At 43.0% G+C, this 57,671-nt stretch carries 51 protein-coding genes (2 of these 51 only partly in view); 8 read left to right on the top strand and 43 right to left on the bottom strand.

All coding sequences use genetic code 11. The features are described 5' to 3' along the window. The 3 genes in view from ACYCSE_RS12340 to ACYCSE_RS12330 are tightly spaced (at most 24 nt apart) and all read left to right on the top strand, a layout consistent with a single transcriptional unit that may run on beyond the window. Positions 1-677, top strand: partial view of a spore germination protein gene (locus ACYCSE_RS12340; protein ID WP_459702386.1) — the final stretch only. 1,003 nt of this gene lie to the left of the window's left edge; the window shows 677 of its 1,680 coding nt (coding positions 1,004-1,680); the start codon falls outside the window, past its left edge; it ends in the stop codon at positions 675-677. Between the two features lie 24 nt (positions 678-701). Then, positions 702-1,805, top strand: coding sequence for a GerAB/ArcD/ProY family transporter (locus tag ACYCSE_RS12335; RefSeq protein ID WP_069292060.1), 1,104 nt, complete (start codon positions 702-704; stop codon positions 1,803-1,805). Next, a complete protein-coding gene (locus tag ACYCSE_RS12330) occupies positions 1,798-2,994 on the top strand; it encodes a Ger(x)C family spore germination protein (protein WP_069291034.1) in 1,197 nt (398 codons plus the stop codon). Before ACYCSE_RS12335 ends, ACYCSE_RS12330 begins: the two co-directional genes overlap by 8 nt. Before the next feature lie 113 nt (positions 2,995-3,107). Here ACYCSE_RS12330 and ACYCSE_RS12325 read toward each other — a convergent pair whose 3' ends face one another. From ACYCSE_RS12325 to ACYCSE_RS12295, 7 genes are all read right to left on the bottom strand, one after another. Then, positions 3,108-5,150, bottom strand: coding sequence for a serine hydrolase domain-containing protein (locus tag ACYCSE_RS12325; RefSeq protein ID WP_459702385.1), 2,043 nt, complete (start codon positions 5,148-5,150; stop codon positions 3,108-3,110). Between the two features lie 123 nt (positions 5,151-5,273). Next, positions 5,274-6,575 carry a GHKL domain-containing protein gene (locus ACYCSE_RS12320; RefSeq protein WP_459702384.1) on the bottom strand — a complete coding sequence of 434 codons (1,302 nt, stop codon included), beginning with the start codon at positions 6,573-6,575 and terminating at the stop codon, positions 5,274-5,276. 1 nt (position 6,576) lies between these two features. Continuing rightward, entirely contained in the window at positions 6,577-7,317 is a 741-nt protein-coding gene (locus tag ACYCSE_RS12315) for a LytR/AlgR family response regulator transcription factor (protein ID WP_348622431.1), read from the bottom strand. A gap of 209 nt (positions 7,318-7,526) precedes the next feature. Next, entirely contained in the window at positions 7,527-8,276 is a 750-nt protein-coding gene (treR, locus tag ACYCSE_RS12310; protein ID WP_414126268.1) for a trehalose operon repressor, read from the bottom strand. A 76-nt stretch (positions 8,277-8,352) separates the two neighbouring features. Next, positions 8,353-10,311 carry a PTS system trehalose-specific EIIBC component gene (gene treP, locus ACYCSE_RS12305; protein WP_459702382.1) on the bottom strand — a complete coding sequence of 653 codons (1,959 nt, stop codon included), beginning with the start codon at positions 10,309-10,311 and terminating at the stop codon, positions 8,353-8,355. 90 nt (positions 10,312-10,401) lie between these two features. Then, positions 10,402-12,141, bottom strand: coding sequence for an alpha,alpha-phosphotrehalase (gene treC, locus ACYCSE_RS12300; RefSeq protein WP_069291028.1), 1,740 nt, complete (start codon positions 12,139-12,141; stop codon positions 10,402-10,404). A gap of 272 nt (positions 12,142-12,413) precedes the next feature. Next, positions 12,414-12,995: a LysE family transporter gene (locus ACYCSE_RS12295; RefSeq protein WP_235307155.1), complete on the bottom strand. Its 582-nt coding sequence runs from the start codon at positions 12,993-12,995 to the stop codon at positions 12,414-12,416. Positions 12,996-13,108: 113 nt separating this feature from the next. Between ACYCSE_RS12295 and ACYCSE_RS12290 the strand changes: the two genes are divergently transcribed. Then, complete coding sequence (locus ACYCSE_RS12290; protein ID WP_061831117.1) at positions 13,109-13,660, top strand: helix-turn-helix domain-containing protein; 552 nt, start codon at positions 13,109-13,111, stop codon at positions 13,658-13,660. 116 nt (positions 13,661-13,776) lie between these two features. On the opposite strand, the gene ACYCSE_RS12285 is transcribed toward ACYCSE_RS12290, so the two are convergent. The 8 genes from ACYCSE_RS12285 to ACYCSE_RS12250 form a co-directional block, all read right to left on the bottom strand. Continuing rightward, complete coding sequence (locus tag ACYCSE_RS12285; RefSeq protein ID WP_322172513.1) at positions 13,777-14,346, bottom strand: sugar O-acetyltransferase; 570 nt, start codon at positions 14,344-14,346, stop codon at positions 13,777-13,779. Between the two features lie 26 nt (positions 14,347-14,372). Next, positions 14,373-15,581 (bottom strand): MFS transporter, encoded by a 1,209-nt coding sequence (locus ACYCSE_RS12280; RefSeq protein WP_250259496.1) that lies wholly within the window; start codon positions 15,579-15,581, stop codon positions 14,373-14,375. Positions 15,582-15,819: 238 nt separating this feature from the next. Beyond that, positions 15,820-18,174, bottom strand: coding sequence for a glycoside hydrolase family 2 TIM barrel-domain containing protein (locus ACYCSE_RS12275; protein WP_459702509.1), 2,355 nt, complete (start codon positions 18,172-18,174; stop codon positions 15,820-15,822). 79 nt (positions 18,175-18,253) lie between these two features. Further along, positions 18,254-19,048, bottom strand: a complete 795-nt coding sequence (locus ACYCSE_RS12270) for a Nif3-like dinuclear metal center hexameric protein (RefSeq protein WP_459702381.1) — start codon at positions 19,046-19,048, stop codon at positions 18,254-18,256. Positions 19,049-19,169: 121 nt separating this feature from the next. Further along, a complete protein-coding gene (locus ACYCSE_RS12265; protein ID WP_459702380.1) occupies positions 19,170-19,736 on the bottom strand; it encodes a 5' nucleotidase, NT5C type in 567 nt (188 codons plus the stop codon). 304 nt (positions 19,737-20,040) lie between these two features. Then, a complete protein-coding gene (locus tag ACYCSE_RS12260; RefSeq protein ID WP_459702379.1) occupies positions 20,041-22,398 on the bottom strand; it encodes a beta-galactosidase in 2,358 nt (785 codons plus the stop codon). 21 nt (positions 22,399-22,419) lie between these two features. After that, a complete protein-coding gene (locus ACYCSE_RS12255; protein ID WP_322172521.1) occupies positions 22,420-23,706 on the bottom strand; it encodes a cellulase-like family protein in 1,287 nt (428 codons plus the stop codon). Continuing rightward, positions 23,699-27,055 (bottom strand): DUF5107 domain-containing protein, encoded by a 3,357-nt coding sequence (locus tag ACYCSE_RS12250; protein ID WP_459702378.1) that lies wholly within the window; start codon positions 27,053-27,055, stop codon positions 23,699-23,701. Before ACYCSE_RS12250 ends, ACYCSE_RS12255 begins: the two co-directional genes overlap by 8 nt. Positions 27,056-27,191: 136 nt before the next feature. Here ACYCSE_RS12250 and ACYCSE_RS12245 point away from each other — a divergent pair, with 136 nt between their 5' ends. Next, complete coding sequence (locus tag ACYCSE_RS12245; RefSeq protein ID WP_459702377.1) at positions 27,192-28,073, top strand: helix-turn-helix domain-containing protein; 882 nt, start codon at positions 27,192-27,194, stop codon at positions 28,071-28,073. Positions 28,074-28,188: 115 nt separating this feature from the next. Continuing rightward, entirely contained in the window at positions 28,189-29,163 is a 975-nt protein-coding gene (locus ACYCSE_RS12240; RefSeq protein ID WP_459702376.1) for a bile acid:sodium symporter family protein, read from the top strand. Between the two features lie 158 nt (positions 29,164-29,321). Here ACYCSE_RS12240 and ACYCSE_RS12235 read toward each other — a convergent pair whose 3' ends face one another. The 28 genes from ACYCSE_RS12235 to ACYCSE_RS12100 form a co-directional block, all read right to left on the bottom strand. Next, positions 29,322-29,747, bottom strand: a complete 426-nt coding sequence (locus ACYCSE_RS12235) for a MarR family winged helix-turn-helix transcriptional regulator (RefSeq protein ID WP_459702375.1) — start codon at positions 29,745-29,747, stop codon at positions 29,322-29,324. A 362-nt stretch (positions 29,748-30,109) separates the two neighbouring features. Continuing rightward, entirely contained in the window at positions 30,110-30,946 is an 837-nt protein-coding gene (locus ACYCSE_RS12230; RefSeq protein WP_459702374.1) for a hypothetical protein, read from the bottom strand. A gap of 510 nt (positions 30,947-31,456) precedes the next feature. Further along, complete coding sequence (locus tag ACYCSE_RS12225) at positions 31,457-31,585, bottom strand: hypothetical protein (protein WP_322161575.1); 129 nt, start codon at positions 31,583-31,585, stop codon at positions 31,457-31,459. A gap of 668 nt (positions 31,586-32,253) precedes the next feature. Beyond that, positions 32,254-32,676: a hypothetical protein gene (locus ACYCSE_RS12220; protein WP_322161576.1), complete on the bottom strand. Its 423-nt coding sequence runs from the start codon at positions 32,674-32,676 to the stop codon at positions 32,254-32,256. Between the two features lie 11 nt (positions 32,677-32,687). Continuing rightward, positions 32,688-33,104 (bottom strand): hypothetical protein, encoded by a 417-nt coding sequence (locus ACYCSE_RS12215; RefSeq protein WP_322161578.1) that lies wholly within the window; start codon positions 33,102-33,104, stop codon positions 32,688-32,690. A 19-nt stretch (positions 33,105-33,123) separates the two neighbouring features. Next, positions 33,124-36,243, bottom strand: a complete 3,120-nt coding sequence (locus tag ACYCSE_RS12210; protein ID WP_459702373.1) for a contractile injection system protein, VgrG/Pvc8 family — start codon at positions 36,241-36,243, stop codon at positions 33,124-33,126. An 11-nt stretch (positions 36,244-36,254) separates the two neighbouring features. Next, the gene (locus ACYCSE_RS12205) at positions 36,255-36,689 is read right to left on the bottom strand and encodes a DUF4280 domain-containing protein (RefSeq protein WP_459702372.1); all 435 of its coding nucleotides are present in this window, start codon (positions 36,687-36,689) and stop codon (positions 36,255-36,257) included. A gap of 27 nt (positions 36,690-36,716) precedes the next feature. Continuing rightward, complete coding sequence (locus ACYCSE_RS12200) at positions 36,717-38,141, bottom strand: phage baseplate assembly protein V (protein ID WP_459702371.1); 1,425 nt, start codon at positions 38,139-38,141, stop codon at positions 36,717-36,719. Continuing rightward, positions 38,138-38,797 (bottom strand): hypothetical protein, encoded by a 660-nt coding sequence (locus ACYCSE_RS12195; protein WP_459702370.1) that lies wholly within the window; start codon positions 38,795-38,797, stop codon positions 38,138-38,140. Before ACYCSE_RS12195 ends, ACYCSE_RS12200 begins: the two co-directional genes overlap by 4 nt. Before the next feature lie 20 nt (positions 38,798-38,817). Then, positions 38,818-39,375 (bottom strand): hypothetical protein, encoded by a 558-nt coding sequence (locus ACYCSE_RS12190; RefSeq protein WP_459702369.1) that lies wholly within the window; start codon positions 39,373-39,375, stop codon positions 38,818-38,820. A 27-nt stretch (positions 39,376-39,402) separates the two neighbouring features. Beyond that, the gene (locus ACYCSE_RS12185; RefSeq protein ID WP_459702368.1) at positions 39,403-40,530 is read right to left on the bottom strand and encodes a pentapeptide repeat-containing protein; all 1,128 of its coding nucleotides are present in this window, start codon (positions 40,528-40,530) and stop codon (positions 39,403-39,405) included. A gap of 401 nt (positions 40,531-40,931) precedes the next feature. Next, complete coding sequence (locus ACYCSE_RS12180) at positions 40,932-42,263, bottom strand: DUF418 domain-containing protein (protein ID WP_459702367.1); 1,332 nt, start codon at positions 42,261-42,263, stop codon at positions 40,932-40,934. A gap of 220 nt (positions 42,264-42,483) precedes the next feature. Continuing rightward, positions 42,484-42,873 carry a hypothetical protein gene (locus ACYCSE_RS12175; RefSeq protein WP_459702366.1) on the bottom strand — a complete coding sequence of 130 codons (390 nt, stop codon included), beginning with the start codon at positions 42,871-42,873 and terminating at the stop codon, positions 42,484-42,486. Next, entirely contained in the window at positions 42,870-43,736 is an 867-nt protein-coding gene (locus ACYCSE_RS12170) for a hypothetical protein (protein ID WP_459702364.1), read from the bottom strand. The genes ACYCSE_RS12175 and ACYCSE_RS12170 overlap by 4 nt, the downstream gene beginning before the upstream one ends. Beyond that, positions 43,733-44,023: a hypothetical protein gene (locus ACYCSE_RS12165; RefSeq protein ID WP_459702363.1), complete on the bottom strand. Its 291-nt coding sequence runs from the start codon at positions 44,021-44,023 to the stop codon at positions 43,733-43,735. The genes ACYCSE_RS12170 and ACYCSE_RS12165 overlap by 4 nt, the downstream gene beginning before the upstream one ends. A gap of 107 nt (positions 44,024-44,130) precedes the next feature. Beyond that, a complete protein-coding gene (locus tag ACYCSE_RS12160; RefSeq protein WP_459702362.1) occupies positions 44,131-45,141 on the bottom strand; it encodes an LCP family protein in 1,011 nt (336 codons plus the stop codon). A gap of 47 nt (positions 45,142-45,188) precedes the next feature. Further along, positions 45,189-45,887 carry an SGNH/GDSL hydrolase family protein gene (locus ACYCSE_RS12155; protein WP_459702361.1) on the bottom strand — a complete coding sequence of 233 codons (699 nt, stop codon included), beginning with the start codon at positions 45,885-45,887 and terminating at the stop codon, positions 45,189-45,191. 27 nt (positions 45,888-45,914) lie between these two features. Beyond that, complete coding sequence (locus ACYCSE_RS12150; protein ID WP_459702360.1) at positions 45,915-47,711, bottom strand: acyltransferase family protein; 1,797 nt, start codon at positions 47,709-47,711, stop codon at positions 45,915-45,917. Between the two features lie 184 nt (positions 47,712-47,895). Beyond that, the gene (locus ACYCSE_RS12145; protein WP_459702359.1) at positions 47,896-49,041 is read right to left on the bottom strand and encodes a WD40 repeat domain-containing protein; all 1,146 of its coding nucleotides are present in this window, start codon (positions 49,039-49,041) and stop codon (positions 47,896-47,898) included. Positions 49,042-49,044: 3 nt separating this feature from the next. Beyond that, a complete protein-coding gene (locus ACYCSE_RS12140) occupies positions 49,045-50,505 on the bottom strand; it encodes a sensor histidine kinase (protein WP_459702358.1) in 1,461 nt (486 codons plus the stop codon). A gap of 2 nt (positions 50,506-50,507) precedes the next feature. Then, complete coding sequence (locus ACYCSE_RS12135; protein WP_452566174.1) at positions 50,508-51,206, bottom strand: winged helix-turn-helix domain-containing protein; 699 nt, start codon at positions 51,204-51,206, stop codon at positions 50,508-50,510. 258 nt (positions 51,207-51,464) lie between these two features. Then, positions 51,465-51,776 (bottom strand): hypothetical protein, encoded by a 312-nt coding sequence (locus tag ACYCSE_RS12130; RefSeq protein ID WP_459702357.1) that lies wholly within the window; start codon positions 51,774-51,776, stop codon positions 51,465-51,467. 20 nt (positions 51,777-51,796) lie between these two features. Next, the gene (locus ACYCSE_RS12125) at positions 51,797-52,144 is read right to left on the bottom strand and encodes a VOC family protein (protein WP_459702356.1); all 348 of its coding nucleotides are present in this window, start codon (positions 52,142-52,144) and stop codon (positions 51,797-51,799) included. Positions 52,145-52,445: 301 nt separating this feature from the next. Next, positions 52,446-53,765 (bottom strand): ABC transporter permease, encoded by a 1,320-nt coding sequence (locus ACYCSE_RS12120; protein ID WP_459702355.1) that lies wholly within the window; start codon positions 53,763-53,765, stop codon positions 52,446-52,448. After that, a complete protein-coding gene (locus tag ACYCSE_RS12115) occupies positions 53,758-54,660 on the bottom strand; it encodes an ABC transporter ATP-binding protein (RefSeq protein WP_459702354.1) in 903 nt (300 codons plus the stop codon). Before ACYCSE_RS12115 ends, ACYCSE_RS12120 begins: the two co-directional genes overlap by 8 nt. A gap of 2 nt (positions 54,661-54,662) precedes the next feature. After that, positions 54,663-55,598 carry an ATP-binding cassette domain-containing protein gene (locus ACYCSE_RS12110; protein WP_254327005.1) on the bottom strand — a complete coding sequence of 312 codons (936 nt, stop codon included), beginning with the start codon at positions 55,596-55,598 and terminating at the stop codon, positions 54,663-54,665. A gap of 41 nt (positions 55,599-55,639) precedes the next feature. Continuing rightward, a complete protein-coding gene (locus tag ACYCSE_RS12105; protein WP_013308618.1) occupies positions 55,640-56,041 on the bottom strand; it encodes a GntR family transcriptional regulator in 402 nt (133 codons plus the stop codon). Positions 56,042-56,082: 41 nt separating this feature from the next. Beyond that, entirely contained in the window at positions 56,083-56,802 is a 720-nt protein-coding gene (locus tag ACYCSE_RS12100) for a hypothetical protein (protein WP_459702507.1), read from the bottom strand. A 235-nt stretch (positions 56,803-57,037) separates the two neighbouring features. On the opposite strand from ACYCSE_RS12100, the gene ACYCSE_RS12095 reads away from it, so the two are divergent. After that, positions 57,038-57,265, top strand: a complete 228-nt coding sequence (locus ACYCSE_RS12095; RefSeq protein WP_069291011.1) for a DUF1858 domain-containing protein — start codon at positions 57,038-57,040, stop codon at positions 57,263-57,265. Between the two features lie 14 nt (positions 57,266-57,279). Next, positions 57,280-57,671, top strand: partial view of a DUF438 domain-containing protein gene (locus ACYCSE_RS12090; protein ID WP_235307133.1) — the beginning only. It continues 868 nt past the right edge of the window; 392 of the gene's 1,260 nt are visible here — the first part of the coding sequence; its start codon is at positions 57,280-57,282; its stop codon lies off the right edge, out of view.

The following is a 57,671-nucleotide window of genomic DNA, read 5'->3' as shown; positions in this document are numbered from 1 at the left end:
TGACCTTCAGCATGCTTCTTCAATCACCTGAAGACTATTATGAGCGCTGGATTCCAGGAACACTTTTACGGCTGTTGCGTTTTAGCGGGGCTTTTATAGCGCTTATGGGGCCTGCTTTGTACATCTCTTTTATATCGTTTCATCCCGGTTTGATTCCGACCAAGCTGGTCATTAGCATCATCGAAACCCGTCAAGGCGTCCCCTTCCCATCCGTCATTGAGGTTATGATTTTAGAAATCTCTATCGAAATCCTACGGGAAGCCGGCATTCGCTTGCCCAAACCCATTGGTCCTGCGATGGGTATTGTGGGAGGCTTGGTCATCGGTGACGCTGCTGTAAATGCAGGCATCGTTAGCCCCTTCCTGGTAATTGTGGTTGCGGTTACTGCCATTTCTTCGTTTTCGATACCGACATACAGTGCGGGCATTACCTTGCGTCTTTTGCGTTTCGCCGGCATGCTCTTTGCAGCCATCCTGGGCATGTTCGGAACTATATTGTTCTTTCTGTTAATTTGTATCCATCTGACGAAATTAAAAAGCTTTGGCGTACCGTATGTAACGCCCTTTTCCCCTATGCGCCTAAGCGATTGGAAGGATATGTATATTCGAGCTCCTATATCTATGATGAAAAAAAGACCTCTTATGATGAAAACTCAGCAAACCAAACGTAGGCCATGATGCCAAGACGAAGGAGGAGCTATGGTGTTTAGACGCTCTGATGATAAGATCACAACCAAGCAGGCGGCTGTGTTCCTGACCAATACTGTATTGGGCGCAGGGATTTTGACACTGCCGAGAGGTGTAACTGAAAAGGTACAGACTCCTGATGCATGGCTTTCTGTCCTTCTCGGTGGATGTATTGTCATATTGGTCGTCTGGCTCATGGTGAAATTAAGTCAACAGTTTCCTGAAAACACCGTGTATCAATATTCCAGAAGAATCGTGGGCACAATTCCGGGTGGATTTTTAAGTGTGTTATTGATTATATATTTTTTGATCATCGCCGGCTTTGAGATTCGGGTTTTAGCTGAAGTGACCATGTTTTTTCTGCTGGAAGGCACTCCGATCTGGGCGATTGTGATTCCATTCATCTGGGTAGGAAGCTATTTGGTTTTTGGCGGCATTAATCCCATCGCTCGGCTATACCAGATTGTACTTCCAATTAGTCTTTTTTTTCTGCTGCTCTGTTTTGTCTTTAGCTTAAGGATTTTTGAGATTGATCATCTTCGTCCTGTACTGAGTGAGGGGATTTTACCTGTCATCAAGGGTCTGAAATCGACTATTCTTGTTTTCTCTGGATGTGAAGTCGTCATGACACTGGTCGCTTTTTTACAATACCCTGAGAAAGCATTAAAGGCCATGGTAGTGGGGATCAGTATCCCCTTAATTTTGTACTTTTTGACCGTAGTTATGGTGATCGGCGGGTTATCGATGGACTCCACTGTGACAAGTACTTGGCCTACCATCAATTTGATGCGCAGTTTTGAAATCCCCGGTTTTCTTTTTGAGCGGCTTGAGTTTCCTCTGCTAGTGATCTGGATGATGCAAATGTTTTGTAATTTCTGCAGTTTCTTCTTCAATGCTTCCCTAGGGGTCTCACAGGTGTTCGGTCTTAAATATCGTTATGCGATTTTTGGCTTAATCCCAATTATTTTTATCTCTACAATGACTCCTGTTCGTATGATGGAAGTGTTTAGTCTAGGCGATGCGATCGGATACATGGGAATCGTTATATTTGTTCTGGTTCCGGTACTTCTCTCCATCGTGTTCATAATCAGGAAGAAGGGAATGAAGCAAAATGTGTAGACGCCCTATGCTATCCTTGCTGCTTGCTTTCATTCTACTTATAACTCAAGTCGGTTGCTGGAGCAGCAAAGAAGTAGAAGAGCTCAGCATATATACAGGACTGGCTCTGGATAAGGGGGAGCTTACTCCATTAGAGCAGAATCTGGAAAAGAAAGGTAGTCGTTACTTCAAGAAAAATAAAATTACCGCCAGCGTACAAATCGTCCCCAAAAAATCATCTGGAAGCACAGAGCAGCAAGGCGGTGGCGGACAAGGACCAAATTATGTCAATATAGCAGCCACCGGGGATTCTTTGCTTGAAATCTTTCGACAACTCTCTCTCCGTTTGGATCGCCCGGTTATTGGTCACCATCTAAAGGTCATGGTGGTTGCCACCGATTTGGCGAAAGAACAGACGATGCAGCAATTAATGGATTTTGTGCTACGTGATAATGATATTCGCCCGAGTTGTTTGGTCTTCTTAAGCAAGGATCGAGCAGCTAGCACTTTAGTTACCAAATATGAAGACGAGGTCCCATCCATTCATATTTTGTATATGCTTCGTAACCATTTCAGAACCAGCAAGGTAATGAGGGGAGTCAATTTGTCTGAATTGGATGGATTAATGCATTCCAAAAAAAGCTATATATTACAGAACATCACTGAATCAGATGGAGAATTAGAATTTTCAGGTGCCGGGATTATTAAAGGAGATACCGGTCACTGGATAGGTACTTTGGGACAACAAGACGTGGAGAGTATTGGATGGATTACCGGTGATGTTAAAGGTGGGGCTGTCAAAACGTATGACAAGCGGAATGAAGCCATAACTTACGAAATCAAATCGGTAAAAAGCAAAATAACAACCAAGGTGACCGAGGGCAATGATATCTCGTTCCACGTAAAAATTGAATCTAAAGGACGTCTAATCGAAAACTGGGATGATAAAGCGGACCCGACTGAGACACGAAACATGAAAGAGGCTGAGAAAGAGTTTGAAGAACAAGTGACTCGCAGGGTTAAGTCTGTTATGCACAAATTACAGTCAGAATATAAAGTCGATGTTGCCGGTTTTGGTGATCATTTGCATATCGAGAAACCTCAGGTGTGGAAAAAGGTAAAGGATGATTGGGATTACAAATTCAGCAAAATACCCGTAACCTTCGATATAAAATTATCTATTACGGATTTAGGCTCATCTGCTGAATGAAAAAGTCGAATTGGCCTTATATAAAGGCCAATTCGACTTAAGATTCGCGGTTATCTACTTAACCTTCCAACACTGCAACGGTCGCTCTTGAATTTCCAGAAGCGGCTACACGCTTAATTCAAATTGATTTTAAATACATCCCCTGCATTGCCACCCAAAACGATCAAGCCACCTTTGGGCAGTACAACGGAATTGTTATTGCTAGCAGTTGAAAATTGTACAACCGCTCCGTTTTCATCATAGACAGCGAACCCTCCGCTTGTTGGAAAATCAACGGTCATCGTTTTATTGGCTGAGTTTTTATCTATTTTATACCATGTGGCTTGGCCATTAGATGGTATGGTGTACACTGATTTTCCTCCAAAGATAGGTTTAACAGCATCTTCACTGATATAGGATTGTCCATCTATGGTTAAATACTCCGAACCATCCTTGGTATAAAAATTCAGATCAAATGCATCTCTCCCACTCATAACAGGAATCTCAACTGCATTTACTGCTTTATTCTCATCCACAATTTTAGTACCACTTGCGTATCCATCATGATCAACGGATATTTTTTTCGTTATAAATGAGGGGGCCAGATAAAATATGGAGGATATCTTTTCATCCAAAGCATAATAATTTTTCCCGCTTCTGTTTTCCCATGCCTTTTTAACTGTGGGATTTACAGGATTGGCATCTAGCTTTTGATATTCATAAGTCACCATAACCATTTGACCTAATCCCGAAAAGTTTAAATATAGGTTAGCCTTAATATACGTTTTCCCGTTTTTTTGTTTGTCAAAGCTTATGGCTACACTGCCATCATTGCTTTTGAATTGTCCATTGCCTGTATACACATATTTTTGCGCCGGGACGAATCCATCCAAAAAAGCAGGTAAATCAAACTCACCGTTTTTAATCTCTACATTGATGGTTGTACCCACAGAACCGTATAATCCCGAATAAGAAAGTAAATCAGATGGCATTTCCACTTTTACAGGAGGCTCAAATGTTTTCTCCGGTATGATGTCTTTAATGATGCCCTTATCTTTTAAAACTTCCAATAAAATGTTAGAAGCAAAAATACTATCTAAGATGGAAGACCCTCCAGATGAAAGCACAGCCATAGAAATATGATGCTCTGGTATGGTGATCAAAGTAGAGTGATACAAAACAGTATCCCCACCCTTGGATAACGCAGTTATTCCGTAATCACTAAACGGTGCCAACTGAACCGCATCCCAACCAAGTCCATAATTAAAGCTGTTTGTCTCTTCAGGTACCCATATTCCATTTCGATATTCATGACTTTTCATGGACTTCGCCGATTGTGCAGATAGAATATCGGGTCTGTTCCCCGTTAATACTTCTGAAAACATAGCCACCTCTTCTGCGGTGGAGTATAGGCCCCCTGTCCCGATGACATTGGCATTTTCAACCGGTAAAGCCCCCTCAACCGCAGGAAAATAAGTTTTGGACAGCTTTTGTCTATCAAATTGATCGAGAGGTGTTTTAGTAGATTTCAAACCTAAAGGGGTACTAATATGCTTTGCCAGGAAATCGGTGTAACTTAGACCGCTCACCCGCTCAACCAATATTTCAAGCAATTGAAATCCATCATTGGTATATACGGAATATTCGCCAGGGTTTGATTTTAAAGTTTCTGATTGCAACCTTAGCAAGAGCTCATCATGATTTCCTGTATCATTGTCATTAAATAACATACTATTTTTATAGTGAGCACCGTAAAGACCTGACGAATGATTTAACAGCATACGGGGTGTAATTTGTTTGTATCTTTCATCAGACATTTTAAAGTCCTTAATGTATGTTGTTAGCGGCTGATCAATATCTACCTTATGGGCATCGACCAGCATCATCGTTGCAGCAGATACATACATTTTGCTTGTAGAGCCTATACCGAACATCGTATCTTTGGTGATCGGCTCGTTGGTTGCTTTATTCTTTACACCCACGCTATCCGATAATACAATGTTTCCTTGGTCCATAATGGCATACTGCACACCGCTAGCACCGTATTTGGATACCAGCTCCGAGGCTAGACTGCGAGCCTTTTCCTTGATGGGTTCAGCAGTGCCTTGAGCAAAAGTATTCGTCATCGGCAGTACAAAAAGCATAGCAGAAACGAACACAGCTATTATTTTCTTCATTCCATATTTCCTCCTCTTATAGCTTCACCAGGCTTTATTACTGACCTGATCATACAATGAACGAGGATTCTATATAAAAAAACACCCTTAAATGTAAAAAACAATCCCTAAACAACATAATGTCTAAGGAATGTCCTTATAAAATGGCAATAAAACCATATTATTGAATACTTTATTTTTCGTTTCAATGGTCATATTCCCACCATATTTGTCACATATTCTAGATATATTGGTTAAGCCAATGCCATGAAAATCCGGATTTGATTTTTGACTATGCAAATGAGCCACTTCATTCTCCACATGATTAAGGATGTGAATGAAAAGCGCAGACTCATTGGAATGTATTTTAATAAGAATGTACCTGTCATCGGCAATCTTGATCTTTTTGGATGCTTCTATGGCATTATCCAGCATATTCCCTAGAACTACACATAAATCATAACGTTCAATATTTACTTTCTGTGAATATAAGTTAAGTTGGGTATCTATCTTTATGCCATTGGCTTGCCCAATATTAAGACTATTCGTGACAAGGGCATCTATAACCAGATTACCGGTATTAACCCTTTGATACGCTCCTTCGATTTTATTTAAGGTAACCTTAATATGTTCACTCGCCTCTGCCAATTCATTTCTCTTGATACATTCTTCAATATACAAAAACTGTTGGTGTGTATCATGAATGATTCTTTTTATATTTTTGAAGCTGTGAACCGTTTTTTCGTAGTTAGCATCTTGGTAGTCCATCTGATGTTGTAATTGAGCATTTTCATGCATTAATTGAAATTTTTCAATGACATTATCAAAAATATATATGATAAAAACATTTAAAGAAATAAAGCCAATAATAGAACCAAAATAATACATATTCTTTTCACTATAAACAGATAAAACATTGACCTGGTATAAACTTATGATGGGAACGATTAGAAATAAAATATAGTAACGATGCTGCAAAGGGAAGGTTCTGCGTTTGGCAAATAGCCGTATAATCTGAATGACAGCAAACATGATAATGCAGCTGAGTAACATAATCTTAGAGAATATCAAGTGATCTTGTCCACTCAAATGGCTAAAGTTGCTAATTTTAACGGAGCCTACAGTATATAAAATATAAAGAGATATAAAATTAACGATGGTTATCAATACAGCATAAAGAATAGAAAAAATGATCTTTGTCTTTATTTCCACTGTATACGATTGCGCTAAACTAAATATGACAAGTAATGCTAAAATCGAAGATACCGCAGGAGTCAAATAAACACTTAAATATAAGGAATCCAGCAACCCAAAAATAATGAAGTACACGAATCTGTTCGGCTTTCGATTGGACTTATCAAAAACCGAGTTAAAGTAAAAATTCACTTGGAAGCACATAACAAGGACAACGCAAAGATTAAGAAGCAGGGAGTTATATTCCATCATATTAATGCAACTTCATGATCATAAATTTGGTATATAGATCTTTAACTTCTTTTATTTTAGAACGCCCAATAGGTAACTTCACATCATTTGACATCAAAACATCACCGCCAGCAAATTTTTTCACATGAATTAAGTTTATAATAATCGAACGATGAATTTGTAGAAAATTGTGTTCTTTTAATGCTGAAGCATAGTCCGAAAGAATCCCTTTGCTATCATAGGTTTGAGTAGGGGTTACAAAATGCAGTTTGTTTTTTATGGTTAAGCTTTTGACCACTTCAATACTAATGATATCATCATATTTTAAAAGCACTTCCTCATAAGCTGACTTGATGATAACGAATTTTTTATCGAGAGATTGAAAATATTGACACAGCTTTATCATTTTTTCCTCAAAGATATGGGGAGCAATCGGTTTTATTAAATACTGAAATGTGACTACGTCAAAACTTTCCACCATATATTCAGGGTAGCTCGTTAAAAAAACAATCTGTTCATCCAGGTGATTTAAACTCCTTATTTTTTGGGCGGTTTGAATTCCGTTCATGCCATTCATTTCAACATCCAATATTAAGATATGGAATGGAGACTCATGGTTTTGATAATGAGATACCAGCTGTTCTCCGGAGTCGAATAATTCAACTTTAAATTCTATACTGGTCTTTATCGACAAAGTAATCAGCATATTTTTAACAAGTTCTCTCTGCTTGTGCTCATCATCGCAGATCGCCACTCTATACATAAATAACATACACCTCGTTCCCATTGCATTGATCATGGAATTGTATTCTAAACAGTATATAACCTTTTAATATCCAATAAACAGCTTTTGGATAAAACGCAAATTCAAATCCCTCAAATGCCAGTATACAAGCTGCTTAGCAGTTGCATCCAAGGTAAAAAAGAAACCCTCGTCTTAAAAGACGGGGTTTCTTAACTATTTTATGATCGTTATTTTAAAAAATCTGCTCTCTTGTCTTCACCGTGGGAACGTCTGGCAAAGTCGATAAATTGGAATTTGTCTAGCCGATGCCTTGACTCGGTATACTGGAACAACGTGGTGTCCTCCAGATAAACATAGTTACGCACTACGACCACATGAGTGTAGTTCTGAAGGTCCATCAGCCTATGATCTTCTTCGTCTGCATTTTCTACAGAAACCACTTTTTTGGCATAACTAATTTGAAGATGGAGCTCTCCCTCCAAATATTCGTAGATGGACCCACGACTAATTTCCTCGGTAAGCACAGGTACAATGTCTGATCGAAAGTAATCTTTATCCAGTATGACGCATTCACCTTCAATCTCACGCGCACGAATAACTTTCCAGACCAAATACTTGTCTTTGTCAATCTCAAGATGATTGGCTATGTCATCTGGAACTGGAATTAGCTGATTTTCATGTACAATGGTTCGTGATGTACGCCCAATTCGTTCAGACATTTCCTTGAAACTGACCAGTCCTCCTATAGGAAAATCCATCCGTCCAATATCCAGAACAAAAGATCCTTTAGCTTTTATTTTATGGATATACCCATTTTGTGCAAGCAAGTGAAGTGCTTTACGTACGGTTTCACGAGAAGTGTTATACTCTCGGGCCAGTTCATTTTCAGATGGCATTTTCGTGCCTGGAGCCAATTCGCCTGTCTGGATCTGTCCCGAGTACTCCTGATAAATTTGCAAAAATATATTCTTTGTCAATTTTCATCACCACGTTCATTGTAGCATTCTTTCACTTCCCTGTTCACTATAATAGACTGTGCGAATTGAATCTGAATTAATTCCTATGACCTGATGAAGAATTCAAATGAATTCTCATTAAGGTATACTGCAAATCGTCTGCCTCACCTGGCAGTTCCTCAACCGATTCAATCATACTCTGACCATCCGGGACAATGACTGGTGTAATGACGGGATATCCGGATTTCTGAATCAGATCACGGTCAAATTCCATCAGTAGTTGTCCTTGCTCCACGGTTTGATTGGTCTCCACATGCATGGTGAATCCCTCACCCTTCAGTGACACCGTATTGATCCCCACATGTACCAGAATCTGTACACCTGTCGAATGCTCCAAAATCAAGGCATGCTTGCTTTTCATCATGATATGAATAACTTTTCCCCTGAATGGGGCAAGAATCTTGCCATCCTTCGGTTCCACTGCAATACCTTGCCCCATCTGCCGTTCGGCAAAAGCCGGGTCAGGAACTTGTTCCAGCGGTACAACACGTCCTCGTACGGGAGTCCTCACTTCAAGCACATCTATTGCGGTATTTTGCGGAAGCGAGTCTTTTTGTACGGAATCATTGGCTGGTACAGCCTGACGGCGCTTATTTAGCAGTTTCCCATACATAAAAGTTAAAGCAAACGGCACAATTAACACGATCGCCATCCCGATGAAGAATACACCCCAGTTGTTTGGGAAAATAGACAAGAAGCCTGGAATCCCGCCCACACCAATGGAAGAAGCCATCACATGATTTACGGTGAGCAGTATACCCGCAATACCGGAACCGATCATTGCGAATACAAACGGATATTTATATCGGATATTCACCCCGAATATGGCTGGCTCGGTTACACCCAGAAATGCAGACACTGAAGAGGTAAGAGCCAATCCTTTTCCCTTTTGTTCCTTCAATACCAGCATCATTGCCAGTGCTCCGGCACCCTGGGCGATATTGGACAGCGCCAGCATCGGCCAAAGGAATGTTCCACCCTGTGTACCAATTAATTGCACGTCCACCGCCAGGAAAGTATGGTGCATTCCCGTAATCACGAGCAAGGAGTACAAGCCTCCATAAATCAGGCCTCCCAGCGCAGGAGCCAAATCGAAAACGTATACAAGACCAGACGTAATAGCATTACCAATCATAAAAGTAACCGGACCGATCACTGTAAATGCCAGAAATCCCGTTATTAATAATGTAATCGGTGCTACAAGTAACAGTTTAAATGAATCTGCTATCTTCTTATTTAGGAATTTCTCAATGTGCGCGAGCACGTAAGCGGATACTAAAACGGGTAAAACCTGTCCTTGATAACCAATCTTGTTCACTTCCCACCCAAACAAATTCCAAACCGGGACGGTTCCTTTGGTAACAGCATCTGCATAACCGTATGCACTTAGCAGATCCGGATGAACCAGAATCAAACCCAGTACGATCCCGAGTAAAGGACTGCCGCCAAACCGGACAACAGCCGACCATCCAATTAAGGCAGGTAGAAATGTAAAGGCGGTGCTGGCAATGGTGTTAATGATAGCAGCAAAGTCGGTCCATTGAGGATAGACCTGAACCAGAGCCATACCTTCGAAGAAGATTCCCTTGCCAGTCAAAATATTATTTATTCCAAGCAATAAGCCTGCAGTCACGATTGCGGGCAAGATGGGGATAAAAATATCTGCCAGCGTCTTGATAGCACGCTGAATTGGATTTTGTTTTTTGCTTGCCGCATTTTTGACATCGTCTTTAGAAGCCCGACTACCTCCTGTAATGGAGATCATTTCGTCATATACTTTATCCACCAGACCTGGGCCAATCACGACCTGATATTGTCCTTGTGAGGAAAATTGGCCTTTGACCAGATCATTTTGTTCAAGTGCATCTTTATCAACCAGCTTATCATCATAAAGGGCAAATCGCAGACGAGTTACGCAATGCGTAGAGGCCTCTATGTTGTCTTTGCCACCAACGGCTTTTATAATGTCTTCTACCTGTGATCTTTCAATCGCCATTTAGCCCACTCCCTTAACGTTTGCTCATTTTAAAGTAGCAACCCCGGTTATCAAAATAACGTGCCCGGGGTGCTACTAAATGTCTCCATACTATTCACTAAGTCTACGAACAATCCACATATATGAAGCATATGGGGTTAAAGAGATCACTTGTTTTAGCTCTGGGGCGTGCTGGGTATTACCAATTAAGAGCTCAGCCGCATCCAACGCTTGATTTATTAATCGTGAATAAAATGAATCCGGTATACGGAATTGCGCATCCTGTCCGCTAAAATTAGAGATGACGATCAAAGTCTCCTCTTCATTGCTGCGTTGATAGGCATAGACCTGAGGATGAGCTTCGTCCAAGCGTTGATAATTCCCATCGGTAATGACTTGCACCGTCTTACGCAGATGAATTAGCTTACGATAATGGTGATAGATAGAGTTCGGGTCCTCTAACTGAGCCTGAACATTAATCTGTGGATATCGTTCATCTACTTTAATCCAAGGAGTGCCTGTAGTGAAGCCCGCATTGCGAGTGCCATCCCACTGCATCGGTGTCCTCGAATTATCACGAGACCGCTCTCGAATGATATTCAATGCTTCTTCTGCACTTTTGCCTTGCTCCTGTAAAATACGATACATATTCAGAGATTCAACATCCCGAAACTCTTCAATGTCTGCCCACTGCGGGTTGGCCATCCCAATTTCCTCACCTTGAAATATATAAGGTGTACCTTGAAGACCATGTAGCGTGGTTGCCAGCAGCTTGGCGCTTTCCGCATGGTATTGGCCATCATCCAAAAAGCGAGAGATTGCCCTTGGCTGATCATGATTATTAAAAAACAATGCACTCCAGCCGCCACCCTGTTGCATGCCCGTTTGCCAATCCGAAAATAGCTTTTTCAGCATTTCAAAATCATATGGCATGAGTTCCCACTTCTGTCCATTTGGGTAATCCACCTTTAAATGATGAAAATTAAAGGTCATGGACAATTCTTTTCTCTCTGGATTGGAATAACGGATGCAGTGCTCTAGGGAGGTAGAGGACATCTCACCCACAGTGACGCTATTTTGTTTGGCAAATACTTTCTCATGTAACTCATGAATGTATTCATGCACATGTGGACCGTCCGTATAATATTTACGTCCGTCGCCAGGAACCGTGCTCCCATCATCATTCGAGAATTGTTGATCTTTGGAGATCAAGTTAATGACATCGAGCCGGAAACCACTGACTCCCTTCTCAGCCCAAAATTCCAGCAGATTGACAACTTCCTGACGGACTTTGGGATTTTCCCAGTTTAGATCCGCCTGAGTCTTATCAAATAGTGTCAGGAAATATTGGCCTGTTGCCTCGTCATATTGCCAAGCAGGTCCACCAAATTTGGAAACCCAATTGTTTGGTGGTCCACCATCGGGTGCTGGATCACGCCAGATATAGTAGTCCCTATACTCACTATCCTTAGAAAGCCGTGCCTCCTGAAACCAGGCATGTTCTGTGGAAGAATGGTTAACCACGATGTCGATCATTAAGTACATCCCACGTGCCCGGATTCCCTCGCTCAATTCTTCAAAATCCTGCATTGTTCCATAATCAGGATTAATCTGGCAATAATCAGCTACATCATACCCGTTATCACGTTGTGGTGAGACATATACAGGCTGCAACCAGACAATATCAACACCCAGTTTTTTTAAATAATCCAGCTTTTGCGTCAGTCCTCTTATATCACCGGTTCCTTTGCCCGTCGTATCGTTAAAACTTTTGGGATAAACCTGATAGACTACTGATTTACGCCACCAATCTTTATCTTGAGGAATTAAAGTCTTGTTCATTGCTTCCATTCATGCCCATTCCTTTCTTGCGAAATGAAGTAGCGTAAAAATAATATAACGCTTTCAACATCTTGTATATACAAGATTAAGTCATGTATATACAAGTTGTCAACAGCTTTATCTATTAAGGTAATACCCGTTTTGCAGCTAAATGATCAGGAGACTCATCCATTCTGTTCGATTGTATGTTATGACTCGTAGAATAAGCTCAATTCACACGAAAAAAAGGCTCCTGCCTATAGTCAGGAACCTTTCTTTTCTATGATGAATAAGGTGCTCATTTACATCCATATCGATAGTGCACTATAAAGGAGCAATAAGGACATTATGATATTGAAGGAACGCTCATGCTTATTCAAGAAACGTTGAAACACAGCGCCAAAAATCGCCCAGCATACTACAGCTACAAAACCAATACAGGTCAGGAGTAATGAAATCGTAATAAGCTCTATATACGATACATCATAAGGCATTACAAACGTTGAAATGACCGTAATACCATACAAAATGATTTTTAAATTGATAAATTGCAGCAGCAGTCCTGATTTGAAGGAATATCCCACATTGTGATCATTATCGTCCGTAGAGGATTTGCTCTTTGCAATTTTCACCGCCAGATAGAGCATGTACAGACTGCCGAGGACATTCATCCAGATCTTAACTCGTGGCAAAAAATGATACAATGCAAGATTAAAATAGCAGGCTAACAGCATAATAGCGAAACAGCCTGCTGTTACTCCCAGCAAGAATGGGAATGCTTTTTTCAAACCCAACCGTCTGGCACTGTCTAAAGACATAATATTGTTGGGACCTGGCGTAAAGCTGGTAACAAGTACATAAGAAAGGAACGGAATAAACGGCATGCAACAATCAACTCCCGTATGTTATAATTGAATGAAATGTACGTTTAAGCGCACATTTGTACTTTATGATTGTACAATATGTTCTTTATAAAGCACAATAGGAGCGAAGAATTATGGAGAATATTAATCTGATTTTAAGTAAAAATTTGAAATATCTAAGAAATGAAAGAAAATTAAGTCTAGATAAATTAGCTGATCTGACGGGGATCAGTAAAACGATGCTCGGTCAGATTGAGCGGGGAGAATCTAATCCCTCAATTACAACCGTATGGAAAATTGCGAACGGCTTGAAAATCTCTTTCACTGCTCTGATTAATGAACCACCTGCAGATGCAGTAGTCGTTCCTAAAAGCAAAGTACAAGTGCTTGAAGAAAATAATCACTATCGGTTGTATCCGTTTTTCCCCTATGAAGGAAGTAGAAATTTTGAGGTTTACACCGTAGAGATTGAAGCAGGCGGGGAACTGAGTTCAGCGCCGCACCGTGAAGGTACAGAAGAATTTATTACGGTATTTGAGGGTGAGATGGTGGTAAAAATCAGCGAAGAAATGTACACGGTTAAAGCTGGAGATTCGATCCGCTTTAAAGCAGACCGCCCACACATTTACTATAATCTAGGAGAAACACTGGTTCGGATGAATATGATTATTTATTACTCTGTATAATTCAATATTGAAGACCATAAGTGTACAAGTCTTTAAATTAAATGATCCTATTAAAATTAGGAGCTCTTTTAATAGGATCATCGGTACAAATATTAAATGATTAGCCTGTATGCTGTTTAGGAGATTTCAATTTGCTTAATTATTCGTGCCGGATTTCCAGCTACAACCACATTATCTGGAACATCCTTGGTTACTACTGCTCCTGATGCCACGACGACATTATTACCTATCGTAACACCGGGATTAATAACTGCTCTACCGCCAATCCATACATTATTGCCAATCGTTACAGGTTTCCCATACTCAGGGCCAGCGATTCGTTCAAACGGATCTATGGGATGAGTCGCTGTGTAAATATGAACTCCTGGAGCCAGGAAACAATTATCTCCAATGCGCACTTCGCAAACATCCAAAATGGTACAGTCAAAGTTGGCGTAGAAATTTTCCCCAACATGGATATTGTATCCGTAGTCACAGCGTATGTTGGGTTCCATGCCTATATTTTCACCAGTTGATCCGAAAAGCTCCTTAAGTAACTTTTCACGGTACTCACGATCCGTCTCTGCCGTCTGATTAAAGAGACGTACACATCTTCTCGCATACTCTCTTTCTTGCGTTAATTGAGGATCAGCAGCTACATACAGTTCCCCATCCATCATCTTTTGTTTTTCCGTTTTCATAGTCATGCGACAATCCCCTTTATATTTTAATTTTAATCTGATTTCTTTTCTTTCACCCCAATAGGTTGGGCTGCACCGGATATCCAACCAGCAACAATAACGCCAACAAGCACTACGATCAAGGCATGCAGAAGTCCAACATGTTCACCTAAAAACCCTAAGCCTGGGGGACCTACTAAAAAGGCAATGTAACCGATCGTGGCTACGGCTCCAACTCGGATAGCTGCACCACGAGGGTCATCTCCGGCAGCAGATAAGCCCACAGGAAAACCAAGTGAGGCTCCAAGCCCCCATAATACGACGCCCAATCCGGCTATGAGGTAATGCTGTCCCCAGATCACTAGAATGATACCGATAGCAGCCAGGACAGCACTTCCTTTCAATACAGGGACACGGCCGTATTTATCCAGTATGAATCCTCCGGTAAAACGTCCAATGGTCATTGCTGCCACAAATAGTCCATACATATAGGAACCTGTTAAAGAATCCACGCCATAACCATCCACCATCGTTAGCGGTAGCCAGTCATTCGCAGCCCCTTCTGCAAACGCCATACCTAACACGATGATACCGATCAATAAAATTCGTCTTTCTTTCCATACAGCAAGCTGCGCCTTGAGATTAGATCCAACCTTTTGAGTAGGAACTTCTTTCTCTATACCTGTATCGTGAGGCAGAAAACGATAAAAATAGAAAGTTACCACTGCAATCATGGCAGCCATCGCTCCAAAATGGACCACAACAGGTATGTGTAGTGCCGCTGCTCCAGAACCGATGACTGCACCTACAAGTGTCCCCATACTAAATGAACCGTGAAAAGCCGGCAAAAGCGTTTTTTGCAATTGATTTTCTACCGCGGAACCTTCGACATTCAGAGCTACTTCTGCTGTCCCATAACCACCTCCAAAGATGACTAAACCAGCAAACACGATGCTCGTGAGCGAAAATGCAGTTCCCAACCCTACAATGACAAAACCGCTTACAATCAAAATCGCACTTCCCAGAATGACCACCCGTCCACCTATACGGGAAATAATATTGCCCGCACTAAGTAGTCCCAATAAAGAACCTGCAGCTAATCCAAAAATAATGATTCCCATTTCGGCAGTCGAGACATGCAAAATATCCCGTATAATAGGCGTTCGAGACACCCAGGAAGCAAAAGCTACACCTGGTAAAGCGAATAATAAGAACAAAATATTACGAATTACCCGAGGATTCATGGATGGTTCTACTGGCATTTACTTATCTCCTTATCACCACTTTTTATTAATCTTTTAATAAGATATATTATAATTAGTCATTCTATTCGTATCCAAACTATTTGTCAAAAAGAGAATTATAGTCATAGATCGTTATTGACCGTCAGTTGTAAACATATTAAAAAAGGCCTGAGCAGGTAGGGCATGCGCACCCACCACCTATTCAGACCTTTTTAATTAAACCATACAAGCTTTAGACTGAATCAGCCTTGAATTATCATTTGCGTTCTTGTACTATTTTCAGTCTGGTTTCTCCCAGCAACCCTCCATCTGCTGACGCTTGAAGCAACAACTCACCAGCCACATAACCGGATTGTACAACAACGAGACACCTTCCTCTGTGTGTTCGTCTCTCATTCCCCTTGAAGGATTCATCGCTGGTGAGATCACCATTGTCTATTCCAAGGATACGACCATCACCCTGTAGTTTAAAGGCTACATCAAAATCCTGGTTAGGTACAATGATCCCGTTTTGGTCTATGACGGTTACTTCCACATGAGATATCTCATGCCCATCAGCAGGGAGAATTACCCGATCAGCCTCCAACTTTAGAGCATAAGGAAGTCCGGCAGTGGTTAATTTATGTTCACAAACCTTCTTGTTTCCATTACGACCCACAGCCCGGATTTTGCCCGGTGTATAGGGAAGCTCCCATAGGATTAAATGATTAGGGTAATCCACTAGCTTCCTCTCACCGTATGATTCATCATTCATGATCAATTCCACGCTCTCACAATTGGTGAAGGTAACCAACCGTATCAATTTTCCAGCGTATTCAGGAAATGTCCAGTGATCATCCATGGCCGGAGATTTCCAGTGCATCGTCCATGTCGGATTAAATTCCGATTTCATATGTTCGTTAAATACGGCTATGTGCACAACAGACTGATTAGACCATAAACTTTGTTGGAGATAAGATACTGGTTTGCGGAATCCGCAAGTATCAATCAGGCCCGAAGACCACCCTATGGAGGGATAGCTCGTTTCTCCCAAATAGTCAATTCCACTCCAAACAAATTGACCGATCACATAATCATGATTAGCGACATCAAACCAAGGATTCACAGGCAAATAACCTTTAACCCGGTTATCCTTACCCCGATAGTATGGGAATGTTTCTGTTCCCAGGATTAGCATATCCGGCATGGCCGCCCTATAGTGCTCATACCACTGCTCCTGATAGTTTAACCCCAGAACATCCACTCGTTGTGCCAGCTGTTTGGTATGCTCCACTTTGGCCTCAATCGAACCCTCACGCAAGCTGATCGGTGTATTATGCGGCTCAAGTGCACATGTAACCGGTCGAGTTGGGTCTTTTTCATGGCAGAAACCCACGAGCTGCTCCAACATTTTGAGCATGGATGGCTGACCTTGGTTTTCCACTTCATTCCCAACGCTCCACATGAAAACACTGGGATGGTTCCTGTCTCTGAGCAACATTGCTTCCAGATCTTTTTCCCACCACTCATCATATAAATGCTCATAGAAAAGAGATTTCCATTTGTCAAAAGCCTCATCAACCACCAAGAACCCCATCTGATCACATAAATCTAATAATTCGGGCGCCATCGGGTTATGAGCAAAACGGATCGAGTTACAGCCCATTTCCTTCAGCTTTTGAAGCCTTCTTTTCATGGCTGTATCATGGTAAGCAGCCCCCAGACAGCCTAAATCATGGTGAATGCACACTCCCTTTAGCTTTAAGCTGTACCCATTCAGCAATAAACCTTTTTGAGTGTCCAGCTTCACTTCTCTTATGCCAAAAGGGGTACAATAACGATCCACCTCTGTATTGTCACAATAAATTGTCGTCTGGGCTTCGTAGAGCACTGGGTTGTCCGGTGACCATAGTTCTGGCTCTAAAACTCGCGTTTTTTGCTCTATTTCCCCCGTTTCACAGCTCGAAAGAGTGACTCGGTTTTCAACTTTTCCTTTGATCTGTCCCTGTGGGTCCAGCATTTCAGTCATAATCGTACACTCTACGGCATGCGCGTGATGATTAGTGACCTGGATTCTGGCAGTTACCTTGGCTTCATCTGTTGAAATTTCAGGTGTGGTAATGTAAGTCCCCCATTCGGTTATATGAATATAATCCGTACAAATCAGCCAAACATTACGATAAATACCGGCCCCGGAATACCATCTGTCAGGTGAAAGAATCGTATTGTCCACTTTGACGGCAATCACATTCTCCTCATCCCACCGAATATATGGAGTCAAATCATATTGAAAGCTAACATATCCATAGGGCCGCTTGCCCACAAAATGTTCATTGATCCAAACCTCACTGTTACTGTGAATGCCATCAAATTGTATGTATACGCGTTGTTTTGGAGAGGATGGTTTCACATTAAAATGCTTTCTGTACCATCCGACAGACCATCTCGGCAAATAAGCTTGATTGCCACCATACAGCATATGTGGATCAAAGGACTTTTCAATGCTCCAATCATGAGGGACTTGAAGGAGTCGCCAATGCTCATCGTTGTAGTCCATTTTCTCAGCACCTGCGTAATTACCCTCTATAAACTTCCAGTCCGTTTTGAACGGCATAATCACTCTGCTTCCCATCATCTTGCCTCCATTTCATAAAGTGGATGAACGGATATAACAGCAGTGCTAGATGACCATCACAAAAGACGTGTTCTCATTACAATATTTGAAACACCGGGCGATCTTCAATAAAGTGTACGGGGAGCATTGGAAATTGAGCGGAAAGTACATCTGCGAGATACTTCATCCCAGGTGCTTCACTTTCAGCATGTCCCAGCATGATAAGTGCTTTACTTTGACCTTGATAGACAGCATCTCTAACATATTCTGGTGTTTCCCATTCTGGGCCTTCACCGGCAATGACTAAATCTACATTTTCATTTAGAAATAATGGAATGGCTAGATCACCACCTCCCCTGTATCCTACTGAGATTCCCACTCGTTCACATGGCATGGAAACCTCACCAGCCACCCGTACATAACGAATATGTAGTTTAGCTTTGATATATTCAGCGATCTCCTGAACTTCCATAACCGGTATAGTCAAAATGGCGGCCGTCGGCTGCTGCTTCACAATGTAGTTGTGCCAGCCAAGCGCCTGAAGTAACCCAACCATCACTCCATCCGGTTGATAACGATGTATGGTGTCATGAAACCGATAAATGCCTATACCTGCATCGGCAATGAGGCGAGATTTTTGCAAAAAAACAGGATCATGTAGTAAACATTCATGCATCCTCTGATGACTATAAAAGATGCCTTCATGCGTAATGATAAAATTTGCACCTAGAGAAATAGCTTGTTCTATCACATACTGCGAAGCTGAGAAAGCGGTTACAATTCCCTGTACCTCAGTATCTATAAATCCTGGTTCCAGCAGATCTACGGTGGTGTTGGGTATGTTTATTCCCTTGGTCAGATGATTCACAATCTGACCCATAGTCATGGTCATACACGTTCCCTCCTCATGGATAAGGTATATCAATTGTACCATTTTATTTCAATCATAGGTGCTATTCTTTCTAGCAAAACAGCCAGTTCCAAAGGAGCCAGCTGTTTTATGAATGGTTCTATTATTTATACAGAACCCCTAAAATGGAGTCGATTCGTTCTTTTGCCCCTTGCCAGGATGTCATGACGGGGAACTCATATTGCTCTCTTGCTCTCAGATTCCATGGATGAGGAATGCAAAGCACCTTTTTCCCCGCCTCTAGCGCAGGCACTAAATTATGAGGACCATCATCAATCAGGAGATCATAGTTAATCAGGTTTTTTCGTTTACATGGGAAAAAGTTCTCAATTGGAATGAATGGCATATGTCTTTGAAGCCAGTTCCATTTCTCTACGACGGTCTTGGGTTCTGCCGCTGTCACAATAATGACATCAAAAGCATTGCAAAGCTTTTCCATTTCTTCTACAACATACTCGTCAAATAGTTCAAGTTCCTCAAACAAACCCGGTCGTCCATAAAATACATCAAGCGTGCTCTTTGGATGACGTAGATGATCGGTGTTCCAATCTAACATTTCTTCATACCGAAGCGGATGAGTGGGAAATTCACTATTGTTATGGTATATGGCTCGTTTGACGAGATGACAGATGGTATCGTCCATATCGACTGCAATGATTGATTTTCTCATCAGCTTGCCCCTATTCACTCTGGTAAAATTTTTCATAAGAATATCATACTATAATTTAATATCGTGGTGAAGCTTGGGGATGAGTTGTCCGTCATCATGATAGGTTTAGGAGGAGTTTTCTCCAAGGCAACCTGACGGATTGGGGAAAAACTGTAGTTAACGGAAGCAACGGGATCAAACAAACATCAAAAAAAGCCGGTATCTACTAAAAACACATTAAGAAAATAAAAAAGACTCATGTATTCACTGGCTGATTACTTTATGTAGATTATTCTGGAAAAGAATCACCATATAACCTTCTGGGTTATATGGTGATTTTGATTTCATATACAGGCACAAGGCTAACCGAACCGATATCTACGATACGTTCCTTTGTCGCCTCGTTCCAGCCCGCCATAGTCGTATTGCTGTTGAGAACCTTACCCTTTCGAATGGGGGAAATATACACGTACAACCCTTGCTCGATGAGCCGGTGTTCAAATGCTTTCAAACCTATTTCCCAGGTCGTATGGTTGCAGAAATTATCGTTGATCAGTTCGCCATCGATAAAAGCATAACCGATATCTCCAGTATAATCGATACGCAGCAGAGCCTCCTTGATTCCATGAAACGCATCTGTTTCGAAATCAATAGTAAATTTATCGTTATTTACCCTTTTCAAATTGAACTGGATTTCTTTCTTAGGAGCCTTTAAACGATACGTTTTGAATACATTGTTTTCTGATATTTCAAGCAGTTCTCCACCGGAAATAGATGTGAATGAGGCGTCAAAATCCGGGAATACACTCAGGGTTACCCTTTCTTGGCCCGTTGATTCCAGCCTTAAATCGCCCTCAGATACTAGTAGATTGGCATTTGTCAAAATGACTCTATTTCGGCCTTGCATATTTACCTTCCAAAATGTAAGACTTTGCTCATCAGTCATCGTGTAGATGGCAACTTTTTTGCCACTTTCAGATACCAGATGGATGAGACTATCCTCCTCTTCAGCAACCTTAATGATCGTGTTCCCATCGAATTGCTCTATCGAACCTTTGTCGATTGTGGCACTGATCATGCCTTTTGACTCCATTGCATACGTTCCTTTCATGCCCGCTGGTACAAAGAAAAAATAATATACTTCTCCATCTTCTTCTATCCTTGTTATCAGCTGTGCCGTAGCATATTTGAGCTTCATTCCATCTAAATTGAAGTTAAATGGCAATATGGCAAAACTATCACGTCCTAACGTCAGTTCACCTTGACTAGGAATTACAATCGTTTCCTCAGGCAGCTCAATGCTCACATTAAAATCGCACAGGTCGTCATTTTCGACATGGTCTTGGAAATTATTTAGAAACAGGTACCCCGATCCGGCACTGGATCGCACTGCATATCGTAACGTTTCCACATCATAAGGGTTCATCTGGGACGTATCCCCTGGCAGAATTGTCTTTGTTAGAGAGAATTGTTTTTGGAACGTTGAAAAAAAGTAATGTTGCAGCTTTGTTCTTTGGTATGACTCCCTTACTTGACCGAATTCGCCGATCATGGCGTTGAAATCATAGGATATTTTAGGGGTGGCTAGATCATTTGTGAACGGGTTAACCTGACCTCGAGGATTGGAACCCCCATGATACATATAATATCCGATCAGGTTACAGCCTTCTGCAACCTTCATGACAGTCATCGCTGGAACACTACGGTAGGGAAAGGCGAACCGATATTTATAAAACTGAACCATGCCACCACCCATTTCACAGCAAGCGTACGGATAGTCTTCAGGGGCATATTGAGGCTCAAAATTGTAGCTCTTTGGAATCTTGTTATTATGCTTGTCTCGGAAAATGTATTCCGGTGTCGCAGGATGCTCGTCCATCCCTTCCAAACATCCCTCTTCGTAGTAGATCCATGGCCAATAGGCATACCCGCCCCATAATGGCAGCATATCAGGGACAGGAGTTGTGGCTCCTCCCCACCCTGTGCACGTATAGATCGGAGTATCAATCCCCGCTTCCAGAGCTATTTCTTTAAGTTTTAACATATGCGAGTTACCGTCACTTCCGCTGTCTAACCACATATCATTAATTCCTACAGTCAATGCCCACTGGGCAGATGAATGATGATATTCGTTTTCGATTTGGGTGCCGATAATCGGCCCCCCTTCCTTATATAGCAGCCCTTTAACCTGGGCACCGATCTCGTTATATAATCTTCTCGTATAGAACAGATACCCCTCATCATTAGAACGAATCTCAAATGGTCGACCAAATAACCAATCCGGCATACCGCCGTTTCGAATTTCCCCATGATTGAAGGGTCCGATCCGAATGATGGAGTATACGTGATGTTTGCCACACAACTCGATGAAACGACGAAGATTCTTGTTCCCACTCCAATTAAAAATACCTTCAACTTCTTCATGTAGGTTCCAAAAAATATAAGTGGCAATGATGTTTACGCCGCCCATTTTTATTTTAATAATTTCGTCTTCCCAATAGCGTTCATCATAACGGGCATAATGGAATTCACCACAAATACCGAAAAAGGGCTCTCCGTCCTTCTCCATAAAATAGTTGGTGAATCCGATTTCCTCTCCTTTTGGATTGGTGCCGCCAAGTTTGATATGTCCCTTAACAATTCGCTTTTGATCGTCTTTGACTGTAACTCGATAGGTTCTCATGGAGTTCACTCCCCTCACTCGTTAATCTGAATTCAGGATAAATTGATTCCACTTGCGCTGCCAAGCGATATCATTCCAGAATGGATGATGGGGAGCACAGTTAGAGCAGAGGGTCATTCCCCAGAACCCAAGTGCCATTCCTTTTCGCAACACATATTCAGCTATAAATTTACCGATTGGGCCTTCTTCAAATTGGGCATACAGCGGCGTATAGCCTACATAACCTTCTCCTATGACAATTGGAATGCCGGAATGACGAGTCCATTCATGAATCTCTTCCAATCGGGTGTCGGCCTTCTGCAACATGGCAATTTTATGATCACCATACCGATCGTACAAAAATAAATCCCATTGATCGGGATCTACCCAATCGTGCAAATAAATAAGCCTCATGCCGACTGGATTGCCTTCCATCCGCCAATTCTGCTCCGGAGGCAGGGTCCACTCTGCAAATGGAGGAGCGTCTTCTCTTAATAGGGATTGCACGAATGGATTGGGGAACGGAGCCAACTCATCATCAAGCCCTGCCTCTTCCATAAGCTCATTGAGTACCCCCTTAATATAAAGGTGAAAATGGGCAACCTGCATATTGCGCGCGACGTAAGCTTTAGGGTAGGCTTCATTTAACGTATAACTGGCGGTCATCATGATATCAGGATGACATTGGCGGAGATATCCAACTGCTTCTTCTACGTAGGGCTGCATGGCTTCAATAAGCGCTGGTACATTCGTTTCGGCTATGCCTTCAGACGTTCCGACGGCGTTTAACTGCCCAAATTCCACTTCGTTATGCAGCTCTGTATAGATAATCTGGTTCCTATAGCCTTCTGCTGTGACGAAACGGATCAACTGATCCATTGATTTTGCAATGGCCATGAATCTCTCCTTAGGAGGAATTGCAGCTAATTCATCTCTAAGCTCAGCATGAGCCAGAAAGCTGGGACTCTGCTGATATTCCCAAGAGGATAACATAATGTAACAGTTATGAGCCTTAGCTTGTTTAAACAGTTCAAGTAAATGAGCATGCCCGTCCAGCACTGCGCCGCCACGACAGTTATACCAACGCGTACGCTGGCCTACTTCCCCAAGGTTAGCAAACTCCAAGGGACCGGGACGTTTGCCATCCGCAGTAAACAACATGTATGGCATAGCACATATTCGGATCGTATTGTACCCTCTTTCGACCGCTTCTTTAAAACGGGCTTCAAGATCGCTGTAGGGCTCACCTTCCTGTGTCATTGTATACCAGGAGAAGTCCCACATGGTGATCGTCAATTTGCGCGGTAACTTTCTGACGAGATTATTCATTTGATTTCCCCTCCCAGTCCCAGTCCATATGGTTCAATGCTCCTTGGTGGTTAGCTTCCAGCTTGAGCACGGATTTAAAATGCAAGATAGCTTCGTCCTGTCGCCCTAATCCAAGCAAACCAAGTGCCTTCATATAAGTACAATGAACCTGATTACGAATATTCAGGTCATCTTCAAAGATGAGAAAGTCGGGTAACGAGACCGCGAAATAATCCATTTTTACGGGTTCAAATAAGTGCCTTTCGGCGTAATCAATGAGCTTGTTGAACCGACGCATGCCTTCCTTCGCATAGCCAAGTTTCTGCCAGGCCAATCCTTGGTAAAATATCATATCCGGCTGCTGATCGTTATAATACATGGCGTTAATGGGTTCCCCCAGTCCTTGAGAGGCCGTGGAAAAGGCCTGCCTTGCCTCATCTGTTAATTTCAATAGCTCATACGCACAGCCCAAATAATAGTAAATATCGTTATCTTGGGAACCCTCTAGCTTACCTTCGCCAAGATTCTCTGGATACACTAAAGCCTCCCGCAGCCCTTTTACAGCCTGTTCAATCCGTCCAGACCTCAGGTCGGACTTGGCAAGCTCTACCTTGGCAAGCCTATACTGTCCAGTTACCTTCCCCTCTCCGCCTTCCCATGGATGAAATATTCTCCCTGTCAGCAAGGACAAAGCTACCTTATGTTGCTTCATCGTATTGTGAACGGTTACATATTCCAAAAACAGATCATCGCGAAGCTTTATGATTCCCGGATAACTCTCCATTAGGTTCAATCTGTCGTTGGGCCTGATGTTCAGCTTCTTATACAGCTGGTCAAGCTCATAAAGAACACGCGCGTCTGAAGTATTGCACGCAAAGGCCTGCTCTAACGAATGGCGAGCCTTCTCTAATTGGCCCTGTTTGTTAAAATATCCAAGAGCAAGATTACGGTGAACAACGGGGTAAGTATCGTCAATGGAACGAGACGTTTCCCAGCTGGAAATGGCATCCAGATATCGTTTCTTATCATAGAGTAAATTACCTAAGTAATAATGCGCCTTTCCGTCCCCCGGTCTCGTTCGAATTGCAAATTGTAACACATCCAACTCAAACAGACTGTTAGGAAAGCAGTAGTCGGGTACTGCATCTGCGGCCTGAGCGAGAGCATTGTTCACCTGCTCATGCTTGCCGATTTTAGCATAGCAGAAGGCCTGAACGTAATACAGCATAGGGTATGTTTTCGCCTGCTCTGGAGCTTCTTCCAGCACACATGCTGCATCCTCATAAAGTCCCGCCGCCGCGTAGTCCGATGCTACCGCTATATAATTATGCACATCTCCACGCATCCATTTTCCCAGCTCTTCGAGGACCGTTTTAGCAACATCTCGTAACCCGAGAGCCTCTAAAGATAATGCTTGCTCACTGTAAGCTCCAAAATCGGCGATATCGAGCTTCATCGTTTCCTTGGAGAAGGCTATTGCCGCTTCGTAGCTGCCAAGCTTACGAAGAATAGCCGACTTCAGGTTGCGTGCTTTGTAGTTGCGAGCATTTCGGATTGTCGAGCGCTCCACGAGTTCCAATGCTTCTTCATAGTTCCCTTGTTCTGTCGCAATCTGTGCCAGTGAGAAATACCCGCTGTCTTGCCATGCCGCACTCCATACCGATTTATAAAATGCAGCGAACGCTTCATCCAACCGCTCTTGGTGTTTTAGCGACAAGCCAAGCTGGTAGTAGGCCTCACCGTCATAGGGATTAGAGTTACGCCAGGTTACCCGCGAGATGGCTTTACGAAAGCACTCTTCACTCTCTGAATACAACCCTCTACGAAGAAGTAACGTACCATATGCCACATTTATGCGGCTGTCATTTTTATCTCTTTTCAGGCCCTCAAGATAGTACGCCTCGGGTTCAAAGGTAGCATGACGGTATTGCTCCAAATGTTGTCCTGCTAAATACAATTCTTCGTTCGTTCTTAATTCCTCCGGTTCTGGCAGGGGGGCGGCGGCAGCCGGCATCTGTTCAACGTCCTTTTTTTTCGGCTGGTAGCTAATCAGCTCCCTTCCGGTCGCGTCTTTGACGGTTAAGCATAGTTCATAATCCCCATCCTCAGCCAAAATAACTGTCTTCTGTATAAAGGCCTTATTAGGTGTCAGATCTAAGGTTTCTTTAATATAAACTTTCCGCTGACTGCGTAATTCCACAACAGCCTCACGAAATGACGAAGTTACATAGACTCCAATCTGTGCTGTCCCTTCGCTGCGATTTAATTCCAGATTAACGGCTGCGTCAATTGAAGCGTTTTTGACCATACCAATATGTTTGTAAGGCATAAAATACTGCGAGAACGATTTTTCTTCATACGGCTGAAGCCAAGTGAAATCTGGTTGGTTATCGGTATATACCCCCGTCATCAACTCGATGTAGGGACCATCTTCGTCTGTTAGATTCCGGTCCCATGCTTGGCCGAACTCGCCATTTCCCCATGTCCATTGCTTTTTTCCAGGAGAGATGTGATGGTTGGCCACATGCAAAAGCCCGGCTTGTTTCATATGGTCGTAACCACCTATGAAATTGTAATCCGATTTATAGGCCATATATGAAGTGGGGACAGGAATATTTTTGTATCGGGAGATATCTACACCTTCAGAATAATCCATTTTATAATAGGTGCCTGTAGCGATCGGGAAACGGGATACATCTCGCTTTCCGTGGTCGAACACGGCTGATACGTCTGGAGGAAAAACGGATTGTGTGTGATCATGTACCGCTACGGCTGGATTGGCCCACCATAGAAACGTTTGAGGCTCGTCAGTCCGGTTGTATAGCTGGGCCTCAACTTTAAGGTATGCTTTATCCGGTTGTAGTGTAAAACCAGCTGTTACTTTCGTGCCGAACATACGATCAATTTCGCTCACCCATACCGTTGCGCTTCCGTCGTCATGTTCTTCCAACTTGTATTCAACGGGTCCATAAGTGTTGGGACGGTGATGCTGCGGCCAGTTGAACTCAATCCCTCCAGATATCCACGGCCCCAATAAGCCCACAAGCGCTGGTTTGATGACCCTGTTATAATATACAAAATCGTAACCGTTGGTCTTGTCGACCGCACGATAAATGCGGCCTCCCAGCTCTGGCATGATCTCAATGCGCAAATATTTATTTTCCAGAAAAACCATTTGGTAATTTTCAAGTTTCTTCTCATCCTCAATTTTATCAATTACTGGATGCGGGTACACTCGACCGGAGCTTCCCTGGTAGACACGTTTCTCCAGAAACATTGGATTTTTGTCGGGTTTGCCAATTCCATACGTGGGGATCTGCACAGTTTGCTCCCACACGCGTGCCTTAGCATCGAAAATGCTCAATTCCATCACTCCCTCATAGTCGCCCTTATATTCAGAGCTTACAAGTAAGCGACATTACAGACAATTGACAATCCACTGTTTATGATGGATTATATACGTATTTCATCATTAGAGCCGCTTACGGCTGGGAGATGGATAGATTATGAATAAGAAAGCTGATGGATTTGAGGGTGAAAAGTTATATGTCCTTCCACCCTATATGCTGGATAAATTAAATATGAATCCGCTTACAAGAAATCTATATATTACGGATATAGGCTGCTTCAGCCATGCCCGCCATCATTTTCGTGAAAGAATGCACGGATGTGACTCTCATATATTCATCTACTGTGCCAGTGGAAAGGGTTGGATACGAACAAAGGATGGCCTAACGATTGACATGACGGAGCGAAGCTTTGCGTACATTCCCAGGGACATGCCGCATGCTTATGGGGCTGACGATGGAGATCCTTGGACGATTTACTGGTTTCATCTTAAAGGGGACCAAATCGATGATTTTATGGCATTATTTGAGCCTTTTAAAACGTATATTTCGATGGCCGCCAGTGATGAAGTCAAACTACTGGAGCTATTTCATCAGTGTTACGACCTTTTACTGAATAAACCATACTCCATTATACATTTAGTTCAAGTATCGCAAACTGTCCGTTATCTGCTGAGTTTTGTTGTATCCGTTGCATTTCGCAAGGAAGACAGTACGTACCAGAGTCATGTGGATAAAGCAACACGCTATATGAGTGAACAATTGGAATCCACCGTTTCGCTTGAGGAGCTTAGTCGGCATGTTCAGGTATCCAAGCAGCATCTGAACTTGATATTCAAGCAATCCACTGGCTACTCTCCTGTCGATTACTATTTAAGAATGAAGATACAGAGGGCCAGTCAGCTTTTGGATTTGACGAATGCTTCTATTAAAGAAATTAGCATACAACTCGGTTTTAGGGACCCTTACTACTTCTCCAGACTATTCAAAAAAATAATGGGCTGCTCTCCTTTGGAATACCGAAATAATTTGAAGGGTTGATCTATGTTCATCAAGAGCGTTCAAATTTGCTTCTATCGGGCTACCGCAAGGTCACAGATCATTTACGAATCGGGGGTGCAAGGTCTATACTTAAGGTTAAAAAAGGAAGTTTTGTATGCTCCTCACGTTGAATCGTAGACTAAATACAGCTATGCCGCTAATTACACCAATCAGCATTTTAATTGGCGTCCTGATCGGTACACCGTTGTCACAATATACTGAACTCTCTCCCTGGCTGTTTGCATTCATGACCTTCGCGGGCAGCATCAGTATGGGGTTTAAGGATTTTGTCCATGTGATAAAGCATCCTGGTCCGCTGATCGCCTGTCTGTTTATTCTTCACCTGGCCATGCCGCTTCTTGCCATGATGCTGGGGCATCTGGCCTTCAATGATGATCCTTATACGATCACTGGACTTATTCTTGGTGCGGCTATCCCTACGGGCATTTCCAGCTTCGTGTGGGTCAACATCTATAAAGGCAATACGGCGCTGACATTGGCGATCATTTTAATTGATACGATTTTGGCCCCATTTGCCGTTCCGGGCATCATGTCCCTGCTGATCGGAGCGGATGTGCAGCTCGATACCTGGGCGATGATGCAGAGCCTGTTCTGGATGATTGTCGTTCCTTCGCTAATCGGCATGGTGTTGAACGAGTGGACTAAAGGGAAGATCAAGCAGGTATGGGGACCTCGGCTGGGCCCGTTCTCTAAGCTAGCTATGGCTCTTGTCGTAATGATTAACGGATCTGTCATCGCGCCTTATCTGGTCGATTTTAATCTTAAGCTTGTCGGAGTATGCCTATCCATAATCGTCCTTGCTTCCACTGGATATGCAATCGGCTATCTGATATCAGGACTGATGCGGTGGAATAATGCAGACCGTACGGCGCTTGTCTTTAACGGCGGCATGCGCAATATTAGCGCAGGAGCCGTGCTTGCCATCACTTATTTCCCGGCCCCAGTAGCACTGCCTGTTGTGCTCGGGATGATTTTCCAGCAATCCACGGCATCTCTGGTCGGATTTCTGCTGAGTCGTCGCGACCGCGGCAATGCCAAGGAAAAACGCAATACGGCCTCTGTTTCTTAATTAAAGGAGTAGCGGCGGTTCCAGATGATAAAACTCCTCCTTATGAGGAGGAGTTTCGGAAGGGCGTTTCTATACGTACATGGTTGGAAGCCTGATGAAAACATGCATGCGCAATCATTTAAATGGTTACTTTCCAATTATAACATTTCTATCAAAGTCTAAAGCAGCTTTTGCGTAAGATTTTGAAATTGTGACTTCACTCCATCTTTCTGAAGTTCTGATTGTAACACCTGATTAAAGGTTTGAAGTGCACGCTGGAATTTATTTTCACCTAATTCCGTAATCCGAGTATACACACCTCGCCGATCATCATCGCATGTATGTCTTTGTAAAGCCCCGCAGTTTTTGGCTTCCATTCTCACTACGAGTCTCGATGTTGCACTTTGACTTAATCCCACCAATTCTTGAAGTTGCTGCAGTCGTAATTTTTTTTCCTCGGAATTGGATATAAAACCCAAAACATAAAACTCCTTCAAGGATAAATCATAATTTTGTAGTAAAGCTTGTTCTAACTTATCATTTAAAGTGGAATGGATGTGAGACAAAGACAACCATACATCCAAAAGTTCGTTTTCATGTTGCAAGTTTAGACCACACCATTCTATATTGAAGTATCTCCACTTAGTTTAACCTATTGTATCAAGCTTAAATGGAATGGTCAAAATCCATACAATATTTTAGATATTACAATCCGTCACCACCGAACCAGTATGCAAATGCAGCATAATAATTCTCGTTTCAGAGCGTCCACTTATTGACAGTAGTCCACCTTAACTATCGTCCACGGATATTACATGGTTTATATGTGTTATTGGTCGTATGGTTGGGTTCACTCGAAATTGGTATGTACTACAAAACCAGCATCTTCTAAATAAGGTATCCTAAGTCCGCTTAACCCCAGGAACATATCATCAAGTGGTTAGGTAAAATTATTTTACATAATTTTCTACATTGGCAAAGTAAAGATTACTTCAAGTGGATTTTTACCTTCGAAAAAATCTTCATACAATTTTCTGACTTCCATCGAATCTAATTCTTCTCCTTGCATGTTGATTAACCTATCCAACTCTTCTAAAATACTTACTTCCTTTGATGACAACACCTTTGACTTAATAAGCGTGTCTTTCATATTAGGAAGTAACCCTCTTGGCCAGCAATCCTCATACACACCTCTGTATGAATCATATAAGAAAGTGATCTGACTTATTCCCGCATATTTCCGAACGTGTGGATGCACTAATAATAAAAATTGAGCGACGATTCCAGAACGCTGGCTTATATAATAGGCCTCTTGTACTCCCTTCATTAAGTAAGATTTGGCTTCTACAGAATTAGCAAGATAATTGATGTACATTCTTGAGAGAACACTTATTAAGTGTTCTTTCTCTAAATTCTCCTCCAACTTCTTAATTATTTCTTTTTCACTAATCCCCGCTTGAATAAATCCTATTAAACAAGCTGACATCCCTTTCACATTAACAGCTTTTGCAGCTATACATAACATATATTTATCAAAAGTTTCCATGAGGTAGTTTTCACTAAATGTGTAAATATCCAAACATTCAATGATCGTTTCTATTAGTAAAGCTTGATCATACTTATCTTCTATATGTGGGAGAAGGCCTATCATATGTTCAACAAATTCTTTTCCATAATACTCTAGCAAGCTAGGATTATATTTTATATTTTCTAATAGAGCAAAAAACGTTTGATATTCTTTTGTATCATTATTTTGTGTTAGATATTTGAACAGCTCATTAATATATTTAACTTTCTCGTCCACCAGACTTTCTCCCCTTCTATTGTTAGTGTTACTTAATTTAACTTTTTACACGACTTTATATCAAGTTAATGGAAATAAAAAAAATTTAACCATATAAAACCCTGCGCCATTGTACTACATGCCACTCAATTCCTTTGGGAGTTTGCCTATAAATAGTTCGCATTACACCTTTGTTTCCATATTCATCTTGTATATATACATAATTCCACCCTTTGTAATTCTGCCCATTGCGCCTATTATCAAGAACATGATCGTTTAATGCCTCTAAACGCGCTCTAGCACTTTCGTCACCCCGAGCTTGCGGAAAATCATATGCCAACTGTTATCGATTGAAATAAACCTCTTAAGAATGCCCGTATAGTACATCAAGCAAAGTGCATAACTTCACCAAACAATCAGGATTGTTTTCGATTTGAAGTGTGTACCTTCTTGATTTCTTTTGCCACCACGGTCGATAACACAAGTACAGGTGAGCCTCGTCCATACCTAATTCCAGTGGTAAACATACTCTTAATGGCGAATAACGAGCTTAATATCAAACCAATCCCGAAAGGACAGGGCTAGTTGATTGTAGAAGTTCACTGCCACTCCACGATATTCAATAGCAAATTTGTCTATTGAAATTTGTACGTCATTCATGCGTTCCCCCACAGGCAAAACTTTTGATGGATTTTCCGCTCGTTTATAGAAAGGTGGGAGTTAGCGGCTAGCCTTACCACATGACCTACTCTTTATGTAAACTGGTCGTCACCAGATTTCCTTCTTCGGAGTAACAATTGCGATAATTGTACCGTTCTGTTGCTGACAAAATCAAAAATGTATTCGTTTTAGCCGCCTCTACTTTCATTGTCGCACGATTTATCCTAAATGATGCGCGTTGTTACCTTCTCATCTTCCATATCGGGGCGGCGTATTGTACGGTTGCGATGAATTTTGGTAAAACCGCGAGAAAACGAAGGTAACAAAAAGACAGGTGAATTATGGTATTATCTGACCATAATCAACTTGTTCAATGTAAACGGAATAGCGTTATTTAGGTTATAAAATTAAAGCATTTTGATGTGCGTACAAACATAATGGAGAAATCTTTATACAAGTATTACATTGGTTATATGTTTTATGTGTTCTTGAATGAATAGATGACTTACTTGGCAGTGGGTGGGGTCTTTTTGAGAAGCCGCCGCCTGTATGTTTGTATTGTTCAGCATATAGCGGCGGATATAAAGAAACCACAACACGGGCGAATAGCCCGTGTTGTGGAGTTGTTAATAGTGTTTTTCATGAATTTACACAAAGCAATTAAATCTTTAACTTTTAAAAAATTTGAGATATTTAGTATTCTTTGGACTTCCAAAACATCTACCTTCTGATTTCCTATTGGCGATGATGAAAAATTCTTTCGCTGTTTCTAAATCACCTAGTTCGAAAGCAACTTTTCCAGAAATAAATTCCTTATCACCCGAATCTATGCGATCAAATCCAGTTAAAAATATTTTATCTGCCCACACCTTTGCTTTCTTAAGATCATTTATAATTAAACAAGTAGCAACGACATCCTTTACCAGATGATAGCTTTCTTCACAATATATACCCTTTGGGTCGGGTATTAAATTCCAAGCCTCTTCTAACAACAAAATAGAATCTTCATGATTACCATTATTAAATTGTTCATCACTTTTATTCACAAGACTTTCAAACTTTTCTTTGATAGGTGATTGCAAAGTAGCCATATTTATCCTCCTCAAATCATATCTTTAATCAATTCAAAATACTTATCATCTTCACTAAAAAAAATTTTATATCCTTCTAACATGTAAGTTCTTAATAGGTAGTCCTTAGCTTTATCAAGCTCCCCACACTCGAACAAACTCTCTCCAAGTCTCAGTAAAATAAATGGATTTGAAATCCCATCTGGACAGTTTAAAGCATTATAAAAATTATTTCTTGCCATTTCATAACTATTGTTATGAAAATAAGTGTCGCCTAACGCTGTATAAATCCATGTACTTGTTTCCCAGTTGTTCTTCGGTAACGGAACCAATTCCAGAGCGGCTGTATAGCTCTCAATAGCCTTAATAATTTGTCCTTTTTCAGTTAAAGCATTTCCCTCTTTACACAGTTGTAAAATTTGCTCATATACTTGATCATCTAGTTCCAATATCAGTTCCTCCAAATGATTATTTATCTGGTGGCAAATAGGTTTCATTTAACTTCGCACCTGCGGATCGGTTCAAACTATAATGATCTAACACATAATTATCGGAGTCAAGCATCCATTCCCTAACTTCTGGGGACTTTGCACCATAATATCTCCCCTTACTGTTCCACCATGAGACAGCGTCAGTTAGATGAGCCATATCTGCTTGATCTAGAGGATACCATTTTCCGTCACTTGCCATAAATTCCATATCTCCATCACGTGTTGTTCGAATTTTTGGTGGAACTTCTTTCTTCATTCGATCTATTACTTCTTTACCTGTTCTAGAATTTTTTCCAGGTGTATCCCCCATATACTCTAAACGTTTTGTGAGGCCACTTGGTTCAGGTAAACCTACTTCTTTGTTACTTGCATACCCCCCGTCAGGGCGGTGCCATCTTCCGCTTGTATCTTGATAATAACCCTCAGGAACATTACCCGTCCCCTTAGAAGAATGGCCCTCCTGTTTATGCGGTGATCCTCCTGGTGAAGCACCGTCATCTTTAGAATGATTCTTTCCTTTCCTTCCAACGGCAAATAAAAATGCTGCTTCTACTAACAGACGGGCATTTTCTTGTTTGGAGCTGTTTATCGTTTTTTCATAAGCAGCATCTGGATCCGTTATGACTTTAACAATTTTATCTGCTACGTCTTGTTTTCCTTCGATGTTATCGATCACCATTTGGTGAATATCTATATTAGGGAAATTCCGGAGCCTCTCTGCCATGTCCTCTACACTCTCATAGGCAAAGTTTTTGATTTCATTAAACACAATCCGCTCAGTCTCATCCAGGTCTTTCATAAAAGGGCTTTCCCTATACGGCCCATACTCTTTCCTATATTCGTCAATTGAATTCAGAAAATCAATTAGATATTTCTTCTGTTCTGTCGTGTACCCTTTCATATCATCCCGATACTTGGAACTCATCAAAGCTCTGTCACTATACCGAAAATGATTGTCTGTCTGCCGTTGATGTTCCATTAATGCGACTATGTCTGTGGAGAGATCCTGATTATTATAATAAGCATCCAGCGCCTTTTCAAACTGTTGATCCACATTTCTTTGATACCAGCGTTCCCGTATATCAGAAGGTACTTCGCTATAGGCTTGGACGGAAGCTTGATTGACTCCCTTTACATAGTTGATGAAGTCATGTATGGATTGTACTTCTCCATACCCTCTGGCACTCGTCCATACCTTACCAAGAAAATCCATCGTCGCATGCCGTTCACGGGCCCTCTGTTCCTCCGCGTGTGCATGTAAGGTTTGAGCAGCAACCTTGGCCGTCTTCCCCAACACCACTCCCCAACCATGGGAAGGTACGCTGGCAATCATGGACAATCCTGCTGCCGCATATTTAACTATGGATGACGGTCCAGAGGAAGCCACTTCGGAACGAATCGAAGCTATTTTTTGACTTGCTGCTTTCGGTATGGCACCCAATACAGGAATAGACGCAGCCACATCACATACTTTCTGGGCTAGTCCCAATACGCCATCGAGTAGACTAGCCTTCGGTGAATTCGGAGTGTTTACGGCTAACTTAACGGCTCCCCTATCTTTCGATGTAACGCTTGAATTGGAGCTTCCCCCTGTACTGCTGTTTGCTGCACTTTTCGCCGCCTGCGCCTCCGCATAAGCTTTCATAGACATTAGTGGGGGTTCCCAAATCGGTGCTAAATCAGCTACAAAAACCGGTCTTTTAACCGTGCCTTCCAGCTGTACTTTAGCAGACCGTATATCCGTTTCTCCATCCAACACCAAGCTACTGCTGCCCGCTTTGAAATAAATAGCCTCGGCAGCTTGAATATTCAGCTCCCCGTCCGCATGCAAGGAGAGCGTCTTGCCTGCCGACAATGACAATTCATGTTCACTGACGACCTGAATTCCTGAACCATTCATTGAAATGTGAACCTGTTCCGATTTAGCCGTCACCTTCAATTCACTGGTACTCAGCTTGATGTCCTTGCCATAAGGAGTCCCCCAATACTTGGTAGCTGGATCAGTGAGCTTGGGTGACGAGCTTCGCCCTTGTCGTATGGAACTTGCCGCATATCCATCCGCCTCCTGCTCTGTAGGGAAGCGGACAGATACTGTATCTCCTCGTTCCGGCATGACGTACCACCCGCTATGTCCTTCGGCGGTATAACTGCTGGCATATGGAAACCACCACGCCTTATCCCGATCTTGTTTTTCATCCACTGTAAGATGAACACGGATTCGGCCTGATTTGGCTTCTATTACACGTCCTTCGAGTGAAGCTCCTGTGAGGTGAGGGCACAAAATCTCTGTTTGCTGAACTCCCTGTTCGCGAACCAGTTCATATTCGTGTAGCAGCAATCCTTTTCGCAATTCAGAAGTGACTTCTGCCACCATCCATTGCTCACCATTCCAATTCGTGAGGTCTCCGGGCCGGGCAAGCGTTTCACTCTCCATCATGTAGCTGAATTCCGCTGTCCTTTTCGGATCAAAGCTACGTCGAGTACGGTAAACCGGATGCTTCATCTCAACGTGTTGCCCCTCAGGCATACCAAACCAGAATTTAGGTCCATTCAATGAGATCTCTGGGATCAACACCGTACCAAGCCGGGAAGCCATCCGTTTGAGAAAGGCCCAATCCGTCTCTCGATATTGTAAAGTAAATTCATGCAAGATAGTACTATCTGTTATGTTATCAATAACATCGGCCTGATTGTACTTCTGAATGATTTGCTTGATCAAATTTCCGTAGGGCATTAAGGTATCCTGATAAGACCGCGTTGCAGGTGTGATATCCAACTGAATCGTATGAGAAACGGCTTCAAGCTCCACATAATAGATGCCACGCACCATCCGTGTTTCTGCATGGGCCAGTAAACCATGGAACAAAATGCGTTCAGGCTGACCATTCTCTGTTTTGGTACGGATAATGATCGGTTCGTTATCCTGATCCTGTTCTATGTAATGATCTCTCTGCTCTTCATCTAACCATCCACTGATCTTTAACCGGGCATGGTCATTTAATTTTCGTTCAATACGCAGTTCGCTTATCGTTTGAAGAGGATATGGACCTGTACATTCCAACTCCGTATACGTTAACAACTTTTGTGTGTGATTCAACTTGTACCTCCTTACTCCAGCGTCTGGCCATCGTCTGTAATCCGAATCATTCCCCCGTATAGGCACGCATTCGAGCATTGATCCAGCAAGGCTGGTTCTCCCTCCACAAGCACATCACTTTTGCCGCCGATCCAGGGTCCGGTGATGACCGGAACACAGTTCGCTTTTTTCACCCCGTAGATATCCACCATGTCACTGCTTTTGACCGCTGGATTAGCTGGACAGGAGCAACGACCGAAATTGCTGATATTGGTTCCTGGCAAGTAATCTCCAACGTTCATTTGCGCTTTCTCTTTTACATATACTCCGTGACTGAACGAACGTTTGAGACGTGTCGGTTGCGTACCAAAGCTACAGCTTAAGATCGCCCCAGCAACAACATATCCTTGTTTACTTCCCCGTCCAGCTTGAATAGGTTCCTTATCGGAATGAGACTTATTTGCCATTCTTCTATTCCCCCTTTCATTCCTTTCTTAGTTCGTCTTCACTTCACTGCCCAGAACATTTGTCATTCCGCCCAGCGATACGGTGCTGCCTTTGCTCATCATTTGAATTTCATCCCCTGCCGTAATTTTCACTTTACTGCCGGAATGAATGGAGATATTTCCTCCTGCTGAGAAATGAATCTGTTTGTCGCTTACAATATGAATACCATCTTTTTCATTTAACTGTATATACACAGCTCCCTCCTTACTGGTGATTACAATTTCATCGGGAGTTAATTTGATTTCCTTACCGTGGGCCGTACGAAATAATTTGATGTCGGGATTAGCAAGCGCATTCTGCTCTACACTCTGATTCTTTTGGCGCAAAGATGTACTTGTCATGCCTTCTTCTTCCCGATGGGCAGGGAAATAGAGTAGCACGGTATCCCCCAACTCAGGCATCACGTACCATCCGCTATGTCCTTCCGCAGTATAAGGAGAAACATACGTGAACCAGTGGGCCTTCACAGGGTCTTGAACGGCATCTATATTCAAATGTAACTTGATACGATCTCGCTCTACCTGAATGACTTTACCTGGTAAAGACAGACCGATAAGCTGTTCGTTAAAGACTTCCTTGTGCCTCAACCCCTTGTGAGAAGTTAAGGTATACACGTGCTGTAGCACACCCTTTTGCATGTGAGTATCTACCTTGTACACATACAAGCTCTTACCTTTAAAAGTAACGGTGCTGCCTAACTCCAAAACTTGCTCCGCCTCAACCAGATAATCAATAAAATCATGCTCGTTTACATGTGCTGTATCATTGCCGTTAAAATAACGATAATCCGCAACTCGTTTACTGACGGTATAATGATAATTCGTTAAATCAAGTCCTGACTGGGTCTCCTCAACACCAAAATAACACTTCGGCACATCAAACACCGAGGCAGGCGTGAGTGAAGTATGATAACGCGAAGCGATCCGCTTTAGGAACTCCCAATCTGTTTCACGATATTGGACCGCTATGCGACCTAAAGCTGCTCCCCCTGTAGCCGAATCAATAATGTCAAAACCGGGATAATCCCCACCTACAGCCCGCAGCAATTCCTCTACCTTCATATTTTTATCCTGAAAGGACCTGTCTTTTTTGCGAATATCCAGTTTATATGTGTGTGATATAGCCTCGACCTCCAGGTAATACACATCTCGGACAGCTTTGACTTCCATATGAAGTATCGTTCCGTTAAATAGCGGTGTTGGTGTTCCTGCCTCATCCAATTGTGATACACAAACCGGGGAATCGGCTTCGATCAATTGAACATAACTGTCCTGTAATTCTTCAGGTAAAATAGCTGTAAAAGAGAGCCGGGTGTGCTCATTCAACCGCTTGGTCATACGCAATTCCTGAATACTCACCAATTCAAATGGCGTAATTTGCAGCCGATCATATGTAATGTTAGTTAATGTCATAAGGGTTTATTTTCCTTTCGATCAGACTCGATTTTCAACGTTAGCAGCATACTGCGGGCAACGGGCTTCCAAGTCACCATTTCTTCTTCCGTACAGTTAAACGCGCACATTAGCACCCGTCCTTCCAATACTGTGAAAAAGGATAAATTATACATACGTGCATTCCAGACAGGCGTCATGAATTCGCAGTATCCTATTCGATTCTCTCCTATCTCCAACACTTCATGGCCAAACCATTCGGTCAACTTCTGGGTTTGTTTTACCACCAGAGCCATCTCATCCGTAAAGTCCTCCAACTCTTCTGTTTGCAACGGGCTTTCGGTATGCTTGAAGGTTAAGTTAATCGTGCCTGCCTCATTAGTGAAAATAAAATCTGGGCGATGATGAGAAGGATATTTTAATAGTTGCTCATCAATTGGCATATCCCGAAAACTCTTTGGCATTGTTATACTGATACGTTCATCCACTAAATACCGCTGAGCAAAAACCAAACTTTCCCCTGCAAGCTGCATGAATGTTTGTAATGTTTGCCCAAACGGCTCCTTCTCGTGTGCGTGACTTAAAGCTTCATCCTCAGTTAAGGATGGATTATTTTCGGCATTTTCTGATGTTACCGTATGTAGCAAAGAAACAATTTTCTTATCCAGATGTTCCACAAATATCTCCTCCCATTTCGTTACTGCATATCGACTTCCTGAAAGGAGATACCACTCGTTCCCCTCCGCAACAGACTTTCTGCTAATGCCAGATTTACTAATGTACAGGTTTCACGCAAACCTTGAACTTGCAATAAGGGCCTTCCCTCGGTGCGCTCTCGATCTACTACCAACTTCATCAATGTTCCTCCGGGATGAAATGTACTTAGCTCACCTACACAGTTCACTAAAGGGGGCTGAATCATCCAGTACAACTTTTGCTGAGAACGTTCCATATCCCGAAACAAAGCCATACGACTGAAGAGGCTCGGCGTATAGACCTGTAACAACTCATGTACAGAATCAGATACCATCATCCTGGAACCCATCAAAATATCAGGGTAAACCGTGTAATCGTGACCCTTGACCTTAAACTGTGCAGCACAAGAAGAGGGCCATTCCGTCCAATTATTAATATTTACCATCTCTGCATTGGCCTCTTCGTCCCATACGGGAACAGCAGAATACAACATCCGATCATCATGTTGACAAAGAAAATACTCCACTATGCCACGTCCCTTCCATTGCGTCTGTCCCACATGGTTTCATCCAAATGAAGTTAGATCCTAGGCAACTGGATGCATCCCTAAACTAAATCGAGTTCCATCCAGCACCGCTCCTTTGAAACAGGCACCCTCTATAGCTGCACCGATGAAGTCGGCCCCCTGCAATATAGCCCCGGTGAAATCTGCATTCTGTAAGTAAGCGCCCTGAAATTTGGCTCCTGTAAGATCTGCTCCTGCAAAACTTACGGGTTGAAAACCAGGTCTTTCCCATCGTTCAGACTGGTATATTCCAGGTACAGCTACTGCATCTCGAAAAGTCGCTCCTCTTAAGTCGGCTTTTTCAAAACGAGCTTCTTGAATCAAACAACCGCTAAAATCAGCCTCTTGTAAATATGCTTTATACCAACAGGAACCAATCAAATTGCCTCCCGTAAAATCACTATTTATAAAGGAACTTTCATTCAAATCGGCATATTGTAGACGTATTCCCTCATAATTTCCTTGAGACCCGTCGATCTTGCGGAAAACTTCATGTATGTAGTCGTAGGGCTTTTTTTCCTCTAGCCAGTCTTTAATCACAATGGAATCTTTGACACGCACATCTCGTTTATAAATGACTTCACTTCGATCTAAATATTCTCCGACTCTCAGTTCGAATACATCTTCCAACTGTATTTCATGAGCAAACTGAATATCATCGAACCATTCTTCTGTGATACTAAAACGCGCCAAGGCAATGATATATTGATGAACATATACTGCCACGTGCAATTTCATCCTCTGAATATCATCTAATCCGATTCTTCCGCCGTATTTCTTGGCCTGCTTACTTAATTCCATCTCCCACTCGTCCAAATAGCGAAATGCCCAATCTGCATTATAGGTATCTCGACAAGTATGGAGATCCATAAACCATCTTTTATCCATCGCCTCCACTAAATAGGTCGCCCTTCCGTTTGCTAATTCGGTACGAAGCATGGAATAAGATATATATCCCAAGGCGTGTTTATTACCTTCTTGCTGCATCAACTTGGCTTTCTCAAATATCTGCTCCAGTGAATTGCGAAATGCCTTAGCCAAGGCATGCTTATGATTTTGGAAATAGACTTCCAATGCGAATAACATTCGATGTTTTAGGGGTTCATAGATCTCATTTTTAAAATGTCGAAAAACCTCTTCACGATTCACGCTCTATCTCCTTTCTAGTCGTCACATTTACATAGGCTGCACGTATCAAGTAGTTGGTTATCTTAAACCGAAGTCTAATTTTAATGATATGTGAAATCATAATTTTCAAGGGTATATTTAACAGTAAATCATCCTTATGTATGTATCGGACAAATTAGTGATTTTGTTTACAGAAAGAACCATAACTGTGTTCAATGGAAAATGGGTAGGTTCACAATCGAACCCACCCATTCGGAGAAATTAACTATTAATATTTTCCATTATTTTCATTATTAGTTTCTATTTTTCAATTTTGTTCAATAATCATCTTATAGCTCTTATCTGGTATCTTTTTTGATCAGTCTGTTTTAATTATAACCCGGCGTTTTCTATGACAATAAATAGCAAGAAGGCTATCTACTTTACTTTTGTGAGCCTGGTTGGGGAGAGCTGAACAATCGGTCAAAGCGGCGCATCAATCCTTCAAGCGGACCAACAGGAAGCTTAGCAAACAACAATCCCAGCAACAGTGTTGCAACTGCGATCATTACGTCGCCATACGGGACTTCGTCCAGACTGTGCCCAATCTTTGTTAGATCGAGAACCCATACCACTACAAATTGAATGGCATACATGGTCAGAGACACACGGCCGACTCCTGCGAAAGGCATTAATACAGTGGGAGCCTTTTTCGATACGAGGCACGCAACGCCCAATACCAGGAATGAAATGCCTAATCCTATCATCGTCTGGAATGTCGAAGCGGTGTGCGGAGCCGACTGCAAAAGCATATGCCACATCGGTAATTCCGTATTAAGCGGCCAAATGGCGTATTCATCTGGTGGTTGCATAGGAGCAACCCCTTGCACACTTATCAGCCATTGTTCAAAGTGAACTCTCCAATTCGGAAGTACAAAAGCGGCCAGTGCCTTGCCAATAACAAGCATCACGATACCGCTGCCTGCGAGTGAGAGGGCTGTGCGTAATTTGGTGAGGTCAAAGCGGCCAATCGCCATGCCGGCAACAAATGCAGGCATCAAGGCGAGAGCAGACATCGGACCTCCCGCAATATCACTAAGAAGATAAGCTTTCGAGAAAATGCTTAATCCAAGAATCATTAGCGGCGGGGTTGTGACGAGCAACACTGCTGCTGTTGTAACAATTGTGCGGGGCGAACGGCGAAATAACATGAGGGCCAACACAAACATAGCTGCATAGGCAGGCAAAATGATGCCATATGAAGTGTTCAACATAATTAGCAAATAACCAATAATATCAACAAATACTGCACGGGCCAGCATGCGTGCACGAAAAGCGGTCACCTCTGCTCCCCGATCCATCATACGCTGTCCCATGATCGAATAAGAAATCCCGCCGCACAACACAAATAAGAGGGTGGTCGTTCCGGAAACGAGCGCAGAAACGTTTGGGTTCGATCCGAAGTGCTGCAAGTACATTCCCAGCACCGCCAATCCTCGTACTGCATCAAGTGCAACAAGACGCCCGGTGCCCCGCCTTCTCTTCGACTCTTCTACAGAGCTTCGAGAAGGAATATCGGTGTGTGTACCGTCGTAGGTTGAATTGGATATACCTGCTGTATCTACTGCTTTTTCATCCAATTTATTAGCAACCGTCTTTTCATTTACTTGATTTTCATTCAACTGGCTGTTTACGGAAAAAGCTCGTTTTTTAATCTTTGTCTCTTCCTCATACTCTCTGACGGATCTCCTCATCAGTTTAATACTGCTTAGCAACGTGCATTCCTCCCTGAAAATCCTGAACTCGCATTTTTCATCAACCCGCATGTTCAGGATTGATGTTACGCTGTAGTCCAATATAGCCTGCAGATGTCGCTAAAGTTTGATCAAGTTGCAAACAAAATGTCACAACGGACGAAACTGGTTTATCACAAAAACAACCTTATTCGCAGTTGATCACTGGAATAAGGTTGTTTTCAATATTATTAAAATTCACTCACGATTTGCCAGGGACGGCATTAAAAATTGAATTGGCCAGCAAACGGAATTGCTGCTGCGAATGAGCGCCATTGGTTAGATCATTAGAAAAAACAGTAAGATTCTTTTTGTTTTCCTTATAAGTGAAGGCCATGATCTTTCCTTTTGCAGCATCGTGACCTGGCCACCAGCCCGCTTTGAAGAAGTTTTCTTTATTACTAATGGTTGCAAGAACTTTTGCGGCTTTAGGTAGTTTCGTAATGTAAGAACCTGTATCGGTGTAGAAGTACTCTTCGTTATCGTAAGGGGCTGTAATCGCATTATCCTGTTTGACATTCGCCAGGAAGACCCCTTCGTATCTTTCCCATGTTGGTCCAGCAAACGAAAATTGAGGACTCCAGTTTTTCACATTAACCATCCCCATATTTCCATAAGCAATGAAGGCTTCCCTTTCTCAACAAGTTTATCGGAATCGAATGTATTCACAAGCACATCGGCATGCTGCTGATCATCGGTCACTTTAAAACCGAGATTTTTGAGCACATAATCCGGTTCGCCGAGAGCAGCTACCGTAGAAGGTTTAAGAACTTTGCCAACGGGTTTGTTATTGCCGAATGCCATTACATCAAGATCGTATTTTGAGGCCAGCGGGTACAGATCATCATAGGCTACTGCAAAGTCACCCGCTTCATATCCTGTTCCGCTTTTAGATAGCATCGTAACCACTTTGCCGGATTTAAGCAATTCATTAACCGTTTTGATGGCATCATTATTGGTGTTACGGATTAAAACATAGGCAGAATGATTCGGCATTTGTGTGACCGGAATCGATACGGAAGTCACCGGAGAGGTTTTGCCCTCAAACACTCCAGCTTCTCTAATCACATCACATTCAAATCCTCGTAGGACTGGAAAGTCCTGCACAATCTCGCCAGCTACGGAAGCATAATCTGAGACGTTAATACCATCATATAAAACCATGTTTGCAATGCCGTGTTTTGCCTGGTGCATATTTATGATAAATGAACCTGCAGGGTAGGTCTTGCCAGCAGCACTTACAGTTTTTGTCGAGCGTTCAACCTTTACTCCATTGCGGATAAAATATTCAATCATCCGGTAGGCTTCCAGCGGATTTTTTTGAAGACTTTTATCGGTCGGCAAAACGTAATACTCAGGGAAAAAATTCTTATTACCGTGACGCGGGCGGCCAATGACTTGATTTTTGGCATTGACTAGATACCGATCTACGGCACGATTATCCAAATTATTCATTCCATGCTTATTTTCTTTATATCTGAGCCCTTCGGAAGTTTAAATCTAGCTTTAATTGTTCTTTTCTTCGTCATTGATGCCACATTGCTATCCAATTTCAGTGTCGGGGTATTTTCAACCAGCGTTGAAATTGTTTTTATTGGTTGACTCTGTTTATCGTTCAACAACGTGCTTTTCGCACGTTGTGCAGCATCAGCCATAACTATGTGCGGAGCAGTGATTTCCAGAAGCATCGCGGTGGATATGGTTAACGCCAAGCAGAACTTTACTATCGGTTTTATACCCATTCTTTTTCCCCCTATTTATAACCGGAAGACCATGTTATGCTCTTCTTTATTCACCAAGAGCATTTACAGACTATTGTGCGGCAAATACGATTTTATATATGGTAGTCCTATTCAAAATCTGTTTGTTGCTTTTTTCCGGAAGGATGGTCTGTAATCGAGTTAGAAGCGTCGGAGTTTAGGATCCTTTGCACAAATTGCTTTAAATCCGTTCGACTTTTTACATCCAGAACAGCCGCTCTGCCAACATAAGTTTCTTTTAACAGCTTCATTGGCGGTATTTGTTCATTTCCCTTTAATGTGCTTTCATACCCTACCGAAGCCAAATTCCACATATCAGAGACTGACAAATTGGTATCGATATACGGGCTGATTTCCTCTAGAATAGAAGGGAGCCTCATAAGGGAAGTCGTTGTTTTTACCTTCTCAGCTATTGCCGTGATAAATTGCCTCTGTCTCCCTGTTCTGGAATAATCGGACATGGCATCATGGCGAAAACGGACATATTGAAGTGCCGTTTTGCCATCGAAGTGCTGCTGTCCCTGCTTCAAATCAATATCATACTCATGCTGATCGGCTTTACTCTCATAGTGCATACCCTTTTCGACATAAAAATCGAGCCCGCCTACCGCATCGACGAGTTTAATAAACCCTTGGAAGTCTGTATATACATAAAATTGAACTGGCACCCCCAGCAATTCGCTGACAGCTTTCATCGCCGTATCGGGTCCATGCGTAACAGCGGTATTAATTCGATTTTTGCCGTACCCGGGAATATCCGTATAGGTGTCTCGAAGAATCGAAAACACATGGATACGCTTATCAATAGGATTCAACGAAACGACCATCATGCTATCGGACCTGGGTACACTCCCCTTGTTGTTCTCGCGGCTATCCACGCCCATCAGCAAAATATTTACAGGTTCGGTTCCCTTCCACTCCGGAACTTCCAGTGCTTCGACTTTATCAGTACTTACTTTAACAAATGGGGAGTTGTCCGGGGTTTTGCTAAGTCCTGCTAATCCCTTGTAAATGGAAAAGAAATAATAAAAGATAAAGCTTACAGCAGCGACCACAAGTAATAACGTTATAATCAATATCCTCTTTTTCCTCTGTGTCATGTCATTATTCCTTTCCAAATGATGAATGCGCCTGCCTCTTTCCGTATTTAAGATTTTTGCAAGGCTGCTACGAGGAGTGAAGTGTAATATCGGCTACCATCTGGTTTTAAATGGACGCCATCTCTATAAAAGTATTCATCTTTACCTACACTGGCCGAATACCAGTCCACCACGCTGACGTTACTGTATTCACCAGCGACCTGTGCAATCGTGTCATTCACCGCATCCTGCCAGCCCTTCGGCACCCGGGTGGTGACCAAGAGTACCTGTCTGGCTTCAGAAAGGGATTGCAGTACGTCCCGCAATTGGTCTTTGCTAAATGGACCGTTGGTGCCGAGTTCGATAATAACCTGTTCTCCCAGTTTGCCTTGAGCGGCTAATTCATTAATGACTTTTACAGCTTGAGACATCTGACGGCCAACCTTGCCGTCCACCGTCATATTCGGAAGCTGCTCTTTTAAATAAGACTCAATTCCGACCGTAACCGAATCTCCAATCATTGTGACGCCCTCACCGGTGAAAGAAACGGATGATTGAGCTTTTTTTCCGTTGGTGTCGGAAGCCCCATGCTTTTGGGCAGCAGCCTGCATCTTATCAAGATTGTATAAAGAAGACTCCTTACTGCGAGATTCGTTATCAACCGAATTTTGCTTTGCGTGCATATGGAGGCCTATAGCTCCTAAAGCGATAAGGAGAATCATAAAACCCCATAATGCCCTCACTTTTCCGACATTTTTTTTGTTCATACCTAGTTCATCCTTTCCTTTAACATGCTAGTAGGTTTTATCCTGTTTGATAGCATCAATCAAAACCGAGGCATAATACTGAGCTCCTTCTGGTTTCAGATGAACACCATCGTCATAAAATAGATCGTTGCGGTTTTCGCTGGCCGAATACCAATCGATAAGTCGTACATTTTGAAATTCACCAGCAATTTCACGCAGATTGTCATTTACGGTATTCTGCCACCCTCTCGGTACTCTGGTCGTTATCAGATAAATTTGCCGAGAATCCTGTAGTGAAGTCAGCAAGGACTTCAGTTGACTCTGGTTAAACACGCCGTTGGTGCCGAGTTCAATAATAATTTTATTGCCAAGCTTGCCCTGTGTTCGCAAGTTATCAAGTACATCACCAGCCTGTAACATTTGCCGTCCCACCTTTCCATCAATGATCATACCGGGAAGCTGTTTTTCGAGAAACGGGGCGGCATCCAGAATGACAGAATCTCCAATCGCCGTGACCCCCTCTCCTTCTACGGAATGGCCTGTATTTTCATGATTTTCATTGGAACGGTCGAATTGTTGCTTTTCCGTCTGGACGGGTTCCCGGCCTACAGCTGCTGGCACATCAGGTACAGGATCTGATGAATCCGTCTTCCATGAAGTCAGGACCAGAATAATGGCGATAACAATTATGGCAAGGCCTAGTTGGTTGCCAGCGCCTGACCTGCAGAGTGATTTTAGGCTGGTCCAAAAGGTCCCGCGACGGATGGGCTCTTCGATGTATCTGTAAGAAAGACCCGCCATTATGAAAGTGGCCGTTACCTGCAGAGCAATGCGCATATAGCTGGCATCTTGGGTATTTACCACGGGACTTGATAAAATAATGATCGGATAATGCCATATATACAGACTGTAAGATCGCTTACCGATCCAGCTTAGAGGCCGGCAGCCGAGCAATCGCTCCAGTCGGTTGGCCGGATGAACCAGTACAGCAATGACAACCGCCGTAATGAGTGATAAATAAAGAAAACCGCCGCGATACAGCGAATCATCAAACTCGTTGGTCTGACCGATCAGGATAAACAACATTACAATGCCCAACACGCCAGTCATATCCAGCATGGTCCGGGCCGAAGAAGATACATTGTCACTCAGTCTCCAGCTGGGCCAGATTACCGCCAGAGCCGCTCCGATCAAAATGGCAGACGCCCTTGTGTCCGTCCCGTAATACACCCTGCTCGGATCTGTTCCGGGTTCGTATATAACGGCCATTGCTATGGCGGATACGGCGGCGCAACCCAGAATGTATAACATCAGTCTGCCTCGTCGCGGCGCAAGGCACAGACCGACCAGCAGAACAAGCGGCCAGATTACGTAAAACTGTTCCTCAATGGAAAGCGACCAGAGGTGCCCGATTGGAGAAGGCGGGCCAAAGCTTTCAAAATATGAAACATGATGAAAAATGAGATACCAGTTGTTTACGTAAAAAAGCGAGGATACAAAATGGCCTCTTAACGCCTGCAGTCTGGAGAAATCAGTAATTAAAAGCCACAGTGCCACTGCAGTCAGCATAAAGATCATTGCCGGCAGTAGTCTGCGCATTCGTCTGATCCAGAATTGCACAATGGAAAACCTGCTGCGCGTCCTCCATTCGAAAAGGATCTGATCCGTAATCAGATATCCTGACAGAACGAAGAAAATCTCTACCCCCAGCAGCCCACCCTCTGCCCATCTGAAATGAAGATGATAAGCAATAACAGCAAGCACGGAGATGGCCCTTAGCCCATCCAGACCAGTCATATAACGTTTTATTGGTTGATTCAGGTTCAGATTCCGGTTTCCATTCACTATGGTCCATTCCTTGTCCTTGTAGGCTAATGATCTTGCTTCATTTACTATAGAAAAAAGATGTCGCGAAAGTTTGATCAACATGTAAACAAATTGTCACAACGGTTGCAAAAAGAAAAACCTTATTCCGGCTGAACAACCGAAATAAGGTTTTTGAGATATACAAATATGGCGATCATCATCGCTATTTTAATTCAATGATCAATGACTCCTTGCTAGGAGAATCCGTTGACGCAGTCTGCGAGGAATCCAATTGTTTTTGTCCTTGAAGCAGTACACTTTTATTGTTCGGATTCCAGTATATATGCGTCGGCACAATTCCGCGATACACCGGTTCCTTATACAGTATATTTCTTCCCTGAACCTTGCCCACGTAAGTGACATTTTGATCATACACAGTGTATGCGATATTTTTCCTGTCAGGCGAGAATTCAAAATCAAACACTTTTTCCAGAATGACGGAGAGCTCGCCGTTTCGCCGATCATATTCATACAGTGAATTATCCGTTCCGAGAAACACAAACTGGTCGTTGTTCATCCAGGCTACTGAATCTCCACCAATCTGACGCTCGTATTGAAATTCAATATTCTTCCCGGAAACCTTCCCCATGGTTAGCACCTTTTTCTGACCTTGTTTTACACGAAATAACTGCAGCAGTACGCTGCGGCCATCATTTGAAATGTTAACACTCAAAAGCGTGTCTTCCTTTATGATACCCTTCAACTGATATTTGTCGGAAGTTTGAGACCCCATATCGTAGATATACAGGCTATCAGCTCCGTTATCAAGCGGGTTTTCTACCAGGTAGCTGATATACGAACTGTTGGCCGACCAGGAAAGATATTGTACATAAGACTGGTTCCTAGTATTGATCCTGTCTATTTTCTTTTCCTTGCCATCCTGCAAGGAAATAAGCTTTAAGGTTGTCTCCGAGGAAGAAGGGGAAACTTCGCAAATATATTTCCCATCGGGAGAAAGTATCGTATTGGAAGTTACATTGCCGATTCCGGGTATGGGCTTGCTCTGCTCATACGGATAAGTTAAACGTTCCAACGTACCTCGCTTCAGTATGGTCATGGCCCCGAACGATGCGATGACGGCATCTCCAGACGTCCAGCCCAGCAGCTGTCCCGTATTCGCAAAACGATCCGGAAGGCGATATATTTTTTGGACCTGAAACGGACGAGAGCTTTGATCGGCACTGGAAACTTCATTACTGTCAGCGATGACGACGGTCTCTGTTTTTGGTTCTGAAACGCATGCTGACAGCAGTAATACTACGAGAGATACGACCAGCAGCATTACAAAATATTTATATTTATTGCCCATTATTTATTCTCCGTTCCCCGCGGTTTCCAGAGCATTAAATTCCACCGTAACGATGGTTTCATTATGCTCGTTGGTAATCATGATGGAACCCGCAAATTCTTCAACGATGGATTTCACAATGCTGAGCCCCAATCCTATACTGCCTTCTTCTGCGCTGTCGGAATGAGCCAGATAAAATGGCTGTAACAAGTGTGACAGATGTTCTGCCTCAATCGGATCGCTTGGATTGCTGAAGATCAGGCGGATCTTTTCTTCTGCCTGTACTGCTTTTACCGATACTGCCGAAGACGGCAAACTATATTTAATCGCATTATCTATCAAATTGATAAACATCTGTCTAATCCTGTCCCCATCAGCCAACATGAACAATTCCTCATTGATCTCATATTCAATGGTCTTTTTATAGCGCTGTGCTCGGATCATCATCGATTCACACACATCCTGCAGGATTAGCCCAATATCCACCCGATCAAGCTCCTTGAGCATAATATTATTGCGTGAAACTTCCAGTAGTTTTAACACCATCGCATGCAGGCGCCTGCTCTCCTCGATAATATGATTCATTCCTTTGTCAAAAAAAACACGGTCTTTCTCACCGTTCAGCCTGATCAACTCCGCATATCCCAGAATGGAGGTTAATGGAGTTTTCAGTTCGTGAGTAATATTGTCAAAAAAGCGCTTTTCCTGCTGGTGAAGCTGCTTCAAGTGGTCCCGGTCCTTCTCAATAATATGGATCTGTCTACTGATTTGATCAATCATATCGTTAAAATTCTCAGCCAATCGGCCAATTTCATCCTTGCGTTTAATATGAAGACGGATATCCAGATTTCCATTTTTCACCTCGGTGGATGCTTGCGTCAATCTGGTCAGTGGGATGGTAATATGCCTGGAAAGAATATAGGAAAACAGAAAGGCTGCCGCAAAAATCGCTAGGGCAATATAGAGGGTAATCTCCCGAATCTGTCCGGTTTGTTCGTAGAGTGAGCTGAAATCTTTGTAAAAACGCAGTATGCCTACCTTTGAACCGTCTATAACAACCGGGTAGGAGAAGAGGACTGTCGTCTTATTACGATCATAAGTAATGCTGTACGCTGTATTGCCACCAATCGCCTGCTGCAGATCGCTTTGTATTCGCTGCTGAAATAGTGAGATGTCCGGGGCATAAAGCAATTTGCCTTCCACCGTATACACGCCAATACTGCTGTTCGTGGTATGGTTTAGATCAGTTGCTATCTCCTTGGCAATTTCTCCAAAATACAGCTCATTGCTGCTGAAATGGTTAATCAGAAAAGCCTGGCGCACATACACATTGCTGTTATTTTTCAGTCCGATCAGTTCGGAGCTAACCAGGTTCTGATTGCTTGTCCGGATAAATTCCTTGACGGTCTGATTAAGCACGACAAAAGAAAGCGAAAAAATCAGAAAAAAACCGATCAGAAATTTGATGCTGATTTTGCGTATCATGCTTATTCACCCATTTTTTTGAATTTGTATCCAATTCCGAAGACGGTAGTAATACACTTGGTGTCATCCAGCTTTTTGCGGAGTCTCTGGATATGCGTATCAACTGTACGTGTATCTCCAGCAAAATGATAACCCCATACCAGATCAAGCAGTTCGGAACGTGAAAAAGTTTTGCCCGGATGTTTAACCAGCATCATAAGCAGGTCAAATTCCTTGGGAGTCAACTCAACGGGACGGCCTTCTTTTTGGACAAGCCGTTCTTCTTCAATCACCTCAATGTTTTTAAACCGAATGACGGCTTTCTCTGCTTCCTCCCTGTCGGGGCTGCTCGCCTGCTCCACTCTGCGCAAAATGGTTCGAATGCGTGCAACAACTTCACGCAGATCAAAAGGCTTGGTAATATAATCATCGGCACCGAATTCAAGACCGAGAATTTTATCGGTAATATCCGATTTAGCTGTAATCATACAGATCGGTATGTTATAATCCGTAGTCACCTTTTTGCAAATGTCTAGACCGCTCTGGTCAGGCAGCATCCAGTCCAGCAGCAGCAAATCGGGCTGAAACGACTGCAGTTCATGCATTCCCACTGCTCCGCTGGACGCTGTGCGTGTCTGGAACCCTTCCATAGAAAGCCCGTACGATAGCAAATCGGCAATCGGAGCATCATCTTCAATAATAAGAATCTTTGCTTTATTCATCGTAATCCTCATCTCTATTTTTAATACGACAGGTTTAGGACATCGCCCATTATATTAATCAATCAGGGAAAAACAATCAAATGTATATTGCAAATCCTCATACCCGCTATCAGCGTATAGCCCCACCTTTTCTGTTATAAGAAGCCGTACCATGAGCATTTTTCGATAAAAACTGAAGCAACCATAGTCGAAAAACGAACTAAGGTTGCTTATAGGCAGTTCATCCCAGCTCCCGCTGTTATTGGGCTATTCGAAAGATCAATCATGAATAACGAAATCGTCGCCTGATGTGAAAGTGATGTGTCCGATGTTTTCGATCCATCCCTCTACTGGATAAGATACGGCCTCTTTTCCGTTTGAAAAAAACCACTCTCTTCCTTTATGCACAACGATGAATAAACCATGCTCATCCCCTATGGGAGCGAAGTTTTCGGATGACTCTCCAAAGTTCGGTATCCCCAGTTCATTTAACTTCTTTACTGCATTTGGAACGTTTTTCGATACGATACCGACCTCACTCACCCCAATCAAGTCCTTCATCGAAAATGGATAATCCGTTTGGTTTTTCATATTATGCCTCGCAATGAATTCTACGATATTTCCTGACGGATCCTCAAAATAGAATGAATGAGAATTCCAGAAATCAAAAAACACTTCATCCTCGTTATCCTCTTTAATAAGACTGATTTGAGAGGATATCTTTTTTTCGCTTCTGCAAATGTATTCTCTGGAATGTTGATGGCTATATGATAATAAGGTTTACCATACTGAGCTAAGAATCGATCATCCGCCTTTTTGAAGACCACTTGCGTGTAGCCCATATAAACCGTAAATTCATTATCATCTTTGTCATCTGCAATTAAATAATCCAATTTGGAGTAAAATCCCTTCATATCTTCGAATTCATTTATCCACAGAACAACCTTGTTAAATTTCATTTTCATTCCCCCTATAGATTAACCTCTTACTGTCCGTCCGTGATCGTATCAAGGCCAGAGCTTACGATGTTTCCACTGCCCTTCACTCCAGTAATACTGAACCCGGGTGTGCTTTCTATCAGTGCACCATATATCTCAGGGCAGGCATAAGGTCAAGTCATAAAGTAGAAAAACCTTGATTCATCAGTGTTTCTGACGAATCAAGGTCCTCAATCTGTCTCAAGCATGTATTGCAAAAAATCTCATTTATTAATTACTTTTGTCTCAACTATAATGGTTACTCACACCGCAATTAAAAAATTTAAATCTTGTAAGCCTTCATAGCTTTTCTTAACTCTTTGAATGAAGGACGTTTGCCATACATTAAGACGCCCGTACGGTAGATCTTGGCGGCCAGCCAACCGAACAACAAAATGGAGGCGACCAGAATACCAAGTGACAGCCAAATTTCCAGCAGGCTCGCCCGCTCCAGACCAATCCGCAGCAGCATGACAGTCGGCGAGAAAAATGGGATATACCCGGCCACCTTTACGAAAATCGTATCAGGTGCGGCGATATTGAAGATACCGATATAAAAGGCTGCCAGTGACAACACGGTAATCGGCATGATCGCCTGTCCCAACTCCTCGGTACGGCTAACAATAGAACCCACCGCAGCGAACAATACTGCGTACAGAAAGTAGCCGAGGATGTAGAATACCAGACCATAGCCCAATACCGCGATATTCAGTTGCGACAGATCCAGCCCGGCTGAGCTAAGAATGACATTATTATGCGGCAGCATAAGGTTGGCACATACAACGGCTGCAAAGACAGCAATTTGCAGCAGGCCGACCAGGAAAATGCCGATAATTTTTCCGAACATCTGGGTCAACGGTGAGACGCTTGTGATGAGAATCTCCATGATACGTGAGCTTTTTTCCGATGTCACTTCTGCAGCAATCATATTCCCCGTCATCATGGAGGAGGTGAAGAATAAAATCATCAGTACATAGACCAAACCATAGTTAATCATAGAGGTCTCTTTTTTCTCTGTCCCCACGGCTCCCCCTGCCTCAGACGGACCGTCTACTTCCCTGCTATCCACCAATACAGGTGTGCTAATTTCACGAATTTGATCGCTGGTCAATGCATTGCCGCCCATAATGGCTTTGACCTTAGCTTCCTGAAGTCCCGTCTGCAACAATGTAATTACAGCAGGAGATGGCTCTTTTTCTACAGAGACGTACTCCACTTTAGGAAACGCATCTCCCTTGGCGGCAGGCTCCGTGAACTGCACGTAACCTTGCAGCTCCCCGTTTTTCAAGGCTTGCTGCATTGCCGGCGCTTGTACGCTGTCATAACGCACCCAGATGGCTGCGGGGCTGGATTGCTCCTTGGTGAATTGCTCCAGCTGATTCGCCACTTCTATCCGGCTCCCGGCAATCAGTCCCAAGCGATGATGCTCGGCTGCCGTTGTGCCCGAACCTCCTGCCCCATCTCCTTTAAACAAAGAAATCAAATACGGCAGATTCATACCAATCGTAATGAGCAAGGCCAGTACCAGCGTTGTAATGATAAAAGATTTGGTTCTCGCCTTCTGACGAAACGTAAAACCGATCACCGTCCCCAGTCTATTCATGGGAATCCCCCACCTCTCTTATGAAAATCTCGTTCAGCGTAGGCTCCTTGATCTCAAAATGCTCTACATCCGTTTGCTCCAACGCCGTTTGTAAAATCAACTTCGCCGCATCCGGCTGCTCAATATGCAGCATCCAGCCGCGATCCATAGACTCTGCACGGCGCACGCCGGGCAGCTGCTCCAGTCCATTCACTTCACCTGTAGTAATGAGACGAACTTTTTCACGTGGGTAACGGCCCTTAATCTCCTGCACACTTCCCTGCACAACTGTATTGGAGCGATGCAAGATCGTAATATGGCGGCACAGTTCCTCCACATGCTCCATGCGGTGGGTCGAGAATAAAATCGCAGCCCCATCGTCCCGCAGCTCTTTCACCGTATCCTTAAGCAATTCAACGTTCACCGGATCAAGCCCACTGAAGGCCTCATCCAAAATAAGCAGCGTGGGGCGATGCACAACAGCGGCAATAAAGCCCATTTTCTGCTGATTCCCCTTGGATAGCTCCTCAATCCGCTTGTCGTAGTATTCCGGCACTCCAAAGCGTTCCAGCCAGTAGCGTAGACTTTTGTCCGCCTCCTTGGCCGACATGCCGCGCAGCCTGCCCAAATAGTTAATTTGCTCGCTCACCTTCACCTTGGGGTATAGTCCACGCTCCTCAGGCAAATAGCCCATCGTCCGCTGAAGCTCCTTGCTGTAGGGCTTTCCCTCATATTGAATGCTTCCTCCATCAGGGTAAATCAGGCCGAGCACCATGCGCATCGTTGTCGTTTTGCCTGCTCCATTGCCTCCCAGTAATCCGTAAATCTCCCCGCCATTCACATTCAGCGAAATTCCGTTCACCGCCGTGTGGTTCCCATATTGCTTCACGACCTCTTTCAATTGCAGCATGCTCATGATTACTCCGCTCCTTTTTTCTGCGTGTATATCTCCGCATCTTCTGATAGTTGTCCAGCAGACCAATGTATTAAAATATCATCCAGCTCCAAACGCCTCACACGGATAGGGCGAATGCCCGCTTGTTCCAATATGGCGCTGGTCTCTCCGGCTGCCAACGTTACAATTCGCTGCAATCCGCCTTCGCTCTCCGTCTCTACCACTCCCGGAAGCTCCGATGCCTCCTCTGGCGTGCCTTCAAACCACATTTCTTTGCTATTTTCGAGCAAATGGTCTTTTTCCAGCTTGCCGAGCAGCTTGCCATCATGCATCAGGACAATATAATCCGCCAAACGCTTGATCTCGTCTATAATATGAGTAGCAATAATGACCGTCGTTTTGCCGTTCTCCATACAATCCCGCAGTTCCTCCAGCATGATTTTCCAGGCAAAAGGGTCTAAACCCGACGAAGGCTCATCCAGCAGCAACAAACGAGGGTGAGGTGCCAAGGCTGCAGCCAGTTCAAACTTACGACGCTCTCCCTTGGACATGCGCGATAATTTCGTATGCTGAGGGACCTGAAATCGTTCCATCAGACGCTGAAAACGTGTTTCATCCCAGCCGGGATACCACAAGGCTCGAAAAGCCGCTGCTGCTTCTGCCGTGAGTTGATCTTCCTCACGGCTTGGCTGCTCTGACATATACCCAACCCATTGTCGTGTATCTGCCGGCATGCCGTCTGGATACGCTTGACCGAACCAACGGATTTCACCGGAATCCGGGTGGATAAGCTGAGTCAGCAGATGAATCAATGTACTTTTGCCCGATCCGTTATGTCCAGCCAAAGCGACTACATATCCCGGTTCAATGGTTAGATTAATCGGTCCAATTTCCCGGTTACCTCGGGTTTTATAGACTTGGCTCATCTCAATAATGGGTGTTTTTATCTGTATCCCCATAGGAACTTCCACATGATGATTTACTTCGTTCTTCACGGGCGTCACTCCTTCACTTGGACTTCATACCTTCTCTTCACCATTTCTGCGAAAAGCACTAACAATTCCTGTTCTGTCATCTGCACAGCAATGCCTGTGTCAATCGCGGTTTCCAACGCCTCGGTCACTGCTTTAAGGCGGTAACCTGAGCGCTTATCATCCTCAACCAGAGCTACGAAGGTGCCCGTCCCCTGCCGGGTACGAAGCAAGCCCTCGTTCTCCAAATCCTGATAGACCCGCCGGACGGTGATGACGCTGCAGCGGAGCGTCCCTGCAAACTCCCGAATGGAGGGAAGCAGCGTTCCCGCTGCAATCTGTCCGGTTACGATGAGTGAACGAAGTTGCTTTTCAATTTGTGCATACAGCGGTTCCGCGCTATTCTCATCAATTTGCACTGGTATATTCACCTGCTTCTCCCCCCTTTTTATCTATCTTTGTACACATACCCCTAAGTTAAGTCCCGTTTCATAAGTCTACGCTGTGTCACCTTATAGGACACCCACATACCCAGAACTCCTGCCAGCAGCGCTCCCCACATCACCGGAGACAACAGCTGCCATTCCTTGCTATAAAATGCCGTTAACGATACCAGATTGGCTCCACATACTCGAACTATAATCGTAACTATCCCACAAATGAGCATGACGACAATGGATAGCCAAAAGTAGGATTTCCCTTTTTTAAGAAATTCCAAATGAATATAAATGGCTTGAATCAGCATTCCGTAGCCTATCCAGGTAAGTGCAAACGATACAAAGAAACCTGTACTGGCATATACCCGAAACGTAGCTGACAACGTAAACAATAGAGTGAAAAATATTACGCTGTTCACAACAAACGCCAAAAGCGCCTGTTGAATTCGACTCATAATCACCGCATTCATCGGTATAGGCAAGGTGCGGAAAAAGGCTAGCATATGCGTATAGGAATCTTCCTGAAGATATTTAAAAGCACGGCGGTTATAAATGAATCCGAGAAACGGAATCAACACCAGCATGATAAAATCGGCTACTGGACTCAAGTTTCCAAGTTCACCCCATTGCACACTTACAGCAAAACTCATAGTTAATCCCAAATACGCAATAAACAGCAATGTCCACAGCATGACATATGGATTGTTGCGAAAATCGTGCCGGTTAATCTTCCATGCCTGCTTGATGATTGTCATTTTCATATCCTGATCCCTTCTTCACTGCCTGTAATGACGACCTCGTTCTCTCTTCATACGAAGTTATTATTACAGTAATCAGTGTTATTACTGTATATATCTTTATACACAGTATATAAACCATGAATTATAACTGTCAACACCTGAATGTAAATTGTGCGTACAATCACAAAAGCTCGTCAGAACCTATGCTACTCTGTAAATGATAAACGTTCTCAATCAAGGGGATGACCAAATGGATAAGATACTGCACTGGGATGAGCCGATATTTAACCTTGTTAACCGTTACCCCGAAGTGAAGGACATTATGGTAGAGCTGGGTTTTCACGATATCGCCAAGCCTGGCATGTTACAGACCGCAGGTCGTTTTATGACACTGTCCAAAGGTATTGCAATGAAAAAAGTAGCTATGGAAACCGTGGAAAGCACGTTTTTGCAACATGGTTTTACCATTCAAAAATAAAGGAGCTAACGATCATGAGCGAGTTAATTAACAACCGTGAACATACAGCACAGGAATTAACGGAACGCCAACAAACGCTAAAGGAAATTATAAAAGAATTACATGCCGGGAAAAGCGTGGAGGAAGTCAAAGCGCGTTTCGCAGAGGCTGTTGGCGGAGTAAGCGTAGCGGAAATTTCAGCTATGGAGCATGCATTGATGACCGAGGAGGGGATTCCCGTATCGGAAGTGCAGCGTCTTTGTTCCGTGCATACATCGATATTCAAGGGTTCCATTGAGGATATTCACCGTCCTTCAGGACCAGAGGAACAACCGGGACATCCTGTTCATACCTTCAAGCTGGAAAATCGGGAGATCGAACAATTGGTCAACTTCAAGTTGTCATTGCACGCGGACCAATTTCAGAA

It is taken from the genome of Paenibacillus sp. SEL1 (genome assembly GCF_054602535.1).
This window is presented reverse-complemented; position numbering and strand designations above follow the sequence as displayed.

Excerpts from the sequence above, each read along its gene's own strand:
- ACYCSE_RS12120 (WP_459702355.1), bottom strand. The coding sequence starts at position 53,765 with ATGAATAGACTGGGGACGGTGATCGGTTTTACGTTTCGTCAGAAGGCG.
- ACYCSE_RS12275 (WP_459702509.1), bottom strand. The coding sequence starts at position 18,174 with ATGGGAAGCAGAGTGATTATGCCGTTCAAAACGGACTGGAAGTTTATA.
- ACYCSE_RS12135 (WP_452566174.1), bottom strand. The coding sequence starts at position 51,206 with ATGAATAAAGCAAAGATTCTTATTATTGAAGATGATGCTCCGATTGCC.
- ACYCSE_RS12330 (WP_069291034.1), top strand. The coding sequence starts at position 1,798 with ATGTGTAGACGCCCTATGCTATCCTTGCTGCTTGCTTTCATTCTACTT.
- ACYCSE_RS12200 (WP_459702371.1), bottom strand. The coding sequence starts at position 38,141 with ATGACATTAACTAACATTACATATGATCGGCTGCAAATTACGCCATTT.
- ACYCSE_RS12325 (WP_459702385.1), bottom strand. The coding sequence starts at position 5,150 with ATGAAGAAAATAATAGCTGTGTTCGTTTCTGCTATGCTTTTTGTACTG.
- ACYCSE_RS12240 (WP_459702376.1), top strand. The coding sequence starts at position 28,189 with ATGCTCCTCACGTTGAATCGTAGACTAAATACAGCTATGCCGCTAATT.
- ACYCSE_RS12245 (WP_459702377.1), top strand. The coding sequence starts at position 27,192 with ATGAATAAGAAAGCTGATGGATTTGAGGGTGAAAAGTTATATGTCCTT.
- ACYCSE_RS12140 (WP_459702358.1), bottom strand. The coding sequence starts at position 50,505 with ATGATACGCAAAATCAGCATCAAATTTCTGATCGGTTTTTTTCTGATT.
- ACYCSE_RS12295 (WP_235307155.1), bottom strand. The coding sequence starts at position 12,995 with ATGCCGTTTATTCCGTTCCTTTCTTATGTACTTGTTACCAGCTTTACG.
- ACYCSE_RS12160 (WP_459702362.1), bottom strand. The coding sequence starts at position 45,141 with ATGACACAGAGGAAAAAGAGGATATTGATTATAACGTTATTACTTGTG.
- ACYCSE_RS12110 (WP_254327005.1), bottom strand. The coding sequence starts at position 55,598 with ATGGGGATACAGATAAAAACACCCATTATTGAGATGAGCCAAGTCTAT.
- ACYCSE_RS12255 (WP_322172521.1), bottom strand. The coding sequence starts at position 23,706 with ATGAATAATCTCGTCAGAAAGTTACCGCGCAAATTGACGATCACCATG.
- ACYCSE_RS12260 (WP_459702379.1), bottom strand. The coding sequence starts at position 22,398 with ATGAGAACCTATCGAGTTACAGTCAAAGACGATCAAAAGCGAATTGTT.
- ACYCSE_RS12315 (WP_348622431.1), bottom strand. The coding sequence starts at position 7,317 with ATGTATAGAGTGGCGATCTGCGATGATGAGCACAAGCAGAGAGAACTT.
- ACYCSE_RS12095 (WP_069291011.1), top strand. The coding sequence starts at position 57,038 with ATGGATAAGATACTGCACTGGGATGAGCCGATATTTAACCTTGTTAAC.
- ACYCSE_RS12130 (WP_459702357.1), bottom strand. The coding sequence starts at position 51,776 with ATGAAAAACCAAACGGATTATCCATTTTCGATGAAGGACTTGATTGGG.
- ACYCSE_RS12145 (WP_459702359.1), bottom strand. The coding sequence starts at position 49,041 with ATGGGCAATAAATATAAATATTTTGTAATGCTGCTGGTCGTATCTCTC.
- ACYCSE_RS12320 (WP_459702384.1), bottom strand. The coding sequence starts at position 6,575 with ATGATGGAATATAACTCCCTGCTTCTTAATCTTTGCGTTGTCCTTGTT.
- ACYCSE_RS12265 (WP_459702380.1), bottom strand. The coding sequence starts at position 19,736 with ATGAGAAAATCAATCATTGCAGTCGATATGGACGATACCATCTGTCAT.
- treP (WP_459702382.1), bottom strand. The coding sequence starts at position 10,311 with ATGGCGATTGAAAGATCACAGGTAGAAGACATTATAAAAGCCGTTGGT.
- ACYCSE_RS12285 (WP_322172513.1), bottom strand. The coding sequence starts at position 14,346 with ATGACTATGAAAACGGAAAAACAAAAGATGATGGATGGGGAACTGTAT.
- ACYCSE_RS12165 (WP_459702363.1), bottom strand. The coding sequence starts at position 44,023 with ATGGGTATAAAACCGATAGTAAAGTTCTGCTTGGCGTTAACCATATCC.
- treC (WP_069291028.1), bottom strand. The coding sequence starts at position 12,141 with ATGGAAGCAATGAACAAGACTTTAATTCCTCAAGATAAAGATTGGTGG.
- ACYCSE_RS12290 (WP_061831117.1), top strand. The coding sequence starts at position 13,109 with ATGGAGAATATTAATCTGATTTTAAGTAAAAATTTGAAATATCTAAGA.
- ACYCSE_RS12225 (WP_322161575.1), bottom strand. The coding sequence starts at position 31,585 with ATGAATGACGTACAAATTTCAATAGACAAATTTGCTATTGAATATCGT.
- ACYCSE_RS12155 (WP_459702361.1), bottom strand. The coding sequence starts at position 45,887 with ATGAACAAAAAAAATGTCGGAAAAGTGAGGGCATTATGGGGTTTTATG.
- ACYCSE_RS12170 (WP_459702364.1), bottom strand. The coding sequence starts at position 43,736 with ATGAATAATTTGGATAATCGTGCCGTAGATCGGTATCTAGTCAATGCC.
- ACYCSE_RS12100 (WP_459702507.1), bottom strand. The coding sequence starts at position 56,802 with ATGACAATCATCAAGCAGGCATGGAAGATTAACCGGCACGATTTTCGC.
- ACYCSE_RS12220 (WP_322161576.1), bottom strand. The coding sequence starts at position 32,676 with ATGGCTACTTTGCAATCACCTATCAAAGAAAAGTTTGAAAGTCTTGTG.
- ACYCSE_RS12280 (WP_250259496.1), bottom strand. The coding sequence starts at position 15,581 with ATGCCAGTAGAACCATCCATGAATCCTCGGGTAATTCGTAATATTTTG.
- ACYCSE_RS12250 (WP_459702378.1), bottom strand. The coding sequence starts at position 27,055 with ATGGAATTGAGCATTTTCGATGCTAAGGCACGCGTGTGGGAGCAAACT.
- ACYCSE_RS12115 (WP_459702354.1), bottom strand. The coding sequence starts at position 54,660 with ATGAGCATGCTGCAATTGAAAGAGGTCGTGAAGCAATATGGGAACCAC.
- ACYCSE_RS12125 (WP_459702356.1), bottom strand. The coding sequence starts at position 52,144 with ATGAAATTTAACAAGGTTGTTCTGTGGATAAATGAATTCGAAGATATG.
- ACYCSE_RS12205 (WP_459702372.1), bottom strand. The coding sequence starts at position 36,689 with ATGGCAAATAAGTCTCATTCCGATAAGGAACCTATTCAAGCTGGACGG.
- ACYCSE_RS12270 (WP_459702381.1), bottom strand. The coding sequence starts at position 19,048 with ATGACCATGACTATGGGTCAGATTGTGAATCATCTGACCAAGGGAATA.